Source organism: Entomobacter blattae (assembly GCF_014672835.1).
GTDB classification, from domain to species: Bacteria; Pseudomonadota; Alphaproteobacteria; order Acetobacterales; family Acetobacteraceae; genus Entomobacter; species Entomobacter blattae.
This window is the reverse complement of sequence record NZ_CP060244.1, coordinates 270,172-327,842: the sequence shown is the minus strand read 5'-3', so window position 1 is coordinate 327,842 and position 57,671 is coordinate 270,172. Positions and strand designations below refer to the sequence as shown.

Below are 57,671 nucleotides of genomic sequence, written 5' to 3'. Positions count from 1 at the left end.
GCCATTCTATGGCCCCTTCTCGTAAACCATGGGTAATTTCATCATTAAAGCGGCTTACGAGGAGTGCAATGCGAGGGGGCTTTGTAAAAGTGAAGACAGGTTTGGAAGATGGTCGATAAGTGCTCACGAAAAAAACCTTATTTGGAATGTATTGCCGAAAAAGAATCGGCTGTTAGAGAAAGACAATAGAAAAAGCTTTATCAGAATAAAAAAGCCTTATCAGGAAGTAAATGTTTCAACAAGATCAGCAAGCTGATGGCCCATGCGGGTGCGTTTGGTTTGCAGATATTTTTTATTGAAGGGATTAGGGGGAATTTCAAGAGGAACCCGTTTTGCAACCTGAAAACCTTGTTGGGTTAGGGCGGTAACTTTATCGGGATTATTTGTCATCAGCTGAAGGGTATGGATGCCCAGCTTGTGGAGTATTGCTGTGGCAGCGCGCCAGTCTCTGGCATCAGTGGGGAAACCTAACATGTGGTTGGCTTCAACCGTGTCATAGCCCTGATCTTGGAGGCTATAGGCCTTTACCTTGTTGGCAAGGCCAATGCCACGGCCTTCATGGCCACGAAGGTAGACCAGCATGCCACAAGGGGCTTGGGCAATCAGGCGTAAGGCTTCTTGTAGTTGCGGTCCACAGTCGCATCGTAGAGAACCTAGGGCATCTCCTGTGACACATTCTGAGTGGAGGCGAATAAGAGGAGCCTCTGAAGCATTGCCTTCGCCAACGTTTCCTTTGACGAGGGCGACATGTTCTACACCATCCTCTGTCCGAAAGGCATGGATAGAGAGATCATGGCCACCATATTGGCTTGGGAGCTTGGCATGGGCCACTTCTTGTATAGTGTGATCAGGGGCTGCGGCAGAAAGTTGAACAGGGACTGGGGTGTGCATCCGGTAGTTGACCAGCTCTGAAATAGTGAGAAGGGGAATATTATGCGCTTGGGCAAAATCTTCTAGTTCTGCCCTGCGAGCCATATTGCCATCGGCAGAGAGAATCTCGCAAATAACAGCAGCAGGGGAGAGTCCTGCCATTTTGGCAAGTTCGATAGAGCCTTCTGTATGGCCGGGGCGTTCCAGCACTCCTCCACTGGCTGCCTTGAGCGGAAAAATATGGCCAGGAACCACGATATCCTGGGCAGTGGCTTGAGCAGAACAGGCAACCTTAATGGTTTGGGCCCTATCTGCTGCGGAGATACCTGTTGTTACGCCGTGCTTTGCTTCAATTGAGACGGTGAAGGCCGTTTTATAGGGGCTAAGGTTCTCGGTCGTCATCATAGGAAGGCCAAGACGTTCAATTTGTTGAGCCTCGAGGGGCAGACATACGAGCCCCCGACCATGGGTGACCATGAAATTGATCGCCTCAGCGGTGACATGCTCTGCAGCCATGATGAGATCACCCTCATTTTCACGGTTTTCATCATCAACCAGAATAACCATCTGGCCATTTTTAATGGCCTCTACGGCTTTATGAAGGGGGGGTGTTAAGCGGGATATTGACATAGGTTTTCCACATATTTTGCAATGATATCAACTTCCACATTCAGAATGGGACTTGGTTTTTTGGAAAGGTCGGAAAGGGTCGTATGCTGCCAAGTATGGGGGATAATCATAAGGGAAATGAGAAATTCATCCTCCTTGGCAGGGGCTTGCCCGATAGGGCCAACCTCATTAAGGGTAAGGCTTATGCCATCGAGCGTGATAGAGCCCTTTTCTACCATATACCGTTTGAAATGAGCAGGTATGGCAAGGGTTATTTTATGAGCCTCTCCTTCGTTTTGAATGGAAAGGAGACGGCCCGTTCCATCCACATGGCCTTGCACGATATGGCCAGAGAGCCGCGTGCTGGGGGTCACAGCGCGTTCCAGGTTAACAGTGCCTCCCTTTTCCAGCATGCCAAGGCTCGTGCGGGCTAAGGTTTCAGGGCTTACAAAGAACAAAGCCTGGGTGGTGTGATGTTGGGCAACGGTCAGGCAGACCCCATTCACTGCGATACTTTCACCCAATTCAAGGTCGGGAAAGCCGGTTTCAAGCAGCAATTCGATTGAGGCGTTATCCTGAGTAGGAGTAAGGGAAAGAATATGCCCTTTTTTTTCTATAATACCAGAAAACATATAAAAACCTAATTATAAGGAAAAGGAATGGCCTGTTTTAGTTTGGGCCAGAAATAACGTAAGGGGTGTAATAGGAGAGTCTAGCCAAGGTGCTGTCTGGGGATGAAGGGTGTCAGGGGCATCGGGATGGGATTGGATGGTGAGCCAATCTTGCCAGAGTTTCTGCTCATCTAGGGCTTTTAAAAGAGCAGGGCCTCCCTCCACCATGGCCCATAGAACATGATGTTTCTTTAAAAGGGCGGTCAGATTAGAAAGGTCTTGGCACTGCTCAACAATGAATCCGTTTTGTTCTGCCGTTATGATAACGGGTTGAGGGAGAGCAGGCTTGCGGCTGCAGATCACTAATAAACGGGGAGCCCGGCCTGAATGATCGGGAATATGGCGAACAGTCAGAGAAGGGGTATCGATTAGAAAGGTGTTCAAACCGGTTATAATGGCATCTGTTGCGCGGCGAAGTTGATGGGCGAGCTTTAAGGAGGCAGCAGAAGTAAAAGTTTTCTGCCCGTGCGGGGGTACCATAGAGCCTTGGGGAGTGAGAGCTTGTTTTACCGTTATCCAGGGGGTTTCCAAGGTTATCGTTCTACTAAAAGGGGCCAGCAGGCTTTGGCAAAACCTGGCCATTGCCTGTGCCTGAGGATTCTGGATTTCGGGGAGAAGGAAAGTAGAAAAGCCCGCCGCTTGTAAGCGGGCAAGCCCTCCGCTGGCTTGCGGGTTTGGGTCTGGCAAGCCGACCCAAACCGTACGGATGGGGCTCTTGATAAGGGCTTCTGTACAGGGCGGGGTACGGCCAGTATGGTTACAGGGCTCTAGGGTGACAATTGCGGTATGGGCCTGCTCAAGAAGGCCTTTTTCCCGACATTGTTTTAAAGCTAGGGCTTCTGCATGGAGGGTGCCTGCTCGATGATGGGCTGCAACGGTGAGCACTTCACCCTTTTGATTCAGGATGGCACATCCGACAGGGGGGTTGGGTGCAGTAGCTCCACAATAAGCGAATGCCTCGGCCAGGGCCTGCAAGAACCCTTGATGAATAGCTTCCGGGAAGAAAGACTGAGGGTTTTCCTCTTTGGCTAAGGGTGGGATTATAGAGTTAATAAAGGCCTGCACGAAATTCTAACCTAACGAAATAAGGAAGAAAAACGCACCTCAGACCAGCAACAGCTCTAAAGCCAAGCAACGGCAGCTTCACACTGCCTTTCTTACCACTCCCTTAAATCAAGGAGGGTATTGCAAGATCTTTTTCGTGTTCTCTTTCATCCGGACTGTAACCGTCGGCTCTGGAGTTTCACCAGATCTGCAGACCTTTTAAACTCAACCAAGTTAAACTCAACCAAGGCAAATGCCCTTAAGGAAGAACTTAAAAGCGCTCGCGGGCTTAGGTTTTATAAACCCTTACCGCCGGTAGGGATTTTCACCCTGCCCTGAGAACGTTTTTCAAGAAAAGCATAATCAGTCTATTCATATTATGCGTTTATAATGTGTAACTTTCAGAAGAAAATTGCAAGGAGAAGATTGTAACTTTTCTATGAGAGGATTTTTCTTTAAAAAATTGTCCTATCGCACGATTTCCATCTGAATTATGTAGAAAATAAAAGATGGCAAGAGCGTGAGATATTTACTCACACGCTATAGAGATTATAAAACGTGTTTTATGGATCGAGCGAAGGTATAAGAAATCCCGACAGGTCCTTCTATCTAAGTCAAATAAGTAGAAATTAAGTTAAAGAAAATATGAAATACATAACCTTTTTGGCTGGCTTATTTGGTATTAGCCTTACAGTGTTGATGGTGTGGCAGTTTGGGTTTTATGCCATTCTCTCTCTTATTTTCAGTGTAAGCTGGGGGATTATTCCTATTGTAGGGTTCCATGCTACCCAGCTGGCTTGTACCGCCTGGGCATGGAAAAAAATTGGTACGACTTTTAATCATCACCTTTCTTTTCGATATTTTTTTCTAATACGAAGTATTCGTGAAGGGATAAATGATCTCCTCCCCGTTGCCCAGATTGGGGGTGATATTATCGGCACACGAATGGTTGCCTATCGGGGTTTATCTTTTAGCCAAGCCACAGCGACTGTCATAACAGACCTGACGATGGAGTTGGCTTCTCAGGTTATTTTTATTGTTATGGGCGTATCCCTTCTTGTGCTTTCAGTAAAGGATGTCTCTCATACAGGGCAGATTATTGATGGGATAGGGCTTTTACTGGCGGGCATATGCTTTTTTGTGGGGGTTCAATATCTGGGCGGGATTTCTCTAGTAGAAAAGCTGATGATTCGCTTAGCTCATCAGCATGGATGGAGTAAGGCCGAGGAACTGCGCGGTCTTGATAAAAATATTCGTCAGATTTATCACCGCAAGAAAAACGTTTTTCTTGCTTTGATGGCCCAGTTTTTAGGGTGGGCCCTCGGCACAGGCGAAGTCTATATTATTCTGTATTATATGGGGGTGCCAAAACCTTTACTGGCATGTTTTATTATTGAAAGTGTGGGGCAGGTTGTTAAATCTGCGGGTTTTGTGGTTCCAGGGGGGTTAGGGGTTTCTGAATGGGGTCTTGTTTTTGTGGGGGGTGTTTTTGGCCTTTCTCCGCAGGAAGGAATAACTCTTTCCCTGTTAAAGCGTATAAGAGAAATAGGATGGGGTGTTCCTTCTCTCTTGTTATGGCAGTGGGTGGAAAGCAAACATAAGGCTCTAGCTCCATTGGAGCTTACCCCGTTAATGGCTACAAAAACTTATGAGGGGGTATGTAGTAAAAATGATGCAGATGATAAGGTTTGAAGCGTTTGCCTGTGAATACTGGTGTTATTTTAGTTTTCTATGAGACATAAACAGAATAAACAGACAGAAGTAGAATACGAAATTATTAAAATAATAAACAGAAGGGTGTAGGTTCTTCTGCTAAGAAGAGGTTGGGGTACAGATGCTCGCACACTGTATGGAAAAAATTGTTTTGCTATGTTCTCGCTACGCCTGGCTAGTACTGGTGTTAACACTTTTTCTTGCAGGGGGTGCTATCTGGGCTACAAAATTTTGGCTTGGGGTTACAACTGATACCAGTATAATGTTTTCTTCCTCCCTCCCCTGGAGGGAGCGCTCAAACCAACTGGCTAAAAATTTTCCTCAAAAAGAGAATCTTCTTGTTGCTATTGTGCAGGGAGATATTCCTGAAATAACGGATCTTACCGCCCAGGAGCTGGCGGAGAAACTCACCCAGGATCATCAAAATTTCAAATCTGTTCTTTTACCAGGAGATGACCCCTATCTGGAAAAGAATGGCTTGCTCTTTTTAGAGCCAAAGGCTTTGGACGCATTGATGGATACCACCATTCAGGCCCAGCCATTTTTGGGCAGTATGGCAGCTGACCCTTCAGCAAGGGGGTTATTTCAGGCGATTTCCCTCATTGCCCAAGGCGTAAAGGAAAACCAGGCCGATCTTTCCTCGTTCAAGGAGCCGTTAAAGCGTTTTGCAAAAGTGATTAACGATGATGCCGATGGGAAACATGAGTACCTCTCATGGGAGAACTTGTTGGCGGGGGAGCTTATTGAGCTGAAGGGGCGCTATCAGTTTATTGTTATCCAGCCAGTGCTGGATTTTTCTTCTCTGGTCCCGGGAGAAAAAGCCACCAGCCAGATGAAAAAGATTATTGCAGAGCTTCCCTTTGTCAAATCAGGACAGGCCAAAATCCACATAACCGGTCAAGTCCAAATTAATGATGAAGAATTTTCAACCGTAGCCCAAGGCATGGTTTCTGGTCTTTTGGTGTCTTTTGGTCTCGTTTCCCTATGGTTATTTCTTGCCGTAAAAACCTGGCGGGTTATTCTGCCCATTTTGTTCTCGCTTGTCATGGGGCTGCTCTTTACCACGGGGTTTGCTGCCATTTGGGAAGGAACACTGAACCTTATCTCTGTGGCTTTTGCGATTTTATATATTGGGATTGCCGTTGATTTTGCCATTCAGTTTTCTGTTCGTTTCCGTGCACAAAAAGTCAGCTATTCAGGCCGTCAGGGCTTGCATGTCGCCTTGGGCAAAACAGCTAAGGAAACAGGGCCTCAGATTTTTATTGCCTCTTTGGCAACATCTGCTGGCTTTATGGCATTTATCCCCACCTCTTTTGTTGGCGTAGCCCAGCTGGGGGTTATTGCTGGGGTAGGGATGTTGATTGCTTTTTTCTGCACATTAACCCTATTGCCCGCAGCATTAAGTGTATTTAAACCGCCGGTAGAAACGCCAGAAACAGGCTTTTTGTTTATGATGCCGGTTGATAAGGCCATTAGAACCCATCGAAAGTATATTTTGGCCGTCTTTGCAGGGGTAGCTTGTTTAGGCATTGTGCTGACCCCGCATATGTTGTTTGATTCAGACCCACTTCATACTAAGAACCCCAATTCAGAAGGGATGCAGGCCCTTTCCTTATTGGTTCAAGATCCTCATACCTCGCCCTATAATGCTGAAATGATGGTGAACTCTGTAGAAGAAGGGTATGCACTTCAAAAAAGCCTTTCTGCTTTACCAACCGTTGGGGATGTGATTTGGCTTTACTCTTTTGTCCCCGAAAAGCAGAATGAAAAATTGCCTATTCTGGCCTCGGCAAGAGATATCTTGTTTCCCACCTTGGTTGTTGGCACTCCAAAGCCAATATCTACGGCAGAGGACATTCGGCAGGCCGCTGCCAAAACAGCAGCTGATTTGGCCGGTATAATGGATAAGCTTAACGGTGATGACCCACTTAGGAGCATCTATAAGGCTCTTGTTAAGCTTACAAAGGAGCCAGATGAGGATGTTCTGGCTGTGAATAATGGTTTAACCCGCTTCTTGCCCCTGCAATTGGATCGTCTACGGTTGATGCTTTCAGTCAATAAGGAAGTAACCGTTAAAGATATTCCTGAAATTATTCGAAGGGATTATGTCGCTCCCGATGGGCGTCTCAGGTTTGAAATTCATCCCAAGGGCAATATGCAAGATAACAGTGAGCTTAGAAAATTTGTTAAAGAGGTCTATACTGTCACACCGCAAGTTTCTGGTTCTGCCATAGATGTCTTTGAAAGTGCTGAAACCATTATCTCCTCCTTTAAGGTGGCTGCTGCCTCTGCTCTTGTCGTTATTACCTTTATTCTGATTGTAGGGTTAAGGGATATTAAGATTATTACCTTGGTTCTGGCTCCTTTAATTCTTTCAGGATTGATGACGGTAATTATGATAGTGGTTCTTCCGGAGATTTTAAATTTTGCCAATATTATTGCCCTTCCTCTGCTATTAGGGGTTGGGGTTTCCTTTAATATTTATTTTGCCATGAACTGGGGACGAGCCATTAAGAACCCCCTTTCTTCTCCAACCGCACGGGCCGTTTTGTTTTCGGCTTTAACAACAGGGTCGGCATTTGGGTCGTTGGCAGCGTCCCATCATCCTGGCACGGCAAGTATGGGGCGTATGTTGTTATTATCCCTTGCTTGTACGTTGGTTGCCTCTTTAATATTTCTTCCTGCTTTTATGCCTAATCGCCCCAATATTGATGAATAACACCCTATCTTAAGGGAGGGGGGTATTAGGGCAGCCATAGAGCTGTATGTTTCTCTTAATAAAAGAGAGTTTTACGAGAGGGGCTAGCAGAAGGTGGCTATTCTCTCTTCTTATGAAAGGGAGGCAGCAAAATATAGCGGCTTTCTCTTAAAGAGTGCGTGTCTGTTCGTTGCCCTATCAAGTGGGAAGGTTTCTTGGAGAGAACAACCTTAAAGAACGCTCCTTAGAGGTCATTAAGGCTGAGTATTAGGCCCTTCTCGCGCGATGTTAATGCCTATTATGACAAGAGGCATGAAAGCTTGTTAGAGGAGTGGGAGACTATGTTTACGGAGTTGGGCAAAAGCAAGAAAGCGGTGGCTAAGGGCATTTTTTTCCGCTTCAGGCATTTCTGCGAATGTTTTGTCATATCCCTCTGGCTGAAAGACGGGATCGTATCCATGGCCCTTATCCCCACGGGGTGGCCACACAAAAGTGCCATTAACCTGGCCCTCAAAACTATAGGCGGGGCCTTGGGGCCAATAGAGGCATAATACGCAAGAAAACCAGGCCCGGCTCTTTTCCTTTCCTTTTAAAAGCGTGTGGATACGATGCATGGCAAAGGAAAAATCTTTGTTGGGGCCAGCCCATCGGGCTGAATAAATGCCCGGTTGTCCATCAAGTTCTGCAACACAAAAGCCAGAATCATCGGCCAAGGCCGGCAGATTTGTGGCTTGGGCTGCATGGTGGGCTTTAAGCAAAGCGTTGCCGGCAAATGTTGTTTCTGTTTCATCAGGCTCTGCTAGATTAAGGGAGCCTGCGGAAACAACGGTGATTTCATAAGGGGAGAGAAGGCTATTAAATTCTTGTAGTTTTCCCTTGTTGTGACTGGCAAGAACAAGGGTTTCTCCCCGTGTTAGGCGCTGGTACGAGCTAAGCATAGGATAAAGCCATTCTAGGAGTTAAAAAGCAGAAACGGGTACAGTGAGTGGGGTGTTAGGCTGTCTTACGGGATTTTTCTGCGTGCAAAGCTTTGTTCTGGTAGGTGAAAAGACTTTGTGTGCCTTCTTGGGCCAGTGCAAGGAGAGAGTGCATTTCTGTGCTGCTAAAGGGTTTTTCTTCGGCAGTCATCTGGATTTCGACAATTCTGTTATCCGCTGTAAGAATAAAATTGGCGTCTGTGGCAGCTGAGCTATCTTCTTGATAGTCTAAGTCGAGCAGTGGTCCGTGAGTGTCTAGCCCACAAGAAACAGCAGCAATTTGCCCTGTTATGGGATGGTGTTGTAGGGCTTTTTTCTGGAGAAGGGAATCAAAAGCCAAATGTAAAGCCACCCACGCCCCGGTGATAGAGGCGCAACGGGTACCTCCATCAGCATTAATAACATCACAATCCAGCGTTATGGTCATCTCTCCCATCAGCTTACGATTAACAACAGCCCTGAGGGAGCGGCCGATAAGGCGTTGTATTTCCTGGGTTCGGCCAGATTGCTTGCCCTTGGCCGCTTCGCGGTTGGTGCGCGTATGGGTAGATCGGGGGAGCATGCCATATTCAGCGGTAACCCACCCTAGGCCCTGATTACGCAAAAAAGGGGGCACCTTGTTTTCTACTGTAGCAGCACAAATGACTTCAGTGTTTCCCATGCGGATTAAAACAGAGCCTTCTGCATGGTGGGCAAAGCCCGGTTCAATGGAAACAGGACGGAGTGCATTGCGCGCGCGGCCAGAAAAACGCATTATAAACCCTTTATATGTTAGTGTAGAAAACCGTAATACACATAAGCCAACAAAAAAGTGAAAGCAAAGGGAAATTATAAGGGAGTGGGCCGCTTTGGCTGAAAAAAGGGTTTATTGATTGTCAATTTTATAGAGATAGGGAATATTTAAAACTGGTTGGGTAAGCTTACATTGAGTGGGATGAACTTACATTGAAGTGATATACAGAAAAAGGGTTATGCAGAGAGATTGTTATGCAAAGGGATTAAAGTAACGCCCTTTTTTATTCCGGAAAAATAACCTGTAAAGAGATGCCCATTTTATAAAGGGCAAAACACGACGTGATTGGGCAAGGTGGAGAGCATATGTCGGACAGAAAAGAGAGAGGTGGGTGGATACAAAATAAAAGCCAGTATTTATCCTCTTTGGGGCTGGATACCAGGTCTGCTGCTATTTTACGCGAAATTGTAGAAGAATATCTCGAAACGGGGGGACCGATTGGCTCTCGAACCCTTTCCGAGCGGCTTTCCGTTTCTCTTTCTCCTGCCACTATTCGTAATGTTATGGCCGAGCTGACAGAAAGTGGCTTGCTTTTTGCCCCGCATGTTTCGGCTGGGCGTTTGCCCACAGATAAAGGCCTGCGTTTGTTTGTCGATGGGTTGCTCCAATTAGGGGGGGTGAGCGAGCAAGAGCAAAAGCTGATCGCCCAGGCCCTTAACAGTAAAGGGCGTTCCTTACAAGATTTGCTTTCTGAGGCTTCAGGCATGCTTGCTGGCCTGTCTTCAGCAGCAGGGTTGGTTGTTGCTCCTAAAGGAGAGGGAACAATTAAACATATTGAGTTTATTCCCTTAAGTGCACAAAGGGCATTGGTGGTTTTGGTCAATACAGATGGGCAGGTAGAGAACCGTGTCATCGAAATTCCGGCAGGCTCTCCGCCTTCAGCCTTAGCACAGGCCAGTAACTACCTTAACTCCCGCTTTTCAGGGCTGACTTTGGCGGAGTTACGCTTGCTTGTGGGAGAAGAAATGGCAGCCAACAAGACAGAACTTGATCAATTGGCGGTGAATGTTGTGGAAAGTGGTCTGGCCACCTGGGCCGATGGGGATAAAGGGGGCACATTATTTATTAAAGGGCAAGGAAGCTTGCTGACAGATATTACCGAACTGGAAAAGCTTTCGACCATTCAGCTCTTGTTTGAGCGTTTAGAAACACAGGAAATTATGCTTCAACTTTTGGATCTGGTCGAGGAATCCGATGGGGTTAGAATATTTATCGGGGCAGAAAGTAGCTTGTTTGGGGTTTCAGGTGTGGCAACCATTGTTGCTCCTGCACGCAATAAGCAAAACCGTATCGTAGGGGCAATCGGCGTGATTGGCCCTACGCGCATCAATTATGGTCGTATTATCCCTGTTGTAGACTATACGGCCCGTCTGCTAGGGCGGTTTCTGGAATAAAGGTCGTGTTGCTTGTTGCGGTATTTCAGACAAATCCCAATATCTCTTTAATAAAGAAGAAAATATTGGGAATAAATTTTAATCACTATAAATTTTAATCAATGATTAGTGTATACCAGAATTAACGTATGACAGAATATGGATTGGAATAAGAAATTGGGTGATATCAAAAAAGAAGCTCTTCCTGATGCAACAAAAGCCGGCACTTATCGCCTACGCACCGATAGCCGTGTGAGAGAGGAGCTGGATATTGTCCGGCTAGGCTTTGGGGCTATGCGGATAACAGGCAAGGGGATATGGGGCTATCCCCCCGACATAGAGCAGGCAAAGGCAACCTTAAGGAAGACCCAAGAGCTGGGGATTAATTTTATTGATACCGCCGATAGCTATGGTCCTTTTGTGAGCGAAGAGCTCATTCGAGAAACATTATATCCCTATCCTAAAGGGCTGATTATTGCCACCAAAGGGGGGCATACCCGGCATGGCCCCAATATTTGGCGGCCTATTGGTAATACAGACTATCTTCGTCAATGCGTGCTGATGAGCCTGCGCAGGCTTAAGGTGGAGCGTATTGACTTATGGCAACTTCATCGGGTGGGAATAGATGTTCCGCCTGAGGCGCAGTTCCAGCTGATGGGGGATTTACAAGCTGAAGGGCTTATTCTTTATGGGGGGTTATCCGAAGTCTCAGTGGAGATGATCAAGCGGGCTTCCCAGTATTTTACGGTGGCGACCGTGCAAAATCGTTATAATCTCGTCAACCGTCACTCAGAAGATGTATTACAATATTGCGAGGATAACGGTATTGGTTTTATTCCCTGGGCGCCGTTGGCAGCAGGGTCTCTGGAAGGAGAGAATGGCAGGGAGTCTGTGCTGGTAGAAATGGCTAGGCGTAAAAAAGTTACACCGGGACAGTTATCTTTAGCATGGTTATTAAGGCGCTCTCCAGCCATTATTCCTATTCCTGGTACGTCTAATCCACAGCATTTAGAGAGTAATACCAGAGCTGCTGAAATAGAGTTAACAGATGAAGAATTTGTCCAGATTGATGAATATGGCAGAAATGAGTGGCACAAAACAAAAACCACAAAAATTGTTAAACCAATAAAACATTCCTATTAAATAGCGGGTTCAAGATATTTTTTATTTTTTAAAGTCTGTTTTTCTGTTAAATGGGCATAGCCAAGGAATAAATGAACAGATGCAATTTCTATATTGCTCTTAATATTAAAGCAGGTGCCCCCATATGTCTCTGCAGTTTGATAATGCAGAAAAAAAACCATTACCCGATCCTGGTCTAGAAAAAAGGCGGAGCCCGCCACTTTTAAGGCGGCCGCGTTTTCGTATGTGGCGCCGGCTGGTGGGTGGGGTACTGGGTGTTGTGCTGCTTGGCGTGATCGGCGGTGGCAGTGTTTTTATTGTGGGTTACGAAAAGCTGGTGGGAGACTTGCCAACGGTTGATGGGTTGAAGAATTATCAGCCACAGGTTATGAGCCGTATCTATGCCAGTGATGATCAGCTCATGGCCGAACTGGCCGCCGAACGGCGTATTTTTGTACCCTATTATGCTATACCCGATCGGGTAAAGCAGGCTTTTATTTCTGCTGAAGATCAGAAATTCTATAGCCATAATGGTGTAGACCCCTTAGCCATTATTCGTGCTGGCCTAACCGATTTAACCATGAGCCATGGCAAAAGGCCTATCGGAGCCTCTACCATTACCCAGCAGGTTTCGCGTATCATGTTATTGGGTTCAGTGCAGACCCTTTCCGTTACTCGTAAAATCAGGGAAGCATTGCTGGCTATGCGGGTTGAGCAATCTTTACCTAAAGAGCGTATCCTGGAAATTTATCTGAATGAAATTTATCTTGGGAATGGGGCTTACGGTATTGCAGCGGCCTCAGAAGCTTATTTTAACAAACCCCTGAACCAATTGGATAATGCCGAGGTGGCATTTTTAGCCGCTTTGCCTAAATCTCCTGCTAATTATAACCCTTATCGCTATCCCGATGTTGCAAGGGGACGAAGGAACTGGGTGCTTGAGAGAATGGTTGAAACGGGGGCTCTTTCGCGCAAGGAAGCTGACGAGGCTAAGGCAGAGCCGCTCGTGCCAAAAGTTTTTATACGCCCTGGTCCCGTTGGGGGTTCTGAGTGGTTCGCCGAAGCCGTTCGACGGGAGTTAATAGAGCGGTTTGGGAAAGACAAGGCCATGGAAGGGGGCTTGATTGCTCATACCAGCATGGATCCCAAATTACAGGCCAGTGCAACAGCATTACTGCATGAGGGCTTAATAAATTATGACCGTCGTCATAATCGTTGGCATGGGCCGGTGGGTCATATTCAGGATGTAGAAGAAGGCAGCTGGCAAAAGGAGTTACGTCTTGCCAAAGCGCCTTCTGGTTTATTGTACCAATGGCGGTTGGGGGTAATATTAACGAATAAGGGTAAGGTTGGTTGGTTGGATGGTCGTACCAACCGCCGTATGGAGCCTATTTCCCATACCGGGATGTTAACGGCTAAAGACTTAGGCTGGATGAGGAATGGCCATGCCTTTCATGTGGGGGATCTGGTTATGGTGGAGCCCCAGTCTTCTGATGGGCGTCAGTCTGATGAGCGTGTTACTATCCAGCAAATCCCAACAGTTGAGGGGGCTCTCGTTTCGGTGGATGTCCATACCGGGCGTGTTTTGGCTCTTGTAGGGGGTTGGTCGTTTGATGCCTCGCAGTTTAACCGTGCTACCCAGGCCCTACGTCAGCCTGGATCCTCGTTTAAACCTATTGTTTATCTTACGGCCATGGAACAAAATATTTCTCCTTCGCAAAAATTCGAGGATGCTCCTTTTTCCTCTGGGGATTGGCACCCCAGCAATTATGAAAAGGATTTTTGGGGCTCAACAACCCTGCATGACGCATTACGAGGCTCCCGTAACCTTGTAACCATTCGTCTGGCGGCTCATGTGGGGATGAGCAATGTCGCCAAAATGGCGATTGCCCTGCACGAGGTTGATTCTATGCCCAAAGTGTTACCCGCTGCTTTGGGGGCTGTAGAAACGACTGTATTGCGTGAAGCAGGGGCCTATGCTTCTATTGCTGCCCAAGGAAAGGTTGTGGTCCCCAGCTTGGTGGATTACGTTCAAGACAGGGACGGGCAGGTCATCTGGCATTCTTCCTTCTTTGAAGGGAAAGATCTGGATAATCCAAGCATTTACCCACAGCGAGTGGATAAGCGTGAAGAGGCTGCTACGCCTCAGAGTGCCTTCCAGATTATTACCATGATGGAAGATGTGATTAAGCGTGGAACGGGCCGCCGAGCAGGAGAGGGTATTACCCAACCTATAGCGGGGAAAACGGGAACCAGCCAGAATTTTAACGATGCCTGGTTTGCTGGTTTTTCGCCAGATGTGGTGACTATTGTCTGGATGGGATTTGACAAGCCCCAAAGCCTTGGAAAGAACGAAACAGGGGGAGTCGTTGCGGGACCGATTTGGAACAAGTTTATGAAAGAAGTCTTTCAGACCTTGCCGGCCACGCGTTTTGTTATCCCTTCTGGTATAACATTAGCTCAGTATAATACTGGTCGTGGAATAGCAACAGATGCCTTTAAGCCAGGGCAAAAGCCAGGGGCCAGTGCTAATTTATGGGGAAAAGGGTCAGACTCTCAGAAGTTAAGTGCTTCCGATACGGGTGCCGAGAACCTTCCCCTCTCCGAAAGCGATATGGAATCGGGTGGGGGGGCTGTAAGCAGTGGAGGAGCATCTTCTTATGAAACTGGCAGGAAGAAGACTGTTGATGCCCCATCTGCTGGGGGAGATATTGGCATGGGTGGTCTTTACTAGCGGCATGATTGCAAGGAGAAGGCTATTGGGTTTTGTTGAGAGATTCTCTAAAGTATTTTTATAGTGCCCAAGGTCATGGATTATTCATTATACTCTATCGCACTCTTTAAGCGTGTTTGGTAAATTGTAAAGTAAGAGACTAATAGCGAGGAAGAATATGTCGGCTGAAAGTGAAGCCTTATATGACCAGATCAAGCAGTCCATTGCACTGCTGAGGAGGCATCTTTGACTGGGATATAGCCCAGGATCGCCTTGCGGAGTTAAACAATAAGGTGGAAGATCCAACCTTGTGGGATAACCCTGAACAGGCGCAGAAAATTATGCGTGAACGTAATTTTCTCGTCTCCCAGGTTGAGGGGGTTAAAACTATGGAGGGTGAGGCAAAAGCTAATCTTGAATTATTGGCGTTGGCTGAAGAAGAGGGTGACAATGCCATTATTGCAGAAGTGATGACAAGCTTAACTCACCTGGCAGAAGAGGCCAAGAGACGGGAGATAGAAAGCTTACTCTCTGGTGAGGCTGATCAGAATAACTGTTATTTGGAGGTTAATTCTGGTGCTGGAGGTACAGAATCCCAGGATTGGACAGAAATGCTTTTGCGGATGTATACCCGCTGGGCAGAAAAACATGGCTATAAAATTACCTTTATGGAAAGCACAGATGGTGAGCAAGCGGGTTTGAAATCTGCCACCATTCAGGTTTCTGGGCCCAATGCGTACGGCTGGTTAAAAACAGAGGCTGGGGTTCATCGTTTGGTGCGGATATCGCCGTTTGATTCAGCGGCACGCAGGCATACTTCTTTCGCTTCCGTCTGGGTTTATCCCGAAGTCGATGACTCTATTGAGATTGAAATTTCAGACGCTGACCTTAAAGTCGATACTTTTCGTGCTTCTGGGGCAGGGGGGCAGCATATCAATAAAACGGAATCAGCCATCCGCATTACACATATCCCCTCAGGAATTGTGGTGGCCTGCCAAACTGATCGTTCGCAACATCGTAACCGTGCTACAGCGATGGGGATGTTAAAGGCCCGACTTTACGAAGCAGAATTACAAAAACGAGAAGCCGCCGCCGCCCAAACCGAAGCCTCTAAAACAGATATTGGGTGGGGGCACCAGATTCGCTCGTACGTTCTTGCCCCTTATCAGCTGGTAAAAGACTTGCGGACAAATCTTGAAAAAACCAATCCTGAGGCCGTTCTGGATGGTGACCTGGATGACTTTATGGCAGCTGCTCTTTCCCAGCGTGTTGGCACCACCCGTTCTGAGGCGAGCGCTCAGGCGATTTAGGGCTATAAGGGGTGTGGTTCCCCTTCCAGAAAGGGCTTTTGGGGATAATGGGGGCTTACTTTTGTAGGATGGCATTGATCAAATGGATAGTATGACAATCGTGTGGGAAGAGGGGGAAGATCAGATTAGGGCTGTGACAGCTGAAACGTGCCTGCCTCTGCGGCATAAAGTGTTATGGCCTCATAAGCCAATGGATTTTTCTCGGGTTGAAGGGGATGAAAAAGCCGATCATTATGGGTATTACCATAAAGGCATTTTGGTGGGGTGTTTAGGTTTGTTCCCTCAGGATCCTAGCACAGAGCGTTTAAGAAAATTTTGTGTTGATACAACCTTTCAAGGCCAGGGTTATGGCTCACATCTTTTGGCTGTGGCATTAAAGCGTGCTTTTGATAAACCGATTTATAAGGTGATGGCTTATGCGAGAATGGATGCCTTGCCTTTTTACAAAAATCGGGGCTTTCAAGTTGTGGGGCAGCCTTTTAAAAAGGAAGAGATGTTGTATAGTGCTATTGAAATTTTAAAGGCGTAAGGGGCGGCGTAGAGACCACTAACCAGCTTAATAAAAAGGCTTTGATAGAGTGGGGCAAAACTGCATGGCCAGTATTGGCATGATATGATGGGAAGATACTAGGGAATTTGTAGGGAACTTGAGAGTCATTAATTAACAGCTGGAGAATGATAAATGGTTGTACGGTTATCTCGTATCGGATGCCTGGCGCTTTCAGTTATGATGTTTGAGTCCACCATGGTGGCTTATCATCAGCCAGCAATAGCAGAAGTGTTGACAGACTCAGTCGGCAAAAAACTCCAGCAGGCCCAACAAGCCCTTAATGCCCATCAGTACGAGCGGGCACAGATGCTGGTCAGATCTGCCATGGCCACAAGTGGGAGGACAGATTACGATATCTACACCATATTACAAATGCAGTCTGCAGTGGCAACGGCCTCTGGTAATTTGCGTGATACTCTTGTCGCCAATAATCAGCTATTAAATTTCAAGCTTACTTCCCCCCAAAAGAAAATTGATATTTTACTTGCTGAATCCACGATGGCTTATCGGGCTAAAGATTATGCTCAGGCCGTTCAAAGTATAAAAAAATATTTTGCAGCGGGTGGTCATCACCCTTATATGCAGACCCTTTTAGTACAATCTTATCTTTTGCAGAAAGATTATAGAAATACGTTGCGCGAACAGCAGCTTCAGATTGACCAGGAAAAAAAGGCTGGCCAGATTCCGGCTGAATCTCAGTTTCAGGTGTTGGCAACCTGTTTTCAAGCTCTTAAAAATAGAAATGGTCTGATAGGAGCCTACACTCAGCTTGTGACTTATTATCCTAAGGCAGAATATTGGCAGCAGCTCATTTACTTGCAGCTTGATAGGAATAAAATTCCTGCAGGGTTAGAGTTTGATAAATATTTTCTGCTTTATCAGACAGGGTTATTAAAAACAGCTGCTGATTATATGGAGGCTGCTGAAGTTGCCGTTCAGACGGATCTTCCGAGCTTTGCCGAAACCCTTATAGCTAACGGCTATCAGAAGGGGATATTGGGGCAAGGTCCAGAGTCTACACGACAAAAGCGTTTGTCCACATTTGTTACGCAAAAAGCCCAGAAAATGAAAGATCAATGGAGGAACGTAGACCTCTCCAATACAGAAAAATATAATGGAGATGTCCTTGTACAAGCAGGCCTTAATCTTGTTTTTGCAGGCCAGTCAGACAAGGGGTTAGCCTTGATGGGGCAGGGGCAAAAGCAAGGGGTAAAGGACCCTAATCTGGCCTTGTTACGTTTAGGGTTGGCCTATTTTATTGCGGGGAAGAGAGATCAGGCTGCGAGAGAATTACAGAAAATTTCCGGCAATACGGTGCTTGCCCAAATGGCTAGGCTATGGCGGTTGGTGATTATCCAAAAAAAATAGAGGCAGGCCATGGCAAGAAACATCTTGCGATGGGTTTTTAATAAAATATGGGTTTTTAATAAAACTCCATCAATATTAGTGGTGGGAAAATTAGCGGTGGGAAACGCTTGTTGGTTTAATGCATCTTGAGTGAAAAGCTCCCTATGGCGGTTTTGAATAGCTTGGGCAATGTCCATATCGATAAATCATAAGGTGGAGGTCTTACGTTTTTTTAAAGAGATGGGGACAAGGAGGATAGAGAAAAAGGTTGGGTATTTCCGGGGTTGAAAATGCAGAATTTCTGCCAGCACGTATTTTGGTTGTTGAAGATGATCCTGGAATGCGTACGCTCCTTTTGCGTGTTTTGCAAGCCAATGGGTTTAGGGTTAGGGGCGTAGAAGATGGAAAAGAGATGTGGCAAGCTCTGGAGGCAAGTCCCTACGACCTGGTTATTCTTGACATTATGCTGCCTGTTGTGAATGGGTTGGACTTGTGTCGTGCCATACGCCAGGGCGGCCCCTTAGGCCCTACACAGGTTATCCATCATGAAAATGAACTGCCCTTAAGTCAACTTTCTATTATTATGGTTTCAGCCCGTGGGGAGGAGTTTGATCGGGTGTTGGGCCTGGAACTCGGCGCAGATGATTATGTGGCTAAGCCCTTTAGCCAGAAGGAACTTCTGGCAAGAGTTAGGGCTGTATTAAGGCGTGGAGGAAATGCGGCTGGTCAGGTTTCTTCTCTTCAACATAAACGTCGTGAGCGACTCTCTTTTGCGCAAGGTTGGGTTTTGGATTTGCGTAGCCGGGTATTAACAGCCCCCAATGGGGGAGAGGTGGAAATTTCTGGTGCAGAATATGACCTTTTGGTTAGTTTTCTTGAAAATCCGCAAAGGGTGATTGGCCGAGACCGTTTGCTGGAACTTTCGCGAAGCCGTCTCGGAGATGCATCAGACAGGAGTATTGATGTATTGGTCAGCCGTTTACGCCGTAAATTAGGAGAAGACGCTGAGACGATGATACGCACTGTGCGTGGTGTCGGTTATATTTTTACCTACCCGGTTGATCGTTTGTAAGGTTTTTTACGGGCCATATTTTGGGCTATGTTACGGGGTTGTTTTTTGGGGTAATCACAGATGTTTTGGCCAACTGGGCTTTCAGGCCGTGTGAGTATTGTGGTTTTGGTTGCTATTGGCTGTGTTTTTGCCATGAGTGCCGTATTTTATGTTGAAGCAGAAAACTATACCCGTGATAAGGAACAATTTGCCCGGATTGGCGAGCGGCTTGCCGTGAATGCACGGGTTCTCTCTTTTGTTGCGATAGAAAAACGTGCTGAAATGGCCCGTACCCTCTCAGCAGGGGATATAACTATTAGCTGGTTACCAGCGGATACCCATATACAGCCCCAGGCTGAAGATTTGCTAGATATTCGTGATAGAATTATTCAAACGCAGGGGTTTCCTCTAGATACCCATTTTACCTTGGTAACCCGTGCTGAGTCGGTGTCCGATGTCGTGGGTGCCATGCAGCTGGCCGACCGAAGCGTTATGGCCTTTATTATTAGTGGTCTGAAAGACCGGCCTTATATAACGCGTGGGTTATTTTCTGCTTTAATGGTTAGTGGAATTGTGCTCTTGGTGGCAGTTGCTCTTATTCGCGTTGTCAGTTTACCTTTACGAAGCCTAGCCCATGTTGCAGATACAATTGGAAGAGGGCCAGAGATACAGGTTTCAGAAGATGGTCCCAGAGAGGTTCGATATCTTGCCCGGGCGATCAATAGCATGCAGGAGCGGATCAACCAATTAATTTCCGATCGGACCTTGGCCCTTGCTGCTGTTTCTCATGATTTGCGTACTCCTCTTTCTAGGTTACGTTTACGGGCAGGTTTTATTGAAGATATGGAGTTACAGAAAGAAATTGAGGCAGATGCCATAGAAATGGAGGCCATGCTCAATGAGGTATTGTCTTTTCTGGCCGATAAAAACAGCCGTGAGGCCAAGAGTAAAATCGATTTGGCCGACTTATTGAAAGCCATTATTGCGGAAGTTTCAGCTGGTAGAGACCATATTCTCTACAGTGGACCAGAGCATTATCATTTCACCGTAAGGCCACTGGCTTTAAAGCGTGTTATTTTAAATCTGATTGACAATGCCTTAAAATATGCCACACAACCCGAAATTGTTCTTATTCCTGGGCATCGTGCAGCCATCATTGTGGTAAAAGATAAGGGCCCTGGCATTAGCCATCAAGAGGTCAAGCGGGTGATGACCCCTTTTTACCGTATTGAAGGGTCACGTTCACGGGCAACGGGGGGCGTTGGTTTGGGGTTGGCCATTGTTGCGCGCGAAGTAGAGAGGGACGGTGGCACAGTAGCTCTTTCCAACAGGGAAGGGGGTGGCCTTAAGGTAAAAATTACTCTTCCGTTAGAAGAACTCAGCTAGTGGCTTGCAGGTTTCCCACAGTTAAAGCATGGTAATGAAAAGTTTAAGAGTTAAGCGCATATAAAGCTTCCGAAAATAGTGTTAATATTGTAGTTAAGGTAATCGGATTATTTTCTTGAGTATCAATACAGTATTGATGATGGTTAGGAATTTAGTATTTTGGGAAACTGTTTCCTAGATGGGCACAATTAAGGGAGACGGGGAGGGGATATGGTATCGTCCTATGTAAAGGTTCTGGGGGCTGCTTGTTTTTTTCTCTGGGGTGGTTCGTGCACACCGGGCTGGGCTCAGGAGACGAGTAGCGTCGTGGTGAGTAAGTCTTCATCACAAGGCTCTTTTTCAACCTATAAAGGGGTAAAGAGTGGGGTATCTGAACTAGAGGGGGATAATGCCATTGAAGCCCAGGATTATTGGGCCTCAGGTTGGGGGCAGGATGCCTTTAACAATTGGTTTGAGCAGAAAAAAATGCTGGGAGACTGGGGTGGTCTTCGTTCGGAACTAGAAAATGAAGGCTGGACCTTTCAGGGGCGTTATCTTTCTGAATTTGCTGGCAACCCAGTTGGGGGGCGTTCTAAAGGTTTACGTTACGCTCACGAATTTGCCTTGGGCATGGATGTCGATTTGGTTAAAGTGCTGGGTGAGCAATATGGCGGTATCTTCCATTATTTGATGACAGAACGTGCAGGCCTAAGCTTGACCCAACAGAGTTTAGGGGCTTTGGAGTCTGTTCAGGAAATTTATGGTGCCGGGCAAACCGTAAGGCTTGTACGGCTTTCATGGGAAAACCACTGGGATGACCATTTTGCAACAGAAATGGGGTGGATCAATACCGAAAATGATTTTGCAAACTCCACGAGCTATTGGGGTCTTTCGCTCTATTGTCAGTTTCAGAATAATGCCATTTGCGGTATGCCTCAGTCTCTGGCGGCAAATTCGGGTTATAGCTGGTATCCGAGTGTACACCCTGGAATGTGGATGAAGTTTTACCCTGGTTCTGATCATAGCTATGAATTTGCAACAGGGGTTTATAGTGTGGATCCTAGCATTGGAAATGCCCATAAAGGGTTTAAACTGGGTTTACAGGATACAACTGGGGCCATTATTCCCTTTCAGCTTGCATGGCACCGCGGAGATGCTGATGACCTTGGAGAATATACAGGGAATTACCGCGTAGGATTTTATTGGGAAACTTCAGAGGTAAAGACGGTTACAAACCAAGCTGGGCGTTTTCAGCCGGGCTCTATCAGGTTGGTGGATTTGCCGCAAGATATGGTTAGAGGCCGTTATGGTGGCTGGCTGCTTGCGGATCAGATGATCCAGCGTGATGAAGAAAAAAGCTCTCGTGGCACGGTGGTGTTTGGCAATTTGGTGTGGGGAGATCATCGCACAGCTATTTTCCCCTTTTTTGCAACTTTTGGTGTTGTAAGGAAAGGGACATTTGATAGCAGGCCGAATGATACGGTTAACTTAGGCGGCTATATTGCCACGATTAATAATAAAATTGGGAGATATGTTGCATTTCTTCGGTCTGTCGGGCAGGCAGGTGCTAGAGACGCTTCTGGAGAATATGCTGTAGAGTTTAACTATGGTTATCAGGCCTCCCCTTGGATGACATTACGCCCAGGCATGCAGTATGTATGGCACCCAGGTGGCACAAGCTATACGAAAAACGCTCTGGTATTTACCTTTCAAACCGGTATGGTGTTTTAAACCCATCGTTTTGTTGCTCTTTCTAAGGGCTATAAATAAAAAGCACCTGAACAGTTTGGGCAGGTGCTTTTTTGGTATGTTCTCCAAGCCCCTGTGTCATGAAGGTGTGTCATGAAGGGCCACATTGTATGGAAATATTTGAGCTATAGAGCGATTGAAGAAAAATTAAAGGATGTAAGGAATGAAATATGTATAAACCCAAATTGAAAGAAGACCGTAAATTTTTACCGGTTCATATTGCCGTCCTGACGGTTTCTGACACCCGCGATGAAGAAACAGATACAGCAGGCCAAAAATTGGTAGATCGTATTAAGGCTGCAGGCCACCTTCTTAAGGGGCGAGAGATTGTTAAAGATGATGTTGGCCAGATTGTATCAGTTCTCGAAAAATGGATCGCAGATCCAGAGATTGATGTCATTATTTCGACAGGAGGTACAGGGGTTACTGGTAGGGATGTGACACCGGAAGCCTTTGAAAAGATTCTGGAAAAGAAGATTGAAGGTTTTGGCGAGCTTTTCCGTATGCTATCTTATCAAAAAATTGGCACATCCACCATTCAATCCAGGGCCGTAGCAGGGGTTAGTAACGGTACTTATCTTTTCGCCTTGCCAGGCTCACCTGGTGCTGTACAAGATGGTTGGGATGATATTTTGGTCTGGCAGTTAGATAGTCGTCATGTGCCATGTAATTTTGTTGAATTATTACCCCGCTTAAAAGAGCATCTTCCGTAAACCCTTTTTTATAGTCGATTAGGAGAAAAGCAATGAATGCGCGCTTGGCTTTGGCAGAAAAAATTATTTCTATTAAATTGGAAAAAAAACTACGGTGGGAAGATCTTGCTGTTGTTTGTAAAGGAAGCTCGAAAGAATTTGTGACGGCAGCCCTTTTAGGGCAGCACCCCCTCTCGGAGGAAGCTGCAAAGGCGGTGGGGAAAAAGCTAGGCCTGATGGATTTTGAAATACAGCTGTTACAGACATGCCCTTACCGGGGCGAGTATGATGGCGTTACCCCAACTGATCCCACTATTTATCGTTTATATGAGGCTCTTTCCCTTTATGGGTCAACCATTAAGGAATTGATTCATGAGGAGTTTGGCGATGGAATTATGTCTGCCGTAGATTTTTATTTTTCAGTCAATCGAGAGAACGACTCCAAGGGCGATAGGGTTAGCATTCAATTCAGTGGAAAATTTCTTCCCTATAGAAAGTTTTAATGAGAAGCAGAAGGGATTATCTTCTTTTAAGCCTGTAAGCCTGTAAGCCTGTAAGCCTGTAAGCCTGTAAGCCTGTAAGCTTGTAAATTATTCTGGGCTTACCTGTTTTGAATAGGCTGGGGTTTGGCTTTTGTTGCTGATGCAACAACCCGATAAGCCAAAAGCACAAGCAGGATAAAATTATAAACCAGCATATTGGTTGGCCATGATTTAACAGCCAACATAAAATGTATTCCCACACCAATGGTTGCTGGGTAGACAAGGGTGTGAAGACGTCTCCAGTTTTTCCCCAGCTTTTTCATGGATCGGTTGTTAGAGGTTACTGCCAGTGCCAGCAAAAGCAAAGCTGCGATTGCCCCAATAATCAGGTAGGGTTTGGTAGAAATTTCATGAAGAATTAAAGACCAGTCCAGCCTTTTATCTAAGGTTAGATAGACGGTAAAATGCAGCAAAACATAATAAAACGCTAACAAACCAATAATACGCCGGTAGCGGAGTAAATTGATATGAACAAGCTTGCGTAATGGTGTTATACAAAGCGAGGCAATAAGAAAGCGTAAAGCCCATATTCCCAGCTTGTCCTCAAAGGTTCGGATGGGGTCAGTCCCTAGCCCTCCCACCATGCCCAGATAAAAATACCATAGAGCAGGTATAAAACCGAGAATGTAGAGAGCAAGCTTTATCCATGGGGTGTTAGGAATTCTCGAGAGCCAGGCCATGCTGTAAAAAACCCTTTTTGACTGATGATGGTATGTTTTACGGCTGGTGTTACCAAGCCTGAAAATCTATGGGGTTTAAAAAGATTTTGTAAGATCCATGTTTTTGTATAGTGAAGCCACTTCTTCACCATAGCCATTAAAGGGCTGGGTTTTCTTGGTAGGGGTACTAAAAAAACCTCCTTTAGCACCGATCACCCGTTCGGAGGCTTGGCTCCAACGGGGATGGTCAACATTAGGGTTGACATTAGCATAAAAACCATACTCATTGGGCGCTAACAAATTCCACGAGGTTTCAGGCTTTTTTTCGGTAAGAGAAATTTTTACGATAGATTTTATGCCTTTAAACCCGTATTTCCAAGGAACAACCAAACGTATCGGTGCGCCATTTTGGTTGGGAAGAACCTTACCGTACATTCCCACTGCTAAAAGGGTTAACGGGTGCATGGCTTCATCAAGGCGTAACCCCTCGCGATAGGGCCAGCTGATAACCGGAAATACTGAGCTTTGGCCTGGCATTTCTGCCGGTCTGACCACAGTTTCAAAGGAGACATATTGAGCACTTCCCATAATGTCCATTTGGGAGAGCAAGTATTTTAGGGGAAACCCAACCCAAGGGATAACCATCGACCATGCTTCTACACAGCGCATCCGGTAAATACGTTCCTCAAGGGGAAAGGTAGAGAGAATCTTATCAAGATCAAAGGTTTTCGGGGTATGGACCAGTCCATCTATCTGGAGGGTCCATGGCATGGGCTTGAATTTCCCTGAGTATTTGGCAGGGTCTGTCTTATCGGTGCCAAATTCATAAAAATTGTTGTAATGGGTTGCATCGTCAAAACTGGTGGGGGATTCTGAAGTAGAGTAAGTAGAGGATTTGTTAAGAGATCCAAAAGGGGACTGGGTCACAGCCTTAGCAAATTGGGGAATTCCAGCGCCTGCAAGCCCGAGTAATGTAGTACTACTTCCTTGTAGGAAGGTTCTGCGCTGAAGATAAACCTTTTCAGGGAGAATTTCTGAGGGGGTAAAAGGTTTAGGGTATTTGTAAACCACTGTTTTAAGAGCCCTGTGAAGAATGGGGAAGAGGAGTCAAGAGTGTTTATTTTAAAAAGCCAAGTTTTAGGGATAGCTTAATTTTTCTATGGCTTTTCTATCCGAATATTTAAAAAATTTGTCACAGAGTTAAATTGGGGTTATTCCCTTTCAAAACAAGGAATAAGAGGCTTTTTTAAGGAAATTTATCCGCATAACGTCTCTAAAACAGAGATAATATTTGTCAATTCTAAAGTAAATAAATGTTTATAAGGTTGTATGGCTTTAAAAATAGAAAAATTAGAAAACGCCCATGTTGGCCCTTGTACCTTTGTCATTGAGCGCAAGGAATGCCTTGCCATTAGTGGAGCCTCAGGCAGTGGGAAAAGCCAACTTCTTCGTATGATAGCCGACCTTGAACCCCATAGCGGAGAGGTCTGGTACGATGGAACCCCCCAATCTGGGATGGATGCTGCCTTATGGCGCCAGAATGTCTTGTATGTTTCTGCAGAGTCTGGCTGGTGGCGGCAGAATGTGCAAGAGCATTTTTCTTTCCGTCATTATTCCGAGGCCTCTCTTTTGCTGACTGAGCTCGGTTTGGATGCAGCCACTCTTATGGCAAAACCGGTTCACCATTTATCAACGGGAGAGCGCCAAAGGGCCGCTTTGGTTAGGGCATTAGTGCACAAGCCTGCTTTTTTGCTGTTAGATGAGCCCACTTCCGCTCTGGATGAACAGACAAGTGCTTTGCTCGAACAGCTTTTATTAAAGGTTATGCAACAAGATACAGGGCTTATTCTGGTTTCTCATAACGTGGAGCAAGCCAACCGTCTTGCTCATCGGCGTTTTCTTCTTAAGAACAAACAATTGGTGCGATTTGAGGATGGAATGGAAAAATTATAAAAATGCTTTCAGTCACAGATATGTTTTTGGTAAGCGGCATTGTACTGCTTTGCTCACTCTGCTCTCTATGGCTTAGCCTTAATATCCATAAACCGCTGATTGTGGCAGCCTTGCGGATGGTGTTACAACTTATGCTGGTAGGGTATGTTCTGAAAATTATTTTCAAAGTGGCTTCTCCCTGGTTTGTCGTTGGGTTTTTAACGATCATGGTAGGTGCGGCCACTTATGAAATTGCCAGCAGGCAGGAAAAGGGAATTAATCATTTTTGGCTTTATGGTATTGGGGGGTCATCCATAATATTTTCTGCAGGCGTCATTGCTGTGTTAGGGGTAGGGGTAACATTGCGGCCCAGCCCTTGGTATGCCCCAGAGCAGGTTATTCCCTTTTGTGCTATCATCCTGGGAAATGCCATGAACGGAGCCAGTATTTCCCTTAAAGCCATGATCCAAACTGTGCAGCGGGAGCGTGCGGCTATAGAGGCCCAGCTCTGCTTGGGTTATCCGTATTTTTACGTTATGCGCCAATATATGCGTGCAGCCCAGCAGTTGGCCCTTATTCCAACCATTAATACCATGGCAGCTGCCGGTATTGTCACCATGCCAGGCATTATGACAGGCCAACTTCTTGCTGGGGCAGATCCATTGGTTGCTGCCCATTATCAGATTGTTTTGATGAGCCTGGTCTTTGGGGGTGTATTTTTATGCTCACTGATGTGCGTATGGGGCGTTTCTTACAGGATAACAGATTCTCGCCAACGATTAAGGATTGACCATATTTTAAAAAAAACCTAAAAATTGATATGAGACTGAAATAGTCTCCCAAAGAAATGGTGTATTATATAACACTTGGTCTGAGCTGACTTCTGATTATTTCCGGCTCCCATGAAATTTTTAGGCTTAAATTTTTTAGCCTTAGGAGAGAGATGGTGTCATGAAGGTGCATAAAATCCAGATCAAACGGGCCTATGAAGAACCTGCTGAACAAGATGGCCAGCGTATTTTAGTGGATCGTCTTTGGCCAAGAGGAATCAGTAAGGAAAAAATGCAATTAACAGAATGGCTAAAAGAGGTTGCCCCAAGTAACGATTTGCGCCATTGGTTTAATCATGATCCAGCAAAGTGGACGGAGTTCAGAGAAAAATACAGTGAAGAACTGGCTTCTCCCCCTGCTTGTGAGGCTGTAGAGCACTTGCTTCGTATTTTAGCGCAAGGAACCGTTACCTTAGTCTATGGGGCAAAGGATACAGAACATAACCAAGCCATTGTTTTACAGCACTATTTAGAGAACTTAACACATTCCACTTCCTAGTTCCTAGCGTCCTTTTTGCCCAATCATTTTAATCATTTGCTTTGTTTTTGTTTAATCAGCTTTTGTGTGTTTGGTTTTTGGATCATACAGTGCTGTTTGGGAGGTCTTCCTAAACCTAGCTTTTGGGGGCTAGGTTAGACTTAGGAGCTAGGTTAGACCTAGGGGGAAAGGAATCTTTCCTTAATTATCGGCTTGGTGGGGCCATAAATTCTGGCCCAATGGGCTCAGGAATATTTTTGGTCAGGATGGTGTCAATATCTTTGAGATCCTGTGGAGAAAGGGTCCATCCATAGGCGTCATCAATTCCCAAAATCTGTTCTGGTTTTCGGGCTCCCCAGAGGGCAATCGTTGGCCCTTGATCTAAAATCCACCTAATAGCCAATGCCAGAACGGACTTGTTATGCCGCTCCTTGGCGAGTTGGCTTAAATCTTCAACAGCTTTCAGGTAACGAGCGAAATGGGGAGGTTGGAATTTCGGGTCCTTCTTTCTTAGGTCATCCCCATCAAAGTGGCGGTCAACTGTCATTCGCCCTGAGAGTAATCCGCGGCATATGGCTCCATAACATAACGCCACCAACTGGTTCTGTTTGGCGTAGGGAAGAATGTCCTTTTCAATCTCACGTTCAAAAAGGTTATAGGGGGGTTGAAGCGTGCTTAACTGGGCAGCCTGACGAAAGGTATCCATTTGGTGAGTATTAAAATTACTTACCCCTATCGTCCTAATTTTCCCTTCCTTACGGAGTTTTTCCATCTCGGCTGCAGTTTCTTCAATGGGGGTTTTTTCATCCGGCCAGTGGATCTGGTAAAGATCAATGTAATCTGTCTTGAGCCTTTTAAGGGAATCCTCAATTTCCTTACGGATTCGGGCTGCGGAAGAATCACGATAGGGTTTGTGGTCTTCTGTCCAGTTTAGGGCCACCTTTGTAGCGATAACAACTTTTTCGCGTCGACCTTCTAGGGCTTTTCCCACCACTTCTTCAGAATGGCCAAAACCATAAACAGGGGCGGTATCAATCAGGTTGATACCATGCTCCAAAGCAGCATGAATGGTTTTAATGGCGTTTTGGTCATCGGCCCCTCCCCACATCCATCCTCCTATGGCCCAGGTTCCCAAAGCAATACGGGATACGGGCTTTTCAATGCCTTTTATGGTAATGGTGTTGGTTTGGTCAATCATAGGATCTTCCTTTTAATTTTTGAAAAATAAAACAATTACGAGTAAAAGTGTTTGTTATTCTTGCTGGGTTGTCATGACGTGTGAAGGGCCTTCTTATTTATGGGTGTGCTATTATAGAAGGATTAGAGGAATACCAACCTTTAGGGAGGTAATTTTAATAAGCGAGATCAACCATTTCAAGCCAGTGCTCTTTACGGTTTTAGGCAGGATTTTCCCTTAGAAGAGGTGGATATTTTAAAAATCGAAACAGTTTGGAGTGTTGGTTTAAACTGTTGATTGGTAGCATGACCTATAAAATATAGGTTGCAAGAAAGAAATAAAAAGGGGAGTTATTATGCGGGTGGTTGTTTTAACGGGGGCTGGAATAAGCAAGGAATCCGGTCTTGAGACCTTTCGGGATACGGGGGGAATATGGACACGCTATAATGTCGATGATGTCTGCACGCCAGAAGGTTTTGCTCGGAATCCTGCCCTTGTTCACCAATTTTATAACGAATATCGTGATCGGTTAAAAGAGGTTTCCCCCAATGCTGCTCATAAAGCGTTGGCAGAGTGGGAAAAAGCCAGCCAGGATGGGCGTTGGCAGGGAGAATTGTTGGTGGTAACCCAAAATATTGATGATTTGCATGAGCGCGCTGGCAGTAAAAACCTGCTGCATATGCATGGCGAGTTGTTAAAGCTGCGATGTGTCTCGTGTGGGACTATAGAGGCTATTGTTGGTCATTCTTCTCAAGAAACGAAATGTCCAAAATGTGAAAAAAAAGCCATGCGTCCTCATATTGTTTGGTTTGGGGAAATGCCTCTTTTTATGGAAGATATACAGACAGCCCTTATCTCTTGTGATCTGTTTGTTTCCATTGGTACGTCAGGCACAGTTTATCCCGCTGCGGGGTTTGTCCAACTGGCGCGCACAGCCAGGAAGGTGGAGATTAACAAGGATCCTTCTTCTGGGAGTTCCTATTTTGATACGGTTCTGACCGGTGTCGCCACTCAACGAGTGCCTGAGTTTGTAGAAAGTTTTATTGGGCATTATCGTTAGGAGTCCCTTTGGCCGTAAATCTAGCTGGTTTTAAGTCTAGCATGGCTTAAAGGAATTTTCTGATCACCAAAATCTAGATGTGATAAAGCTTCTGATAGGAGATAAATGCTTTCTCTCATTTACAGTTCTCTCATTTAAAGAAAGTGAGTAGGGCATGGGGAGCGTTCTGAAAGTCATAATGTGATGGTTGTTGAACAAAACGTTGCTGAACAAAAGAAGGATAGCCTGGCCTCGTTGTTAGCAGAAATAAGGGCCTGCCATTTTTGCCAGGACTTGCCTTTAGGAGCACGCCCTGTTTTACATGTATCGCGTACAGCCCGGTTGCTTATCTCCAGTCAGGCACCCGGAACCAAAGTGCATGAAACGGGAATTTCCTTTAATGATGCCTCAGGGGATAGGTTGCGAGAGTGGCTTGGTCTCTCCCGGGATGTTTTTTATGATTCCACCCGTATTGCCATCGTACCCATGGGGCTATGCTATCCGGGGAAATATGTTCGCGGTGGCGATAAACCTCCCCGTAAGGAATGCGCTCCCTTATGGAGGGCGCGTATTATGGAAAACCTGCCAGATATTCGTTTAACCCTTTTGGTAGGGGGATATGCTCAGGCTTATGCCCTTGGGCCTGGCAGTGTTACCGAACGGGTTAGGGAGTACAAAAAATACCTGCCGCGTTTTTTTCCCTTGCCTCATCCTTCTTGGCGTACCAAGGCATGGGAGAAGAAAAATCCCTGGTTTGAAAAGGTTCTTTTGCCAGATTTAAAACAACAGGTTCAAACCCTGTTAGAATATGTTCCTGCAGGGCAATAAAGGGGTTAATGTGCTTGCTTAAGCATGGGTTCAATAAAGCCTTGTACTCCCGCTGCAAGGATTTGTACACCAATACAGAGCAAGATAAGAGCGGTGGTACGACTAATAATGCGGGCTCCTGTAACGCCTAACGAACTTACAATTCTATCGGCATAGGAGTAGAAGGCCCATATAAAGATACTAACGCATAACGAGGCTAAAACTAAAGTGCCGTAAAATCCTAACCCACTGGTGTGGGCAGGGCGGACAGTGCTCAGGGTGATGGCTACAGAAATACTGCCTGGGCCAACAGTAAAGGGCATGGTTAAAGGGAAAAAGACAATTTCTTTCCAAGAAGGAAGGGTATCTTGGTCGAGATGGCCTGTCTGGTTTGCTTGTTTTTGCTTGCGTGCTTCATTGCTCTCAGGGGCATGGAGCAGGCCCCAGGCCCGAATGGCAATGACCAGGCCGCCCGCAATACGCAAAGCGTTTAATGTTATGCCAAAAAAACTTAAGATACTCTGGCCCAACAAAATAGAAATAACAAGAAGGATAAGGGAATAGAGAGCAATGTTACGAGCGAGGGCTAGGCGCTCTTTGCGATCTCGATCAGAGGTCACCTGGGAGAAGATGAGCGATGCTCCAACAGGGTTAACAATGGTAAAAAGTGCAGAAAATGCCAAAAGGAAGGTATCGAAATAAATCATAAGATATGAACTGCTGGCTGGGAAAGGGAATGGCATAGTCGCTCTAATGTAAAAAGAAAGTTTCGCCGAAGAGATATCTAATTTTTTTAAATTAGAGAAGCTCTAGGGAAAATGCTATAGTAATAATCGGGAAATATCCTTTAAATTCTTATAAAGAGTAAGAATAATTCTTATGATAATTGCTGATGGGAGAAATGACCATAACGTTGGATTGTGATGTTATTAATGCTGATGGAGGAACCCGTTGCGCCTCTATTACCGGGGCGTGGGTGGCTTTATACTTGGCTTTTGATTTTCTTCTTCAGAAAAAACCCCTACAGTACCACCCCATAACGGGGCAGATTTCTGCTGTTTCTTGTGGGTTAGACACTCACGGACCGCTTGCTTGGCTCAGTCATAAAGTAAAGGCAGGTTATAAAAACAAGCTGTGTGGAGGCTTATGCTCTGTGTTTGTGAAAAATTGATTTGTGAGAAATTGGAGGGAGTTTTTACAAATGCGTCAAAGATTTGCCCAAAAGCTTTGTCCAGTGGTTGATGCAGTGGCTTATTCAGAAGATGTTGAGAGATTTTTCTTGCTAAAACGAGATTGATGGCCACATTAAGCAGAGGTGAAGATGTCTAAAGAAGAGGGTTCATGCTGTTTTTGAGGTAAGAAGTTTGAGGTAAGAAGCTTGTGCTTGCAAAAGTGTGAGAGTTGGTGTGGGGAACCCCCTCTGGGGAAAACCCAAAGAATAAGTTTGCAAAAGATAATGAAAGAAATAAAAAGATGTTTATTGAAACTGAGTCAACGCCTAATCCCAATACGCTGAAGTTTCTCCCTGGCTTGGAGGTCATGGGTCCCACGGGGGAGACGGCTGATTTTGTGAATGCAGAAGAAGCTACCTCTTCTGCCCTTGCAACCGCGTTTTTTTCTGTTAATGGGGTTAAGAGCGTTTTTTTTGGGCGTGACTTTGTCTCCATTACCAAAGACGATGAGGTCGATTGGGCAGATTTAAAGCCTGTAGTTTTATCTGTTCTGGTAGATCATTTCGTGTCTGGTCAGCCGATTATGAATCAACAAGCTGCCAATGTCCAAGAAGAGGGCATTGCTCCTGAAGATGAGGCTATTGTTGAGCAAATCAAGGAGCTGTTGGATACGCGTGTTCGCCCTGCCGTAGCTGCTGATGGGGGAGATATAGTGTTTCGGGGCTATAGCCAGGGCGTGGTTAAATTAATGATGCAAGGTGCTTGCTCAGGTTGTCCTTCTTCTCGGGCGACCTTGAAACATGGTGTTGAGAACATGTTAAAGCATTATGTGCCAGAGATTGTAGCTGTAGAGCAGGTGGATTTATAAGCTTGTCGGGTGGGTTGTGATTGCCTATACAGGCCATGATAAGCCTGAAGGGAGCAGGGAAGTGGGTTTGCACTTAGACCATGAATAATTTGGATAATCTTGTAGAAATCCTCTTTGAGAATGCCCACACAGCGGTAGCGTGGCAAGATCGGGCTGTGCCTGCTACGCTGCCTGAACAGCTTTACAACCACGTGAAATGGGGGCCTACCTCTGCCAATTCATCGCCGGCACGGTTTGTTTTTCTGGCTTCCAAAGAGGTCCGCCAGCGTCTTCGCCCTGCAATAGTGGCCGGGAATGTTGAGAAAATTATAGAGGCCCCTCTGGTTGTCCTTGTGGCATATGATTTACAATTTTATGATCAGTTCCCCAAATTATGGCCTCATGAAGATTTGCGTTCATGGTATGCTGCAGATCATGTTTTGGCAGAGGAAACCGCTCAACGAAATAGTACTCTACAGGGGGGGTATATGATTTTGGCTGCCCGGGCACTGGGTTTTGATGTTGCTCCGATTTCAGGTTTTGATGCAGCCTTAGTCGAAGAGATATTTTTACAAGGAAAAAACTGGCGGCTTAATTTTATTATGGGAATAGGCTATGCGGATTCCACCAGGCAGCAACCTCGCAAGCCCCGTTTGGATTTTGAGGAGGCTTGTCTGCTTTATCCTCCTCCCATGGATAATTGAGTTTATAGGTTATTGATTATAAGACTGAACCCACCTTTAATAAGGACTTTCAGATAGGTTATATGGCCAAACCCCATAATAATATTTTCAAAATCCTCGTTATGAATGCGGCATCGGTTGTTGAGAATGCAGAAGCGATGATTGCTCTTGCTCAATATGAAGGAGAGACAGTTTCCTTGACTGCTGTTCGCCATTTTCCAGTAAAAGGGGTGGCAGAAAATCTAGCGGTTGAAGTGCGAACCCTAATTGAGAAAGCGCATTGGTCCATCCATCAGTTGGATATGGTTATTGTGGTAACGGGGCCCGGCTCCTTTACAGGGGTACGGGCGACGATGGCCCTTGCGGCAGGGCTGGGCCTTGGTTCCTCTGTTGCTCTTGTGGGGTTGGGGTTGGGAGAAGTTATGATCCCACTTCTAATGGAGGATCAATCGGGGCGCTTTCCTGTATGTGTTATTCAGGCCAGACGTAATCGTTTGTTTGTTCTTACGCCGTCGGAAGATTATGCTTGTCCTCTCGAGACATTGTACCTTCCCCAAGAGGAATGCGTACTAGCCGGTGATGGCATGACCCTATTGCGGGCGTTTTTACACCAAGAGTCTGCTCTTCCAAACTCTTTGAGAGGAGAGTGGGATGAAAAAGAGGAAGTTTTCATAGCCGGGGCTGCTTCTTACAGGTTTACACCTTACGTGACCCCAACTATTGAGCAGCTCGTTATAGCAGGTTTGCGAAAATATCAAGAGGCGTTAGCTGTTTCATTTTTTAATCAAAATAAAAAATGGCTGGATTTTCACCCCCATTATATCGACCCTCCTGAAGCTAAGCGTCCCCAAAGCGGGTTGCGCCCTGCCCCAGAACCGTAGAAAATGCTGAAAAATGGTGCGGGTTGTTGAAGAGGTTTCCTCTTTTTTAGGTGAGATAGCAGCTCTTCATGCCCGTGCTTTTCCCAAAGGCCAGGAATGGAGTTTAAAAGAATTCGAAAATGTGTTTTCCCTTCCTGGAGTGTTTTGCCTTATCGAGGAACCCCCACACGGTTTTTCTTCTGACTCTGCCTCCTTGATGGGTTTTTTAATAGGGAGGACTGTTTTGGATGAGGCCGAAATTTTAACTTTCGCTGTTGGTCCCTTGTGGCAGAGGCAGAAGATAGGCCAACAAATTTTACAAGAAACTGTCCATCGCCTTCAACAAAAAGGAATTCAAAAATTCTTTCTGGAAGTTTCAGTTTTGAATAGCCATGCCATAGCTCTTTACAAAAAAGCGGGGTTTGAGAGAACCGGTATCCGGAAATGTTATTATCCTGATGGAAGCGATGCTTATATAATGGTGAAGTTACTATAACGTTATTTTATTGGCTTTTATAAATAACTACAATGGTTTCATTATTCTCCAGAGAGATCTCATTTGTAATTTTATACCCCAATTCCTGGACATTTCTACGGATATTAACAAGGGGCTCTTTTCCTTTGAGGTGTACTTCAAGTGTAGCTCCGGCAGGTAATTGGTCAAGGGCTATTCTTGTTTTTACAAAGGTCATGGGGCATATATAGGATGTAATATTTAGTTTATTCTTAGAAGTCATAATATTTTTTAATTTTCTATAATTGATCTTGCTTTTTTATTATGATTTTATCATAACTAAAAAATTGTTTTTGTTAAGGTATACTATCATGGTGGAGCGAATTGATAATACTGATATGCTTGAGTTAACAGCGCGGATTGTATCGGCGCATGTGTCAAATAACAGTATCGAACCGGAAGCACTTCCTTCCTTTATACAAGAGATTTATACAACTTTGGCCAGTTTAGGTCAGGAAGTTGTGCAGCCTGAACGGCCAGAACCAGCAGTTTCGGTAAAGAAGTCTATTTTTCCAGACTATATTATCTGCCTTGAAGATGGCAAGAAGTTAAAAATGCTCAAGCGCCATTTAAAGGCCACTTATGATATGACACCTGAGCAATACCGTGAACGGTGGGGTTTGCCGGCTGATTACCCCATGGTGGCTCCCAATTATGCAAGCCATCGTTCCTCGTTAGCCAAAAAGATTGGTCTTGGAACCAAGCGTGAAGACTAGTGTGCCTGTTTTGGGGCTGTGGTAAAATTTTATTATAGGGAACAACAAAAAGAATTTTGTTAATTTCAAGAGTTGAAGTTGAACAATTTCTTTTTTGTCGTTATTCTTCAAGTTATGGTAGATGATTCAAAAGAGACAGCTTCTGCAATTGAGCGGCTATGTATTGAACATGGCCTGAAGATGACTGGCCAGCGCCGGGTCATCGCACGGGTTCTTTCAGAAGCTGAAGATCATCCCGATGTAGAAGAGCTTTACCAGCGTGCGGCTGAGATCGATTCACGAATTTCTGTGGCGACTGTCTATCGTACCGTACGGCTTTTGGAAGAAAAAGGCATTTTGGAGCGGAGGGATTTTGGTGGCGGCCGTGCTCGTTACGAATCCCGCGATAATGGACAGCACTACCACCTTATTGATGTGGATACGGGGAAGGTGATAGAGTTTGAGGATGAGCAGCATGTGGCTCTTATCACCGCAATTGCTGAGAAATTGGGCTTTAATTTGGTTTCCCACCGGTTGGAGTTGTTTGGAAAAAAACGCGAAAAGATTGCCGATGGTGGAGCCAAAAAGGGCCAGTCAGATAAAAATGCTGTTTTAGCTAAAAAGGCGTCTGTCAGGAAAAGGGGATGATCTATGAATGAAGGGATCTCAGGGCGTTCTCTTTCAACCCTTGAGTTGGAACGAAATGGGTTTGTTGAGCTCCGTGGGGGTAACCTGGAAGTTCGTATAGCCCAGACAGAAGAAGAAATCGATGCTGCCCAAGCCCTTCGCTATAAGGTTTTCTATGAAGAATTAGGGGCTATTCCTGATGAAAAGGCGTTGAGAACCAAACGGGATAGTGATGAGTTTGATGAATATGCAGACCATCTCTTGGTCATCGATCATGCCCGCTCTGCTGGTCCAGCAGGCATAGTGGGGACTTACCGATTATTAAAACATGAAGATGCCACAAGAATAGGGCGTTACTATTCTGCTGGAGAATACGACCTCTCATTACTGATGCAGTTTCCGGGTCGATTGCTTGAAGTGGGGCGCTCATGTGTGGATCCTGCCTATCGTAGCCGCACAGCCATGCAACTATTATGGCGGGGAATAGCCTCTTATATTTTTTATCATCGGATAGATGTTTTGTTCGGATGTGCAAGCCTTCCTACAGTAGCGCCTGAGCAATGGGAAAATGAGCTAACTTATCTTTACCATAACCATCTTGCCCCACCGGCCCTAAGGATACGGGCCTTACCAGAACGTTATATTGAAATGAACAGAGTGGATCCAGAAGGGTTGGATTATCGCCGCTGCCTTGCACGTTTGCCTCCTTTGATTAAAGGGTATCTCCGGCTAGGGGGGTATGTGGGAGATGGTGCTGTTATTGATCGGTATTTTAATACAACAGATATTGCCATATTGGTAAAAAGCGAGCTTCTGGCTGATAAATATTATAGGCATTATGAGCGGCGATTACGGGATGCGCTTGATGAATCCTAAAAGGGTATGACCCATAAAATACGTTCTGGTTAGAGTGTATTTTAGGTGTTTTCATTACTGAATAATGTTAGAGCCGACTTTCTCTTTAAAGGTTGTTTGTATCAGTGCTGCCTTTGCGTTCGTTTTGTCAGAAATTCTGGCAGTCTGGTTTCTCTGTAATTTTGGCGGGCGTACTGGCTGCATTATCTCTTCCGCCTGTTTATCTGGTTATAATTTTGGGGGGGTGTTTTCCTTTTTTAGTGAAAAGGGTTGAGCAATCCAATTCATATAAGCAGGCTTTTGGTCTGGGGTATTTGTTTGGGCTTGGTTTTTATGCTGCTGGTCTTTATTGGTTAACCAATGCCATTTTATTGCGAGTAGAAACATTTTGGTGGCTGGTTCCCATCGTTGCTCCCCTTTGCGCTGTGCCATTGGCATTAGGGCCTGCAGTTAGTTGCCTGCTTTATAAATGTTTCTTAAAAGCGGGCACGTCAGCGCTTCAGAGAATGTTTTTGTTTGCAGGCTTATGGACCCTAGCGGATATGTCTCGCTCCATTTTACTTCCTCATGCATGGTGGAACCCTATTTTAACGGGTTTTCCGTGGAATCCCTTGGCAAGTATATGGGCAATTCCTGGAAGTTTAGGTACGGTGTTGTTGCAACCCTTAGCCTGGATCGGGGGCGATGGCCTAACGTTTCTTACCATTTTTCTGGCCTTGAGTCCCTTGTTGAAAGTCAAGAGGGCTGTGGTTTTATGCGCAGTCAGCTTTTTGATTTGGTTTGCTGTCGGGAGTTTCCGTTTGTATGGCGTAAAGCTTAAGGAGAGCCGTAATCCTATTGTGGTGCTGGTTCAGGGGAACGTTTCAGAAGAGACAAAAATCCACCATACAACAGAAGATGCCAATGCTATTTTGCGCAATTATATTCGGCTTACACAAGAAGGCTTGCGAGAAGCAGAAAAATTGCAAAAGCAGGAGCAGGAAGGTCAAGCTCCTAGTCAAATCCAAAGCCAAAATCAGCCAAGGCCCATAGTTTTTGCATGGCCAGAAACAGCTTTTCCCGGTTATTTACAGTTTTACCCGGATTTATCCCGAGAGATGATGCGTCATTTCCCTCAGGCTGATATGGGCCTGATAGGAAGTATCAGGGTGGGGGAGAAGGATCATCGCCTTCGGAATAGTCTTTTTGTTTTGGGGCGTGAAGGGCAAATTGGAGAGATATATGATAAAGTTCATCTTGTTCCGTTTGGGGAATACCAACCCGCTATTCTGCCATTTCATGTCGTTCCAGGCCAGGGGCTTGCGGCAGGAAACGCTATTCGTACCTTGCATCTTCCTGTGCAAGAGCCCTTCGGAGCTTTGATTTGTTATGAAGTGGTTTTTTCCCATAAGGTTGTTGATGAAAGAGACCGTCCCTCGTGGATTATTAATATTACAAATGATGGATGGTATGGTAATTCTGCAGGACCACGCCAGCATTTGGCTGCTGTAAGGATGCGTGCGGTGGAGGAGGGGTTACCGATTGCCAGGGCTGCCAATACGGGAATTACCGCAGCCTATGATGCTTTGGGTCGGCAGTTGGCCTGGCTGGGCTGGGGTCAAAAAGGTTTTGTGGTTGTTGCCTTGCCTGGTGGTGTGGGGATAACCTTTTTTGCCCGGTTTGGATTGTTTATTCCGTTTGCCTTATCTATTGTCAGTGTCGGTGTGGGATTATGGAGAAGAAAACCTGTTATACTTCCCTGAAGGTCTATGGGGCGGGCTTGCGGCGGTTGATAAGGGCGTTTCCTAGGGTTGATAGGGCCTCCTTAAGGGGGCCTTCTTCCATCGCCTCAATTTGAGAGAGGGGAATGGTTTTTTTTTCTGAAGGAGGAGAGGGTTCCACTATAGGAGAGAGGGAAGGATCCATAGAATAATTCTGGACAAATCGTAAAGATTTCACCCTATTATTGCCGTAAAATGTATTAATGCGCTCAATAATGGTTTGGGAGATATGGCTTAGCTCCATTGCGGTAGTACCAGAGCAGCTTAAGGTCAGGGCACTCCCAGTCAGCCTGTAGGGTATACATCGAAATCCGTAATTGTGGCCAATAATTTCGGGCCACTCGGCCAATAAAATAGCCAGTGAAGAAGAATGTTTTTTAAACCCTGGCTTAACCAAAGGCGGGATAAGGGTAGAGAGGGGAGATAAGACGTAATGTCTTTTCCATTGAGGGAGAGGGGATGGACGTTTTTTACTCTTGTCTGGTGAGAGGTTTTCTTCCATATTTGAAATCGTGATTTCCCTAGCCGATAATTTATTGAATTGGTATGCGAGCCATTACCGTACCCTTCCCTGGAGAGCACCCTTGCACGCTTTGGGGGAGCCGTACCCCGTTTGGCTGAGCGAGGTCATGTTACAGCAAACCACAGTAACAGCCGTTATTCCCTATTATAAACGTTTTCTGGCCCGTTTTCCTAGTGTTAATCATATTGCCGCTGCCAGTTTGGATGATGTAATGGTGATGTGGTCCGGTTTGGGATATTACTCAAGAGCCCGTAATCTTCATACTTGTGCTCAGCAAGTTTGTGCTTTGGGAGGTTTTCCTCAAACCGTAGAAGAGCTTAAGAAACTCCCAGGAATTGGTGCTTATACGGCATCAGCTATTGCTTCTATGGCGTTTGGGGTTAGTGTGGTGCCCGTTGATGGGAATGTTGAGCGTATTGCTTCTCGAGTATTTGCTATTGCAACGCCCTTACCCCAGGGCCGTAATGAAATAGCCAAAAAGGCAGCCTCTCTTAACCATACAGCTGCTGCCAAGCAGTATCCAGGAGATTTTGCCCAAGCTTTGTTTGATTTGGGCTCTGGAATTTGTACAGCTCGTTCACCTTCATGTCTTATTTGCCCGATAAAGGACGAGTGTCAGGCTTACAGTTTGGGAAGGGTGGCGGATTTTCCTCAGAAAATAAAAAAACCTAAAAAACCGAAACGTTATGGAAGTGTTTATTGCCTTTACGATCAGGAAAAAATCGTAGTTTGCAAAAGGCCTCCCCATGGCTTGTTAGGAGGAACCCTATTTTTCCCCTCTTCCGAGTGGGGGAGTGAGCTTTCATTGATGGAAAAGGCGCATAGTCCTTTTTTACAGCCAGTCAACTGGAAGGATATCGGTAAGGTTGAACATGTTTTTACCCATTTCCATCTCCAGTTGCAGCTATGGGCGCATCAATGTGTGGATGTAAGCCTTGCTGCTGGCCCAGATCAAAAAGAAGTGCTCAGTAAAAAAACACTTTTTAATTTTCCACTTTCCTCTGTTATGAAAGAATGTATAAGGAGGGTAGGCATAACAGAAAATGATTAAGGGTTTTTGAGGGGGCTCTTCTTTATTTTAAAAGGCCATTTAATAAAAATAATTTATCTTTATGCAAATAAATATAGATTTTTCTTTATTTAAGATTTTTTCTATCTTGTAAAAAATAGTTTTAGTCAATCTGAAAATAAAATTATCGTTAAACGATTTAAAAATTGGAGTAGTATTGTATGGCTGATAATGTAAATTCTCAAGGAAAAAAGCCTATGCTGACAACATCTGCAGGCTCTCCATGGCCTGATAACCAGAATAGTCGTAGTGCGGGCCCACGTGGGCCCTTGCTTTTGGAAGATTACAGGCTTTTGGAAAAACTGGCCCATCAAAATCGTGAACGTATTCCTGAAAGAACAGTTCATGCAAAAGGGTCTGCGGCCTATGGAACATTTACTGTTACACAAGATATTACAAACTATACACGTGCTAATCTTTTTAACAAAATTGGTAAAGAAACAGAGGTCTTGCTTCGTTTTTCAACAGTAGCAGGAGAGCGTGGTGCAGCCGATGCCGAGCGTGACGTGCGTGGGTTTGCCTTGAAGTTTTATACCGAGGAAGGAAACTGGGACCTTGTTGGGAACAACACGCCTGTCTTTTTTGTGAAAGACCCCATTAAATTTCCTGACTTTATTCATACCCAAAAACGTCATCCGCGAACAAATTTACGTAACCCAACCGCAATGTGGGATTTTTGGTCTCTTTCTCCAGAGAGCCTCCACCAGGTTACGATATTGATGTCAGACAGGGGGCTACCAAATGGGTACCGGTTTATGGACGGATTTGGAAGCCACACCTATTCTTTCTGGAATGAAGCTGGTGAGCGCTACTGGGTTAAGTTTCATTTCAAAACCATGCAAGGCCATAAGTTCTTTACTAATAAAGAAGCTGCTGCGGTTATTGCCAATGATCGTGAGAGCGCACAGCGTGACCTTTATGAAGCTATTGAGCGGGGTGAATATCCAAAATGGCGGGTCTGTGTTCAGATCATGCCAGAGGTTGAAGCTGAAAAAACACCTTATAACCCTTTTGATCTGACCAAGGTCTGGCCGCATAAGGATTACCCTTTGCATGAAGTGGGTATATTAGAGCTTAACCGTAATCCTGACCACTATTTTGCTGAGGTTGAGCAGGCGACTTTTGCTCCATCCAATATTGTTCCGGGGATTGGTTTTTCTCCAGATAGAATGCTTCAGGGCCGTATTTTCTCTTATGCCGATGCTCATCGTTACCGTGTTGGAACGCACCATGCGGACTTGCCGGTTAACAGGCCTAAGAATCAGGTCAATAACTATCATGCCGATGGGTCTATGCGCTTTGATGCCCCAAAGGGAACCGATCATTACTACGAACCTAACTCCTTTAATGGCCCAGTAGAGCAACCATGGGCTAAGGAGCCACCTTTAAGAATCAATGGTAATGCAGATTGGTATGACCATAGGGTGGGTGATGATTATTACTCCCAGCCAGCAGCGCTCTATCGTTTGTTTGATGATGATCAAAAACAGCGGTTTTTCAATAATATTGCTGATGCTATGCAAGGCGTTCCTCAGCATATTATTGATCGTCAGATTGAGCATTTCCGTAAGGCAGATCCCACCTGGGCGGAGGGTGTTATAAAGGCGCTTAAAGAGCGGATGTAAAATAAATTAAGCCCCTTTCCCAAACGCGAAAGGGGCTTAATCGTTCAGAGTATAAGTGGGTTTACGATTATTAAGTAAAGATCGTTCCATGAACGCTTTCTAGAGAGGAGCTTTTTCGTGGTAAAGTTTATTGGCGTTGCCCAATCTCAGGAAAAGCAGAGTGTGAGGCAAAGTAAAATTGGCGTTTTGCTTATTAATCTGGGTACGCCAGAGGCGCCTACCTATTGGTCTGTAAGGCAGTATTTGTCAGAGTTTTTGTCAGACCCGCGGGTTATAGAGAGTAGCCCCTTGATTTGGCAGCCTTTATTGCAGGGCGTTATATTAAGTTTACGCTCACAAAAAACGGCCAAAGCCTATAAGCGGATCTGGAATACCCCAACGAATGAAAGCCCTTTGCGGTTATATAGCCGGTTACAAGCCGAATCTTTATCTGAGCTTTTCGAACAAGATGATATAGAAATAGAGTGGGCTATGCGTTATGGCATGCCGACGGTAAAGAACGCCATTCAGGCTTTACTTGAAAAACGGGTAGAGCGCCTTTTATTATTTCCACTTTACCCACAATATAGTGCCACAACAACAGCTACTGCATTAGACCAATGCTTTCGCGCCTTAATGCAGTTTCGTAGACAGCCTGCAATAAGATCTGTACCTTCCTTTTCGAAGGAAGAACTCTACATTCAGGCCTTAGCAGCCCTTATAAGGCGCCATTACGAAAATTTACCGCATCGTCCCGAAAAGCTCATTATTTCTTTTCATGGTTTGCCCAAAAGCTACATAGATGCTGGGGATTATTATGATGCTGAGTGTCAGGCGACAGGAGAAGCTTTACGATCTGAGTTAGGGATGGATGACACTGAGGCCCCTTTAACATATCAATCCCGTTTTGGTCCGGCGCAATGGCTGGAACCTTCCACCCAAGCCGTTGTTAAGGAGTTTGCTCAACAAGGCGTCAAAAGGATCGCCATTATGGCCCCCGGGTTTGTAGCTGACTGTATAGAAACACTGGATGAATTAGGCACAGAACTTCGTGAATCTTTTTACGCCCATGGTGGAGAGCAATTCTCACTTATTCCATGTCTTAATGATAGCTATGAAGGAATAGAGCTTTTTGCCTCTTTAATCAGAAAAGAGTTAAAGGGATGGTTAAACTCTTAATTCTTAAGAATTAGTTTTTAAGAATACTACGAGGAGGGAGAATCCTCTCAGAAAGGACGAGACCCGTTATAAACTCACCTTTCTTTTTAAGGATGAGAAACTTTCTTGGTTTTGTAACTGTCCCCATAACTGCTTTTTCCGTTTTTCATATTTTCTCTATGAGCGCAGTAAATTTGGTAAATAATGCTGTTTGGATTGCTGTAAAGCTTTGATCTTAGAGAAGATGGAAGGAAACGTTCTAGATTCGGTCCAGGTGAAGAAGTGTTATAAGAAATTTTACCAATATTGGACATCATAGCCTCCTCAAAATTAACTCTAGAAAATCAAACAACTTGAGACAAGACTAGAGATTTGAATGTTATGACTGTTTAAACGTGCCATTTACTCTTTGGTTACCATTCACAGTGTAAATATTTTTTGATAACTCAACCTCCTTACGAGGAGTGTAAAGTAATACTCTCTTTTATCTCCTTTGATTATAGAAGTAATTTATATTGTTTCAACAATAAAATTATGAGATAACTTCGGATTCTGTAAACATTGAGTGATCAAAACTATTTTGAATGTAAAATTTTATTATGAATATTTTGTGGTTATTTAAAGACTATTGATAACATATTTATTGATAATATGTTTTGTGGGTTCTTTCGTTGAAAGATCCTTCGTTAAACACATAGGTCTCTCTAGAGGGGCTTTGTTTCATCAAGCCGGTCCAGCTCAAAAAGCTCAGGAAAAGCCCTTGCCCATAGAAACGCAATTAGAAGAGTTCCCATGCCCCCGATAACTACGGAATAAACTGGGCCCGTAAAACTGGCGAGCATGCCGCTTTCAAATTCTCCGAGTTGGTTGGATGAACCAATAAAAACCATATTAATGGCAGAAACCCTTCCGCGCATTTCGTCTGGTGTTCCAAGTTGTACAAGGGAGCTGCGAATCACGACGCTGAAGACATCGGCTCCACCCAGTATGGTGAGAGCTGCGATAGAAAGAGGGGCAGAGGATGAGAAGCCAAATAAGATTGTTGCGAGGCCAAACACAGCAACGCTACCAAACATCCATCTGCCTGCATGAGAGGTAAGGGGCCAGCGTGAAAGAATAAGGGCAACCGTAAGGGCACCAATGGCTGGCGCTGAGCGTAATATTCCCAGAGTAATAGGTCCTGAGTGTAAAATATCGTTGGCATAAACGGGCAACATAGCGGTTGCCCCTCCTAGTAATACGGCAAATAGATCGAGTGAGATGGCTCCAAGCATAATACGCCGAGAACGAATAAATGAAATCCCACCAAAAATAGAGGCTAGCGTTAGGGGGGTACGTTTGGCAGGTGCGTAGTTAAGCTTCATACTGAAGGTTGCCAGTGCCGAACACAAGAAACCTGTGCACGCAATAGAATAGGCAAAACTGGCTCCCAACCCGTAAAGCAGCCCTCCCAGGGAAGGGCCAATAAGGGAAGCTGTCTGGAAAAGCGAGCTTGAAAGGGCCGTAGCCTTGGGGAAGAGGGTGGGCGGGACCAGGCTAACAAGAAAAGTTTGCTGGCTTGGCATTTCGAAAGCCCGCGCAGCCCCAAAAATAATCACCATAATATATATTTCATGGACACTAAGCCAATGAAAATAAGAGCCAAGAGCCATATAGAACGCTGCCACTCCTTCCACTATCTGGCAGCTGGTTGTAATATAACGGCGGTTGAATTGATCAGCTGCGTGCCCGGCCAGAAGGACTAGGGTGATCATGGGTAAAAACTGCATAAGCCCAATAAGGCCCAGGCTACGGACATCATGGGTTAAAGCGTAAACTTGCCAACCAACAGCTACTGCTTGGATTTGTGAGGATAGGGCAGAGAGACACCGACTGGTTAAAAAGGCCGAAGCTCCGGCCTGTTGAAGGACATCGGAGTAGGAAAAGAGTTTTTTTAACGAGAGGGACATTAAATTTTAAAATTTCAAAGGAATGAGCACAAGAGACGGTGGGTACAAAAAGAAAGGCTTACTTATAAGGTCACTATGTAGGCGATGAGAAAAGGAGTATGGAAAAATAAAGAGAACCTCCGTGGTATATAAGAGGAGTGCGTTACAAAATCAAATTTCAGAAAATATTGTTAGTGATTTTATGAAGGAGGTGGGGTTGGCAGGTGCGTAGTTAAGCTTCATATCGAAGGTTACTCGTGCCGAACATAATAAACCTGTGCACACAACAGAATAGGAAAACTGGCTTCCAATCCGTAAAGCAACCCTCCCAGGGAAGGGCCAATAAGGGCAACTGTTTGGAAAAGCGAGCTCGAAAGGGCTGTAGCCTTTTATGCCGCTGTGACCAAATCCTTTTACACTCAAATTCTTACATCCAAATCTTTACACCCAAATCCTTACGCATCGTGTTACAGGTTATGAATCCTGGTAGGATATAGTGCCATTCAGTATGAATAGGGCAGATATTAGCCCCCAAGGGGAAAGCGTGAAAATGGAAAAGGCGTAAATATTTTTAATCCGATCAACGATGGGTTGGGTCTGTATACGGACTTGGGAAAGGAAAAATGACTGAAGAGGATAAGTGGACTTTAAGAGCACCTTTTGAGTATGAGCTTGTCGTTAAAAAAAGCGTTTTCTTAGCTCGTGCTCATCCAGTGTATACTGAAGAAGAGCTCCCAAAAATTATTCAATCGCTTTCTTCCGCTACAGCAACGCATAATTGCTGGGCTTGCCGTTTTGGGGATTTTTTTCGATGCGATGATGCCGGTGAGCCTTCCGGAACAGCTGGACGACCAATTTTGCAGGTGATGGACAGGCAGAAAATGGATCAACTGGTTATTGTTGTCAGCCGCTGGTTTGGGGGGATTAAACTCGGAGCGGGGGGATTGGTCAGGGCTTATTCTGGGGTCGCTGCCCAATGCTTAACTTTGGCAGAAAAGCAGCGCTCTATATCTATGGTCAATGTGGGGTTTATTGGTAATTTTTCGGCTTATGGTCGGCTCCAGGCCTTATTGTCCCGTTATCGGGCCGAAATAGTTTCTGAAGAGTTTTTGTCGGATTTTGTAAGGTTTTATGTAAAAATTCCTACCTCATCTTTGGAGATATTCAAGCAAGAGGTTCAGAATATTACCCGTGGAAAAAGTGAATTTAGGGTTGAAGAAGACAGAACCTCATGTTTTCGTCGGGTTGAATAGGCACCTCCAAGCTAAGGCAGGCTTTCAGTCTTGGTCTTCTCTTTAGAGGAAAGTTGGCATAATGAGCCTACTATATGGGTATATGTATGGGTGATATCCTCTATGTTTTTCCATAGTGTGAGGAAATTTTGCGGGGAGGACCATGGCGAGGGGACCATGAAGAAAAAATTTGTGGAAGAAAGAATGGCCCTTCTCTCTTTAAAGCACTAAATGGGGAATAAATTTTTTTAAGATTTTAGTCGTAATTGCCATGGCGCATCACCCGTTGGCGCCATAAGTTGCATAAGCTCATTGCCACAATACCAATCATAATGACACTCACCGTAGGAAAAATGCTATTTTCAGGTAAAATACCAATGAGAATCCCACTAACGGCCCCAATAGAAAATTGCAGAGTTCCCAGCAAGGCAGAGGCACTTCCTGCGTGTCGGGCGTGGTTGCTAAAAGCCATGACCATGGTGTTGGGTGAAATAAACCCCAGTGAGCCCAGCAATGCCATGAGAGGGAGTGTAAAAGCATAAGGGTGGGCTTCTCCCCCCCAGGAGGTAAGGGGCAGAAAAAGCAAGAAAAAGCCAGCCATAAAGGCTGCCTGCATGCCATAATTGGTAAGGGTACCCAAAGAGAAAAACTTAACCAATTGCCCGTTAATTTGCGTGCCTAAAATAAAGCAGCTGGCGTTAGCTCCAAAGAGCAGACCAAATTGTAGAACAGAAAAATGCAAGATATGCTCATAAACAGCAGGCGTGCCCCCAAGGTAAGCAAAAACAACAAAGGAGGAAAAGCTGGCAATAAGGGTGTTGGAAAGAAATACAGGCTCCTGGATAATATCGGTATAGCGCCAGAAAGTTTCTTTAAAGCCAAGCTGAAGCCTTTTATTTGCAGGCAGGGTGTCTTGAAGGTTCAGAACGATAAAAGTTATTCCTATAAGACCATAGAGCACAGAGAACCAGAATATGCCACGCCAATGGGCAAAGAGCAGGATAAAACTGCCCAATGTTGGGGCGACAATAGGGATGATTCCTGAAACAAGGGCGAGTTGGGCCATAATATACGCCCCTTTGCGCCCGGTTGCGATATCTCGCACCATGGCACGGGGAATCACCATTCCCGCTGAACCACCAATGGCGGCAAAAAAACGAAATAGACAGAATACCCAAAAGTTGGAAACGAGAGCACAGCCAACCGAAGCCACGATATAAAGACTAATCCCCCCAATAAGAGGAAGTTTTCTTCCCCAGCGGTCAGAAACCGGGCCCTGGCTGATTTGCCCAACGGCAAGGCCTAAAAACCAAGCGGCCAGTGTTAGCTCAGCTTGGCCATGTAGGTCTTGCGTAACCTGGGGGAACGCGGGAAGGTACGTGTCGGTAGAAAGGGGGCCAATAGCGGAAATAAGGCCAAGGAGCACGATAGTCCATCGAGGAAGGGAGTGCTCGGAAGCAGGAGAGGAACCAGACATTTAAAAATACAATAAAATAAGAGAATAAAAAAATAAGAGAACGAAAAGAAGAATGAAAAAGGGTCTCGCTAAACCATCAAAATAGCTGAAACTCTCTTTTAGCCCAGGGTATGACCCCTGATTTTGGTAAACTGGGTCATTGGTTAAAACGCTGGGCGGTTAAAACGTTGGGCAAAAGTTTAAATAGAAAATTTTTTTATGCATAGCCTATGAGACGATAATCTTTCCTTTTTTAAAAGGGCTTTTAGCTTTGGCTTGTGCCGCCCACTGTAATTCCCGTAATTTTAAGGGTGGGCTGGCCAACCCCAACCGGCACTCCTTGGCCTGCCTTTCCACAGGTGCCAATCCCAGGGTCAAGGGCCATATTATTCCCAATCATACTGACCTTGGTTAATACGCTGGGGCCATCCCCTATCAGGGTTGCTCCTTTGACGGGTCTGGTAATTTTACCGTTTTCGATCATATAGGCTTCAGAGGCTGCAAAGACAAATTTCCCCGAGGTGATATCGACTTGGCCACCCCCAAAATTAACGGCATAAAGGCCCTTCTTGGTTGAGCTGATCATCTCTTCCGTGGTGGCGTTTCCTGCAAGCATAATGGTATTGGTCATCCGCGGCATAGGTGGGTAAGCATAGGATTGACGCCGACCATTGCCTGTGGAATGGGTGTTCATAAGCCGAGCATTCAGTCGATCCTGAATAAATCCGGTGAGAATGCCATCTTCGATCATCACAGTGCGGTTTGTAGGGGTGCCTTCATCGTCAATATTCAAACTGCCGCGGCAGTCAGGTAATGTGCCATCATCCACAATAGTGACCCCTGGAGCAGCCACTCTTTTGCCTACCATCTCTGCAAAGGCTGAGGTTTTTTTGCGATTAAAATCCCCCTCCAGGCCATGCCCTACAGCTTCATGAAGTAAAATACCAGGCCAGCCCGCGCCCAGAACAACGGCCATTTCCCCGGCTGGCGCGGCAATACTCTCCATGTTAACTTTAGCTTGTCTCAGGGCTTCATTAACGGCATGTTTCCATGTTTTTTTGTTTAAAAGGCGGCTGAGTGGGTAGCGTCCACCACAGCCAAAGGAACCATCCTCGCGTCGGCCATTTTTTTCAATAACAATGGAGACATTCAGCCTTACTAGAGGCCGTATATCGGCCGTGCGCTGGCCATCTGGACGGATAATCTGCACAGCCTGCCAATGAGAGGTCAGCGATGCGCTGACCTGCACAACATGGGGGTTTGCTGCTCGTGCATAGAGATCAATTTCAGAGAGGGTTGCAGCCCGTTCTGAAAAATCCTGCTCTTTTAATGGGTTATCGGGGCGATAAAGGGCATGGTTGGTTTTGGTAGGTGAAGCCGAAAAGGAAGAGTCCCTTTTCTGGATAGGTGTAAGGGTATTGGCAGCTCGCTCAAGGGCTGCTTTGCTAATTTCATCTGAATGGGCATAGCCACTCTCATCGCCTGTTACGGCCCGTAGCCCAAAACCTTTTGAACTGTTAAAGGAAGCCGAGCGGATAATTCCTTCGTCAAGAGCAATGACTTCGCTTTCGCTATATTCTAGAAAAAGCTCACCATCTTCCATATTGGTGAGTGCTTGTGAGACAATCTGCTCCGCCTCATTTAATGAAAGGGGTGTGTTTGCAGGGTTAAAAAAAATATGATCGGTTTCGGCCAGGGCGTTAAGATGTTTTGATGATGAAGACATTGTAGAAGATGCTCCGAGCAAGAATCAGACCAGAACTGGAAGAGTGGACGTAAGAATTTAAAAAACCCAGCAATCGAAAAATCTATAGGGTCAATATCTCGTTATATGTTATTCGCTTTTCTGTTCTGCAAGGGTTGAAATCTGCAAGGGTTTAAGGTGGAGTTGATAAATAACAAACAAGAGAAGCCCTAAAACAATCGCTGCCCATGTTTGGTGCAAGGTTCCTGCCCATACGGGGACTACGAGTAACAAGGTTGTTATGCCTAGGCTATACTGCAGGATAATCGCCCAGCCAAGAAGAATAAAAGAGATTTGGGTGTGTCTTTCCAGCCTTTTTTTAAGGCCACAGAAAATGAGGGTAAGAATAGCCAAACTGCAAAATGTGGCAAGGAGGCGGTGGTTGAATTGCACAGCAGCCGTATTTTCCAGTCCATTTCTCCAAAAAGGATGGAGATGAGCATAGTCCGCTGGGATTAGGGAGCCGCCCATAAGGGGAAATTCGTTAAAAATAAAACCTGCATGGGTGCCAGCTGTTAGCCCCCCGGCAATGATGGTAAGTGTGAGGAGCAGCAGGCAAAACCAGGCACCGGCCAAAAGAAGGGAGGAACGGGTTTTATAGCTCTGTTGAAGGGGCTGTTTTGGCCAATAGGTGCTAAAAGCTGTCCATAATAGGGCTGCATAAAGGAGAAGGGCAAAAAGCAGGTGTAATACCAGGCGTACGGGCGCTACTGCGGTACTGTTTGGGTTAAAGCCAGAGGCCACCATAAACCAGCCGATCAGCCCTTGAAGCCCCCCGAGAACAAAGAGTCCACCAAGAATTAAAGCAAGTCGGACGGTAACCATTTTCTTGTAAATGAAATAAATGAGGGGAAGAACCAGGGCAAACCCCATCAGTCGTCCCCAGAACCGGTGAATCCACTCCAGCCAGAAGATGGTCTGAAAATCATGAAGACTAAATCCATTATGAAGAATTTTATACTGGGGGATGGTTTTATAAAGGGCAAATAGCCTTTCCCATTCCGCATGCGAAAGTGGTGGGATAATGCCTTGGATAGGGTTCCATTCCATAATGGAAAGGCCCGATCCTGTTAATCGTGTCGCTCCGCCAAGGGAGATCATGCCCAGTAACATCCCCGCAAGAGTAAGCAGCCATATAAAAATAGGCTTTCTGGCCCTTAAAGAAACAAGAGGTTTGCATGCTGCGACAGGGCTATAATCTTCAATAGGCTGTTTCATAAGAGGATATCTGCTGTTTGTTAAAAAGTGCCGATGAGAACCGATGAGAAGGAGAAAGACGTAAGAAATAGAAATTTATGACCTTATAAGGGCTGTGGCTTTAAAAAGGATTATAGTGTATTTGCAGAAATATACCTAACAGGTTTCATGATAGAAATAGGCTTTTTGTTCTTAAAGAAACAAGAGGTTTGCGGGTTGCGATAGCGGTATAGCCTTCAATTGAAGGTTTGGCTTTATGGAATGATTATGTGAAAAAAACAGGTTTTAGTTCCCTTACACAATGCCTCAAAGAAAGGTTTCCAGCTTTTTCCTTTATTGTGCAAACGGTTGTTTTGGTTGGAACGCTGTTAGGAATTGGCTTGATAGTTCAACAGAGCCATTTTTTAATGGATATCCTTCAGCATAAAGCCATTTTTCAGGGTGTGTGGGGCAAGGGGTTATTTTTGGGGATTGGGATTTTAATCTGTTCTGTCGGGCTGCCACGACAGGCTGTATGTTTTGTAGCTGGCTTTTTATATGGGGTAGTTTTTGGAATAGCCTTTGCAACCTTGATTACCTTAGTGGGTTCTGTGTTGGCCTTTATGTGGGCACGCTGGATTGGCCGTGAAAAAATTCAAAAACTGCTCCGCCGGAAGGGTCCATTTGCGGCCAGGATTCGTAAAGTGCATGAGTATTTTACCTCTTCTCCCTTTTTTTCCGTTTTAGGTTTAAGGCTTATGCCCGTAGGTTCTGCTCTGGCTGTTAATGTGGCCTCTGGCCTTAGTCATGTGCCTATGGCTTCCTTCATTTGGGCAACCCTGATAGGAAGCCTCCCTCAAACGGTTATTTTTGTGCTTTTGGGGAGTGGCATACAGGTTGGGAATAATGTTCGCCTTATCATCAGTGCTATTTTGCTCGTTTTATCCATCATTGCCGGCGTTTTCGTCTTACAGGCTAATCGGGCTAAATCTAAGCCCAACAAAATAAAGAATAATCCCTTTCCCTTTCAATAAAAACCACGATACGACCTTGTTTTTGACAGATTTGTAGGCATATGTGGAACAAATGCTTTTAAGAGCAGCACGGATAAGAGCAGCGCCGAGGGTTTTACTGCTTTTTTAAGGGATCGTTGGGGAGATGATTTCGTTTACAGTGTAGAATTTCAATGACAGGCTTTATGGTTCCCCCTGGAATGGGTAAGGCATTGGGTCTGTAAGGTCAGTTTTGGAAGCATGAATATAAATTCAACAACCAAGGCCATTTATAGCCCATCCTTACCCTCTCGATGGATGCCTGTTATCCTAGGGATTTTAACGGCGGTTGGTCCTGTTTCTACAGATATTTACCTTCCTGCTTTCCCTCAGCTGGAAAAAGGCCTTCATGGTTTGCCTGGTTCAGCCCAATTTACACTTTCTGTGTGGTTTGTAGGGTTGGCCATTGGGCAGATTACCCTTGGGCCTCTTTCAGACCGTTTTGGTAGGCGTGGGCCCATGCTGATTGGCACAGTGATTTATACCCTTTCTTCTATTGGGTGTGCTATGGCCCCTAATATTGTGGTATTTTCTGTGTTTAGGTTTTTTGCCTCGTTAGGGGCATCGGCTAGTTTGGTAGTGCCAAGCGCAGCCGTAAGAGATATTGTTCGGGGTAATATGGCCTCTAAAATGATGTCCCAATTGGTTCTTATTATGGGGATTGTTCCCATTCTTGCTCCCACACTTGGCGGTTTGGTTTTACATGTGACGACATGGCGTGCCATTTTTTGGGCATCGGCTGTGTATGGAATGGTCTGTATTTTCATGATTTGGCGGGTGCTTCCTGAAACGCTCATAGTAGAGAAAAGGGTATTTTTACCTATTTCAGCATTTTTGGGGCGGTATATAACCTTGTGCAAGGATAGGGGTTTTATTTCCCATTCTGTCATTAGTGGTTTTAGTGCCTTTGTCTCCTTTACCTATCTTTCAGCAGCACCCGCCGTATTTATGCACCTGTTTGGATTAACGCCTGCCCAATTCGGTATGATGTTTGGGCTGTTTGCTGTGGGCATGATTGGGGCCTCTCAATTAAATGGTATGTTGGTGAGCCGCGTGGGATCCCGAAAACTGTTAAGCCTATCAACTTTTTTAGCCATGGTCGGCACACTGATCTTAACTATTCTTGCAATCATTGTTGAGTTAGAACAGATCCCCCTCCATGGAGGCGTTATGATTGCCTTTGTCGTCTTTCTTTTGTTAACCTTGGCGACTACGGGAATGATTGGCCCCAACGCCATGGTTGGCGCTTTGGCTAATCACCCACGTTTTGCTGGGAGTGCAGCGGCCTTTATTGGAACCCTACAATATGTTCTTGGGGCGGTAGCAGGGTTTATTATTGGCAAACTGCCTGTTCATTCGGTTATTCCTATGGCTGTGACCATGCTGTTAGGAAGTATTGCTATGGTGATTGCTGCGCGGTTAAGGCCTTTAAATATGGATATTGATAATGATGAGGAGCCCGAATTAGGGGTTATCTCCCATTAGCGCAGGCGCTCCCTACTACTCGATAAAGGAAAAACTGGCGGATTCATGTCTTGATCCTTCTTTTGAGGAAGCTGGGGAATGTATGAGTATGACGCAAAACAGCCAGTAGTAATTCTCTTGGGTTTGATATAGATCATATATCTGTTTAGGATGTTGCTCTATTTTTTGAAAAACAGGGCGCATGAGCGCATTTCTACAATTCCACGCGTTAAAAATTATAGTTTTGTAAAACAAATTTAATCTTAATCATGCAGAAAAACTTTTAGAATTTAAGTGTAACGTAAAAATTTAAGTATAACGTATCTAAATTAACTATAACGTCTCTCATCAACAGAGAAATCAAAAACCTAAGCTCAGAATGGGTTGTTATATGCCTTTCTGGGTTCATAAGAATTTTTTAATAATCAATAGAAGCGCCAAGAGGTCTATAAAATATGAGTCAAACATCCAGTTCAGGCCCGAGCCAGAAATCTTCTGGGTCAATAAAAGTATGGAACCCGGAAGATCCTGTATTTTGGGAAACACAGGGCCATAAGGTGGCTAGCCGTAATTTATGGATTTCTGTTTTCTGCCTATTTTTGGCCTTTTGTGTATGGATGTTGTTTAGCGCGGTAACCGTAAGGTTAAATGCTGTTGGTTTTAATTTTACCAATCAGCAGTTGTTTTTGCTTACCGCTTTGCCTTCTATTACAGGGGCGGTACTGCGGGTTCCTTATTCTTTTGCGATCCCTATCTTTGGGGGCCGACGTTGGACAGCCTATAGCACGGCTTTTCTGATAATCCCGTGTCTGTGGCTAGGGTTTGCTGTGCAGAATAAGGAGACATCTCTTTATTCTTTTGCAGCCATTGCCTTGCTATGTGGGTTGGGGGGAGCGAATTTTGCTTCCAGTATGTCCAACATCAGTTTTTTCTTTCCAAAGGCCAAACAGGGGAGTGCTCTAGGTATTAATGGGGGCTTGGGCAATCTGGGGGTAAGTGTAATGCAATTTGTGGTTCCACTTGCGATCAGTTATGGCTTGTTTTCCTTTTTGGGGGGAGAAGGTGTGCCGCAGTCCAATGGGTCGGTCTTGTGGATGGAAAATGCAGCCTGGATTTGGATCCCCTTTCTCGTTGTGGCTTCTTTGGCTGCCTGGTTCGGCATGAATGACCTTGCCACTAGCAAGGCCTCCTTTTCTGAGATGATCCCCATTTTATGGCAAAAGCATATGTGGATACTCAGCATTCTCTACCTTTCAACCTTTGGCTCTTTTATTGGGTTTTCTGCAGGCTTTGCCATGCTCACCAAAACCCAGTTTCCCGAAGTTTCGGTTCTTCAGTATGTTTTTATTGGCCCTTTATTGGGAGCTTTGGCTCGCTCAGTAGGGGGGGTGATGGCTGATCGATTTGGGGGTGTAAGGGTTACAGGGACTAATTTTATTATCATGGTCTTTCTGACCATTGCGGTTTTCTTTACATTGCCTAGCGGTGGAGAAGGGGGCTCTTTTGCGGCGTTCTTTACTATTTTCATGCTGCTATTTTTAACAGCAGGCTTGGGAAGTGGTTCTGCTTTCCAAATGATTGCAGTTGTTTTTCGTAGATTTACGTTCTACCGTATTAAAAATAAAGGGGGTAGTGATAACGAGGCCAACCGGGTTGCTATAACCGATACCGCTTCGGCTCTTGGGTTTATTTCCGCCATTGGCGCCATAGGGGGCTTTTTTATTCCCAAAGCCTTTAGCTATTCTTTAAGTTTAACAGGTTCTCCAGCAGGAGCTTTAAAGATCTTCCTGGTATTTTATGTAGCTTGCATCGTTATTACTTGGTTCATTTATGGAAAAGACCAGTTTATGACCAAATCTCAAAAATAAATATTGGCTTATTCTATTGTTTTGTAAGGCCCATTAGCTCTTTGATGGGCCTTACTGGTAAGGAGGGTATTTCTTGAGACGATGATAGTTTTAGGGTTATGGAACGTTCAGAAGAACTCGTCCTGGCAAAGAGAGGGTAGAAGGCTGAAAACTAGTATTGCTCTGTCTTGCAGTATGGAAAACATGGACGATGTCTCTAGCAATGGGAACACGGTAGTGAATGGGATCCCAAAAGCTTTTTCGGGTTTGGGTCCACGGGTTTGGGTAGGCAAAGTCAACCACAAGGGTATGAGGGCGTTTGAGAAGTTCTGAGACAGCTTTATTTTTGCAAGATTGCCATTTTTCGTTGACCCAGCTTCCCTTTCTCCCCATGAACTCTGCCGAGAATGGAGGAAACCAGACGATCACCAACGTTGTTGGGGGAAGGGTTGCCAAAATTTTTGGAAAATAATAATTTACACTGGGTGTATCTATCTTTTCACCGGAGGTTAGTCTGTTATCCACAGGAGCCCATTCAGCAAAAAGTTGATCAACACGCTTGGGATTATAGTGGGATTCAGGTGGTACAAAACGGGTATAGCCATCAAGGCCATATTCCTGCTTTTTCGCTCCAATCAGCCATAAAAACTGGTTAAAAGCCTCTTGCAAGCTATACATGTTGGCCATGGAGAAATAGCCTTTCCATCGTTGGGAAGAATACATCCAGGCAGGAAATGGGCGGGAGATTTTCCCCTCACCAGGTTTCGTGGCCATGCACCATGAGGCATCCAGCCCAATGACAATAGCCTTTGGTTGAGGATGATGATAGAGGAACAGGTTGAACATCTTGTAGGTTTCCCAAGGTGTTGCACTATTCATGGATAAATTAACGGCATGCGTGGAGAATAGGCTATTGAATTGCAAAGGTTCCAAAAGCCTACTGGTCGAGGTTCCAAAAAAGGCGGTATCGAATGCTGGAGTGGTAGCCAGCATGGGAAGGCTGTATCTGGCGTTTGAGCTTATAGGAATGCGCTGAAAATTGGGGGCATAAGGTAACATTCCCCACGGGTCAATAAGAATGATAAAACCGTAAAGCAAAGCCAATAAACTTGCTGCCCAGAGTAGAAAAATCCTGACAAAAGATTTCCATGGGTTGGTTTTATTCCTGATAAATCGTTCTTCGGGAGGAGGGCCCACGTTAAAGGCAGCGGGGAGAGCGGTGGGGGAATCAGAATTGGAAGTAGATGAAGGCATCTTGGATGCGCCCTCCAACCATAAATATAAAGAGAATAAAAATAATGGCAGTGACGCAGGCCATCCACGGAGAAGGTGCAGAAAGCCCATTGACAAAATTCTGGCTTGAAGGGCCGATAAGGGCTATGGCACATGCGAGGGTTAAAAGCCCCGTGTGATGAAATTTAAATCCTGCTGAAGAGGTATAATAAACCATGTTGTGAAGGATTTGCCATGCGGAAGATACATCAGTCGCTCTAAAGAAAACCCAGGTGATGAGAAGAAATATCGTGGTTAGCCCCCAACCTAAAAACGAGGGAACGGGCAGCTTAAGCGTTTTTGAGAAGTGGTTGATACAAAGGCCAAACCCATGCAGAAACCCCCATAGGATAAAGGTCCAGCCAGCGCCATGCCATAATCCTCCTAATGCCATGGTAATAAGCAGATTAAGGCATTGGCAAGTAAGCCCCTTACGGTTTCCTCCCAAGGGGATGTAGATATAATCCCTTAGAAAACGAGAGAGTGTCATATGCCATCTTTGCCAAAAATCCCTTAGGGATGTGGCCCGGTAGGGTGCGTTGAAATTATATGGCAGTTTTAGGCCAAAGAGCAGGGCAAGGCCGATAGCCATGTCAGAATAGCCCGAAAAATCGAAATAGATTTGTAAGCTGTAACTTATGGCGGCATACCAGGCGGCGGATGTTCCCAAAGCATGGCCCTGTGTGGCAAGGTTAAATAAAGGGTTGCTGATCTTTCCCAGCTCGTCTGCAAGTCCTGCTTTTTTTACAAGGCCTATGGTCAATAATAAAATCCCCTGGGCGGTATTTTTCCATAGAGTGGCATAGCGTTGGGGGTTTGAAAATTGGGGGATAAGCTCGTTATGGCGAACCAGTGGGCCAGCGACGAGTTGGGGGAAGAAGGAGATGAACTCCATAAAATCAAGGAGTGAATAGGAATGGCGGTCCCCATGGTGCAGGTCAGCAAGGTAAGAGATTTTTTGGAAAATAAAAAAAGAAATTCCCAACGGGAGAATAATTGGCCAAGGCCCAAGGGATGAGTGAGTTATGGTGTTTAAAATACTGGCCAGAAAATTTGTGTATTTAAAATAACACAACACCAACAGGTTAAAGGCAATTCCAAGCATAAGCCATTTTTTGTAGCCAGATCGTAGAACATAACGCGCAAGAACCCAGTTCATCACTCCCAAACCTGCCAGTAAAGGAACATATGCCCAATTCCATAAACCATAGAAAAAAAAGGAAACGGCGATAATGACGATCTGGTTTGTTCTTCTCCAGCGAAAGCTGAGATAGTGGCAGAGAAGAGCAAAAGGGAGAAACCCGAGTAAAAAGGCCTGAGAAGTAAAAAGCATAGTGGGGGAACCCAAGGTGCTGGTTATGGGGCGTTGGTTTCGGGTGTAGGGGGGACAGGATAGGGGTTATTGATGGCGGAAGGTTAAGACCAGAACATCGCGGTAGGCTGGGTGGTTTTGATCTTGCGGCTTGATGGGGGTTACACCATGGAAAACCCTGTTATCATTGACAATGACGGTATCCAGTGGGTTAAGCAAGGTAAAAGAGCCTAAGGGTTGCCTTTGGATATCCAGAATAATGGTGGTGCCTTCCTCTATGTTTTTTCTGTTAATCATCACCACAAATACCCAGTCTACGCCATCCCTGTGCATGCCCTCTGGAGTAGGTTTACCCTGAAATTGCTGGTTGGCTTCGATACGGAACTGATGGATCTCAGCATGCCATGTTTGTGGTATGAAATCCTTGGGGGTTAGATGGGTAATGGTTGCGCGTGCCCATTGCATCAGGACTATAAAAACTGGGTTGGCAAGAGTGCTTTCATCCATAGGGGCAAACCAGCGTTCTATATCCCCATTAAGCGGGTTATAGTCTCGGCTTTGGTAATGGGGTTGGTGGGGTTTGCGGGTGATGGTATTTGCATCAACGGCAAATACAGCGTATTTCCGCCGACGGTAACGCCCCGCATCAGCCATGTAACGATCATCGCCTAGATTGTCCCAGCTCTCAGCAAAGATACCCCAATGCTTTA

The 57,671-nt window shown here is 45.3% G+C and carries 53 protein-coding genes and 1 riboswitch (2 of these 54 only partly in view); of the genes, 34 read left to right on the top strand and 19 right to left on the bottom strand.

Annotated elements, in window-relative coordinates:
* The 4 genes from ribH to ribD all read right to left on the bottom strand — a co-directional run.
* Positions 1–127, bottom strand: the beginning of a protein-coding gene (gene ribH, locus JGUZn3_RS01425; protein WP_203414011.1) for a 6,7-dimethyl-8-ribityllumazine synthase. The gene continues 356 nt to the left of window position 1, outside the view; 127 of the gene's 483 nt are visible here — the first part of the coding sequence; the start codon lies at positions 125–127; its stop codon lies off the left edge, out of view.
* Between the two features lie 92 nt (positions 128–219).
* On the bottom strand, positions 220–1,500 hold the full coding sequence (gene ribB / locus JGUZn3_RS01420) for a 3,4-dihydroxy-2-butanone-4-phosphate synthase (RefSeq protein ID WP_203414010.1): 1,281 nt from the start codon (positions 1,498–1,500) through the stop codon (positions 220–222).
* A complete protein-coding gene (locus JGUZn3_RS01415; protein ID WP_203414009.1) occupies positions 1,482–2,111 on the bottom strand; it encodes a riboflavin synthase in 630 nt (209 codons plus the stop codon). The genes ribB and JGUZn3_RS01415 overlap by 19 nt, the downstream gene beginning before the upstream one ends.
* A 12-nt stretch (positions 2,112–2,123) precedes the next feature.
* Positions 2,124–3,215, bottom strand: a complete 1,092-nt coding sequence (ribD, locus tag JGUZn3_RS01410) for a bifunctional diaminohydroxyphosphoribosylaminopyrimidine deaminase/5-amino-6-(5-phosphoribosylamino)uracil reductase RibD (protein WP_203414008.1) — start codon at positions 3,213–3,215, stop codon at positions 2,124–2,126.
* A gap of 134 nt (positions 3,216–3,349) precedes the next feature.
* Positions 3,350–3,541: riboswitch (FMN riboswitch) on the bottom strand.
* A gap of 298 nt (positions 3,542–3,839) precedes the next feature.
* Between ribD and JGUZn3_RS01405 the strand changes: the two genes are divergently transcribed.
* Positions 3,840–4,886, top strand: a complete 1,047-nt coding sequence (locus tag JGUZn3_RS01405; RefSeq protein ID WP_203414007.1) for a flippase-like domain-containing protein — start codon at positions 3,840–3,842, stop codon at positions 4,884–4,886.
* Positions 4,887–5,028: 142 nt separating this feature from the next.
* Positions 5,029–7,626: an MMPL family transporter gene (locus tag JGUZn3_RS01400; RefSeq protein WP_203414006.1), complete on the top strand. Its 2,598-nt coding sequence runs from the start codon at positions 5,029–5,031 to the stop codon at positions 7,624–7,626.
* 302 nt (positions 7,627–7,928) lie between these two features.
* Here the strand turns inward: JGUZn3_RS01400 and rdgB are convergent, their stop codons facing one another.
* Both rdgB and rph read right to left on the bottom strand, forming a co-directional pair.
* Positions 7,929–8,543, bottom strand: coding sequence for an RdgB/HAM1 family non-canonical purine NTP pyrophosphatase (rdgB, locus tag JGUZn3_RS01395; RefSeq protein ID WP_203414005.1), 615 nt, complete (start codon positions 8,541–8,543; stop codon positions 7,929–7,931).
* A gap of 55 nt (positions 8,544–8,598) precedes the next feature.
* On the bottom strand, positions 8,599–9,336 hold the full coding sequence (gene rph / locus JGUZn3_RS01390) for a ribonuclease PH (RefSeq protein ID WP_203414004.1): 738 nt from the start codon (positions 9,334–9,336) through the stop codon (positions 8,599–8,601).
* Positions 9,337–9,680: 344 nt separating this feature from the next.
* Here rph and hrcA point away from each other — a divergent pair, with 344 nt between their 5' ends.
* From hrcA to cynS, 11 genes are all read left to right on the top strand, one after another.
* Positions 9,681–10,769: a heat-inducible transcriptional repressor HrcA gene (hrcA, locus tag JGUZn3_RS01385; protein WP_203414003.1), complete on the top strand. Its 1,089-nt coding sequence runs from the start codon at positions 9,681–9,683 to the stop codon at positions 10,767–10,769.
* Between the two features lie 156 nt (positions 10,770–10,925).
* Positions 10,926–11,891: an aldo/keto reductase gene (locus tag JGUZn3_RS01380; RefSeq protein WP_238996854.1), complete on the top strand. Its 966-nt coding sequence runs from the start codon at positions 10,926–10,928 to the stop codon at positions 11,889–11,891.
* 124 nt (positions 11,892–12,015) lie between these two features.
* A complete protein-coding gene (locus tag JGUZn3_RS01375) occupies positions 12,016–14,604 on the top strand; it encodes a penicillin-binding protein 1A (RefSeq protein ID WP_203414001.1) in 2,589 nt (862 codons plus the stop codon).
* Positions 14,605–14,761: 157 nt separating this feature from the next.
* A protein-coding gene (gene prfB, locus JGUZn3_RS01370) for a peptide chain release factor 2 (RefSeq protein WP_203414000.1) occupies positions 14,762–15,893 on the top strand; the annotation gives its coding sequence in 2 pieces (ribosomal slippage) (positions 14,762–14,830 and positions 14,832–15,893; 1,131 coding nt in all).
* Between the two features lie 82 nt (positions 15,894–15,975).
* The gene (locus JGUZn3_RS01365) at positions 15,976–16,422 is read left to right on the top strand and encodes a GNAT family N-acetyltransferase (protein ID WP_203413999.1); all 447 of its coding nucleotides are present in this window, start codon (positions 15,976–15,978) and stop codon (positions 16,420–16,422) included.
* Positions 16,423–16,575: 153 nt separating this feature from the next.
* A complete protein-coding gene (locus tag JGUZn3_RS01360; protein WP_203413998.1) occupies positions 16,576–17,811 on the top strand; it encodes a tetratricopeptide repeat protein in 1,236 nt (411 codons plus the stop codon).
* 253 nt (positions 17,812–18,064) lie between these two features.
* Positions 18,065–18,862 carry a response regulator transcription factor gene (locus JGUZn3_RS01355; RefSeq protein ID WP_275402861.1) on the top strand — a complete coding sequence of 266 codons (798 nt, stop codon included), beginning with the start codon at positions 18,065–18,067 and terminating at the stop codon, positions 18,860–18,862.
* A gap of 60 nt (positions 18,863–18,922) precedes the next feature.
* Positions 18,923–20,227, top strand: a complete 1,305-nt coding sequence (locus JGUZn3_RS01350; RefSeq protein WP_203413997.1) for an ATP-binding protein — start codon at positions 18,923–18,925, stop codon at positions 20,225–20,227.
* A gap of 210 nt (positions 20,228–20,437) precedes the next feature.
* Positions 20,438–21,937 (top strand): carbohydrate porin, encoded by a 1,500-nt coding sequence (locus tag JGUZn3_RS01345; protein WP_238996853.1) that lies wholly within the window; start codon positions 20,438–20,440, stop codon positions 21,935–21,937.
* Positions 21,938–22,125: 188 nt separating this feature from the next.
* The gene (moaB, locus tag JGUZn3_RS01340; protein ID WP_203413996.1) at positions 22,126–22,668 is read left to right on the top strand and encodes a molybdenum cofactor biosynthesis protein B; all 543 of its coding nucleotides are present in this window, start codon (positions 22,126–22,128) and stop codon (positions 22,666–22,668) included.
* Between the two features lie 32 nt (positions 22,669–22,700).
* Positions 22,701–23,150: a cyanase gene (gene cynS / locus JGUZn3_RS01335; protein WP_203413995.1), complete on the top strand. Its 450-nt coding sequence runs from the start codon at positions 22,701–22,703 to the stop codon at positions 23,148–23,150.
* 98 nt (positions 23,151–23,248) lie between these two features.
* Here the strand turns inward: cynS and msrQ are convergent, their stop codons facing one another.
* Complete coding sequence (msrQ, locus tag JGUZn3_RS01330; protein WP_203413994.1) at positions 23,249–23,869, bottom strand: protein-methionine-sulfoxide reductase heme-binding subunit MsrQ; 621 nt, start codon at positions 23,867–23,869, stop codon at positions 23,249–23,251.
* 75 nt (positions 23,870–23,944) lie between these two features.
* Complete coding sequence (gene msrP, locus JGUZn3_RS01325; protein ID WP_203413993.1) at positions 23,945–24,919, bottom strand: protein-methionine-sulfoxide reductase catalytic subunit MsrP; 975 nt, start codon at positions 24,917–24,919, stop codon at positions 23,945–23,947.
* 258 nt (positions 24,920–25,177) lie between these two features.
* On the opposite strand from msrP, the gene JGUZn3_RS01320 reads away from it, so the two are divergent.
* The 3 genes from JGUZn3_RS01320 to JGUZn3_RS01310 all read left to right on the top strand — a co-directional run bounded on the left by JGUZn3_RS01320 (position 25,178) and on the right by JGUZn3_RS01310 (position 27,109).
* Entirely contained in the window at positions 25,178–25,801 is a 624-nt protein-coding gene (locus tag JGUZn3_RS01320) for an ABC transporter ATP-binding protein (protein WP_203413992.1), read from the top strand.
* Positions 25,802–25,803: 2 nt separating this feature from the next.
* The gene (locus tag JGUZn3_RS01315; RefSeq protein WP_203413991.1) at positions 25,804–26,592 is read left to right on the top strand and encodes an ABC transporter permease; all 789 of its coding nucleotides are present in this window, start codon (positions 25,804–25,806) and stop codon (positions 26,590–26,592) included.
* A gap of 139 nt (positions 26,593–26,731) precedes the next feature.
* Entirely contained in the window at positions 26,732–27,109 is a 378-nt protein-coding gene (locus JGUZn3_RS01310; protein WP_203413990.1) for a DUF488 domain-containing protein, read from the top strand.
* Positions 27,110–27,293: 184 nt separating this feature from the next.
* On the opposite strand, the gene JGUZn3_RS01305 is transcribed toward JGUZn3_RS01310, so the two are convergent.
* Complete coding sequence (locus tag JGUZn3_RS01305; RefSeq protein WP_203413989.1) at positions 27,294–28,286, bottom strand: aldo/keto reductase; 993 nt, start codon at positions 28,284–28,286, stop codon at positions 27,294–27,296.
* 334 nt (positions 28,287–28,620) lie between these two features.
* On the opposite strand from JGUZn3_RS01305, the gene JGUZn3_RS01300 reads away from it, so the two are divergent.
* Positions 28,621–29,325, top strand: a complete 705-nt coding sequence (locus JGUZn3_RS01300; RefSeq protein WP_338030774.1) for an NAD-dependent deacylase — start codon at positions 28,621–28,623, stop codon at positions 29,323–29,325.
* 183 nt (positions 29,326–29,508) lie between these two features.
* Entirely contained in the window at positions 29,509–30,132 is a 624-nt protein-coding gene (locus JGUZn3_RS01295; protein ID WP_203413988.1) for a uracil-DNA glycosylase family protein, read from the top strand.
* 5 nt (positions 30,133–30,137) lie between these two features.
* Here JGUZn3_RS01295 and JGUZn3_RS01290 read toward each other — a convergent pair whose 3' ends face one another.
* A complete protein-coding gene (locus tag JGUZn3_RS01290; protein WP_238996852.1) occupies positions 30,138–30,818 on the bottom strand; it encodes a MarC family protein in 681 nt (226 codons plus the stop codon).
* Positions 30,819–31,012: 194 nt separating this feature from the next.
* Here JGUZn3_RS01290 and JGUZn3_RS01285 point away from each other — a divergent pair, with 194 nt between their 5' ends.
* The 5 genes from JGUZn3_RS01285 (at position 31,013) to rimI (ending at position 34,169) form a co-directional block, all read left to right on the top strand.
* Positions 31,013–31,282: a hypothetical protein gene (locus JGUZn3_RS01285; protein WP_203413986.1), complete on the top strand. Its 270-nt coding sequence runs from the start codon at positions 31,013–31,015 to the stop codon at positions 31,280–31,282.
* Positions 31,283–31,584: 302 nt separating this feature from the next.
* Entirely contained in the window at positions 31,585–32,151 is a 567-nt protein-coding gene (locus JGUZn3_RS01280) for a NifU family protein (protein ID WP_203413985.1), read from the top strand.
* An 80-nt stretch (positions 32,152–32,231) separates the two neighbouring features.
* Positions 32,232–32,834, top strand: a complete 603-nt coding sequence (locus JGUZn3_RS01275; protein WP_203413984.1) for a malonic semialdehyde reductase — start codon at positions 32,232–32,234, stop codon at positions 32,832–32,834.
* Positions 32,835–32,896: 62 nt separating this feature from the next.
* Positions 32,897–33,694, top strand: a complete 798-nt coding sequence (locus JGUZn3_RS01270; protein WP_203413983.1) for a tRNA threonylcarbamoyladenosine biosynthesis protein TsaB — start codon at positions 32,897–32,899, stop codon at positions 33,692–33,694.
* Positions 33,695–33,707: 13 nt separating this feature from the next.
* Positions 33,708–34,169 (top strand): ribosomal protein S18-alanine N-acetyltransferase, encoded by a 462-nt coding sequence (rimI, locus tag JGUZn3_RS01265; RefSeq protein WP_203413982.1) that lies wholly within the window; start codon positions 33,708–33,710, stop codon positions 34,167–34,169.
* A gap of 7 nt (positions 34,170–34,176) precedes the next feature.
* On the opposite strand, the gene JGUZn3_RS01260 is transcribed toward rimI, so the two are convergent.
* Positions 34,177–34,410 carry a sulfurtransferase TusA family protein gene (locus tag JGUZn3_RS01260; RefSeq protein WP_203413981.1) on the bottom strand — a complete coding sequence of 78 codons (234 nt, stop codon included), beginning with the start codon at positions 34,408–34,410 and terminating at the stop codon, positions 34,177–34,179.
* 88 nt (positions 34,411–34,498) lie between these two features.
* On the opposite strand from JGUZn3_RS01260, the gene JGUZn3_RS01255 reads away from it, so the two are divergent.
* The 4 genes from JGUZn3_RS01255 (at position 34,499) to lnt (ending at position 38,106) form a co-directional block, all read left to right on the top strand.
* On the top strand, positions 34,499–34,903 hold the full coding sequence (locus JGUZn3_RS01255; RefSeq protein ID WP_203413980.1) for a MucR family transcriptional regulator: 405 nt from the start codon (positions 34,499–34,501) through the stop codon (positions 34,901–34,903).
* A 114-nt stretch (positions 34,904–35,017) separates the two neighbouring features.
* The gene (locus tag JGUZn3_RS01250) at positions 35,018–35,530 is read left to right on the top strand and encodes a Fur family transcriptional regulator (RefSeq protein ID WP_203414735.1); all 513 of its coding nucleotides are present in this window, start codon (positions 35,018–35,020) and stop codon (positions 35,528–35,530) included.
* 3 nt (positions 35,531–35,533) lie between these two features.
* Positions 35,534–36,385 carry a GNAT family N-acetyltransferase gene (locus tag JGUZn3_RS01245; RefSeq protein ID WP_203413979.1) on the top strand — a complete coding sequence of 284 codons (852 nt, stop codon included), beginning with the start codon at positions 35,534–35,536 and terminating at the stop codon, positions 36,383–36,385.
* Between the two features lie 104 nt (positions 36,386–36,489).
* Positions 36,490–38,106: an apolipoprotein N-acyltransferase gene (gene lnt / locus JGUZn3_RS01240; protein ID WP_238996851.1), complete on the top strand. Its 1,617-nt coding sequence runs from the start codon at positions 36,490–36,492 to the stop codon at positions 38,104–38,106.
* Positions 38,107–38,110: 4 nt separating this feature from the next.
* Here lnt and JGUZn3_RS01235 read toward each other — a convergent pair whose 3' ends face one another.
* The gene (locus JGUZn3_RS01235) at positions 38,111–38,626 is read right to left on the bottom strand and encodes a DUF721 domain-containing protein (protein ID WP_203413977.1); all 516 of its coding nucleotides are present in this window, start codon (positions 38,624–38,626) and stop codon (positions 38,111–38,113) included.
* Between the two features lie 127 nt (positions 38,627–38,753).
* On the opposite strand from JGUZn3_RS01235, the gene JGUZn3_RS01230 reads away from it, so the two are divergent.
* The 3 genes from JGUZn3_RS01230 (at position 38,754) to hemH (ending at position 42,499) form a co-directional block, all read left to right on the top strand.
* A complete protein-coding gene (locus JGUZn3_RS01230) occupies positions 38,754–39,698 on the top strand; it encodes an A/G-specific adenine glycosylase (RefSeq protein ID WP_203413976.1) in 945 nt (314 codons plus the stop codon).
* A 215-nt stretch (positions 39,699–39,913) separates the two neighbouring features.
* A complete protein-coding gene (locus tag JGUZn3_RS01225; protein WP_275402846.1) occupies positions 39,914–41,341 on the top strand; it encodes a catalase in 1,428 nt (475 codons plus the stop codon).
* Between the two features lie 117 nt (positions 41,342–41,458).
* A complete protein-coding gene (hemH, locus tag JGUZn3_RS01220; protein WP_238996850.1) occupies positions 41,459–42,499 on the top strand; it encodes a ferrochelatase in 1,041 nt (346 codons plus the stop codon).
* A 683-nt stretch (positions 42,500–43,182) separates the two neighbouring features.
* Here hemH and JGUZn3_RS01215 read toward each other — a convergent pair.
* A complete protein-coding gene (locus JGUZn3_RS01215; protein ID WP_203413974.1) occupies positions 43,183–44,427 on the bottom strand; it encodes an MFS transporter in 1,245 nt (414 codons plus the stop codon).
* 602 nt (positions 44,428–45,029) lie between these two features.
* On the opposite strand from JGUZn3_RS01215, the gene JGUZn3_RS01210 reads away from it, so the two are divergent.
* Positions 45,030–45,659, top strand: coding sequence for an IMPACT family protein (locus JGUZn3_RS01210; protein WP_203413973.1), 630 nt, complete (start codon positions 45,030–45,032; stop codon positions 45,657–45,659).
* Between the two features lie 235 nt (positions 45,660–45,894).
* Here the strand turns inward: JGUZn3_RS01210 and JGUZn3_RS01205 are convergent, their stop codons facing one another.
* The 3 genes from JGUZn3_RS01205 to JGUZn3_RS01195 all read right to left on the bottom strand — a co-directional run bounded on the left by JGUZn3_RS01205 (position 45,895) and on the right by JGUZn3_RS01195 (position 49,951).
* A complete protein-coding gene (locus tag JGUZn3_RS01205) occupies positions 45,895–47,115 on the bottom strand; it encodes a multidrug effflux MFS transporter (RefSeq protein ID WP_203413972.1) in 1,221 nt (406 codons plus the stop codon).
* A gap of 244 nt (positions 47,116–47,359) precedes the next feature.
* Positions 47,360–48,820 (bottom strand): metalloprotease TldD, encoded by a 1,461-nt coding sequence (gene tldD / locus JGUZn3_RS01200; protein WP_203413971.1) that lies wholly within the window; start codon positions 48,818–48,820, stop codon positions 47,360–47,362.
* A gap of 108 nt (positions 48,821–48,928) precedes the next feature.
* Entirely contained in the window at positions 48,929–49,951 is a 1,023-nt protein-coding gene (locus tag JGUZn3_RS01195; RefSeq protein ID WP_238996920.1) for a COX15/CtaA family protein, read from the bottom strand.
* Between the two features lie 353 nt (positions 49,952–50,304).
* On the opposite strand from JGUZn3_RS01195, the gene JGUZn3_RS01190 reads away from it, so the two are divergent.
* The 3 genes from JGUZn3_RS01190 (at position 50,305) to JGUZn3_RS01180 (ending at position 54,398) form a co-directional block, all read left to right on the top strand.
* Positions 50,305–51,048: a TVP38/TMEM64 family protein gene (locus JGUZn3_RS01190; RefSeq protein WP_203413969.1), complete on the top strand. Its 744-nt coding sequence runs from the start codon at positions 50,305–50,307 to the stop codon at positions 51,046–51,048.
* A gap of 219 nt (positions 51,049–51,267) precedes the next feature.
* Complete coding sequence (locus JGUZn3_RS01185; protein ID WP_203413968.1) at positions 51,268–52,551, top strand: multidrug effflux MFS transporter; 1,284 nt, start codon at positions 51,268–51,270, stop codon at positions 52,549–52,551.
* 434 nt (positions 52,552–52,985) lie between these two features.
* Entirely contained in the window at positions 52,986–54,398 is a 1,413-nt protein-coding gene (locus JGUZn3_RS01180) for a NarK family nitrate/nitrite MFS transporter (protein ID WP_203413967.1), read from the top strand.
* Between the two features lie 96 nt (positions 54,399–54,494).
* Here the strand turns inward: JGUZn3_RS01180 and JGUZn3_RS01175 are convergent, their stop codons facing one another.
* The 3 genes from JGUZn3_RS01175 to JGUZn3_RS01165 form a co-directional block, all read right to left on the bottom strand.
* Entirely contained in the window at positions 54,495–55,631 is a 1,137-nt protein-coding gene (locus JGUZn3_RS01175) for a hypothetical protein (RefSeq protein ID WP_203413966.1), read from the bottom strand.
* On the bottom strand, positions 55,606–56,982 hold the full coding sequence (locus JGUZn3_RS01170) for an MBOAT family O-acyltransferase (RefSeq protein WP_203413965.1): 1,377 nt from the start codon (positions 56,980–56,982) through the stop codon (positions 55,606–55,608). Before JGUZn3_RS01170 ends, JGUZn3_RS01175 begins: the two co-directional genes overlap by 26 nt.
* Positions 56,983–57,048: 66 nt before the next feature.
* Positions 57,049–57,671, bottom strand: the 3' portion of a protein-coding gene (locus tag JGUZn3_RS01165; protein WP_203413964.1) for a 2OG-Fe dioxygenase family protein. It continues 121 nt past the right edge of the window; the window shows 623 of its 744 coding nt (coding positions 122–744); its start codon lies beyond the right edge, outside the window — the gene reads right to left on this strand; its stop codon occupies positions 57,049–57,051.

Coding starts and splice junctions, on each gene's coding strand:
- JGUZn3_RS01250 (WP_203414735.1), top strand. CDS start 35,018: ATGGTAGATGATTCAAAAGAGACAGCTTCTGCAATTGAGCGGCTATGT.
- JGUZn3_RS01310 (WP_203413990.1), top strand. CDS start 26,732: ATGAAGGTGCATAAAATCCAGATCAAACGGGCCTATGAAGAACCTGCT.
- JGUZn3_RS01360 (WP_203413998.1), top strand. CDS start 16,576: ATGGTTGTACGGTTATCTCGTATCGGATGCCTGGCGCTTTCAGTTATG.
- JGUZn3_RS01205 (WP_203413972.1), bottom strand. CDS start 47,115: ATGTCTGGTTCCTCTCCTGCTTCCGAGCACTCCCTTCCTCGATGGACT.
- JGUZn3_RS01295 (WP_203413988.1), top strand. CDS start 29,509: ATGGTTGTTGAACAAAACGTTGCTGAACAAAAGAAGGATAGCCTGGCC.
- cynS (WP_203413995.1), top strand. CDS start 22,701: ATGAATGCGCGCTTGGCTTTGGCAGAAAAAATTATTTCTATTAAATTG.
- ribB (WP_203414010.1), bottom strand. CDS start 1,500: ATGTCAATATCCCGCTTAACACCCCCCCTTCATAAAGCCGTAGAGGCC.
- JGUZn3_RS01270 (WP_203413983.1), top strand. CDS start 32,897: ATGGCCAAACCCCATAATAATATTTTCAAAATCCTCGTTATGAATGCG.
- JGUZn3_RS01300 (WP_338030774.1), top strand. CDS start 28,621: ATGCGGGTGGTTGTTTTAACGGGGGCTGGAATAAGCAAGGAATCCGGT.
- JGUZn3_RS01405 (WP_203414007.1), top strand. CDS start 3,840: ATGAAATACATAACCTTTTTGGCTGGCTTATTTGGTATTAGCCTTACA.
- JGUZn3_RS01345 (WP_238996853.1), top strand. CDS start 20,438: ATGGTATCGTCCTATGTAAAGGTTCTGGGGGCTGCTTGTTTTTTTCTC.
- JGUZn3_RS01210 (WP_203413973.1), top strand. CDS start 45,030: ATGACTGAAGAGGATAAGTGGACTTTAAGAGCACCTTTTGAGTATGAG.
- JGUZn3_RS01285 (WP_203413986.1), top strand. CDS start 31,013: ATGACCATAACGTTGGATTGTGATGTTATTAATGCTGATGGAGGAACC.
- JGUZn3_RS01195 (WP_238996920.1), bottom strand. CDS start 49,951: ATGTTACTGGGCATGATCTCCCTTGGCGGAGCGACACGATTAACAGGA.
- JGUZn3_RS01170 (WP_203413965.1), bottom strand. CDS start 56,982: ATGCTTTTTACTTCTCAGGCCTTTTTACTCGGGTTTCTCCCTTTTGCT.
- JGUZn3_RS01225 (WP_275402846.1), top strand. CDS start 39,914: ATGCTGACAACATCTGCAGGCTCTCCATGGCCTGATAACCAGAATAGT.
- hrcA (WP_203414003.1), top strand. CDS start 9,681: ATGTCGGACAGAAAAGAGAGAGGTGGGTGGATACAAAATAAAAGCCAG.
- rimI (WP_203413982.1), top strand. CDS start 33,708: ATGGTGCGGGTTGTTGAAGAGGTTTCCTCTTTTTTAGGTGAGATAGCA.
- JGUZn3_RS01175 (WP_203413966.1), bottom strand. CDS start 55,631: ATGCCTTCATCTACTTCCAATTCTGATTCCCCCACCGCTCTCCCCGCT.
- JGUZn3_RS01215 (WP_203413974.1), bottom strand. CDS start 44,427: ATGTCCCTCTCGTTAAAAAAACTCTTTTCCTACTCCGATGTCCTTCAA.
- JGUZn3_RS01350 (WP_203413997.1), top strand. CDS start 18,923: ATGTTTTGGCCAACTGGGCTTTCAGGCCGTGTGAGTATTGTGGTTTTG.
- JGUZn3_RS01415 (WP_203414009.1), bottom strand. CDS start 2,111: ATGTTTTCTGGTATTATAGAAAAAAAAGGGCATATTCTTTCCCTTACT.
- JGUZn3_RS01255 (WP_203413980.1), top strand. CDS start 34,499: ATGGTGGAGCGAATTGATAATACTGATATGCTTGAGTTAACAGCGCGG.
- JGUZn3_RS01245 (WP_203413979.1), top strand. CDS start 35,534: ATGAATGAAGGGATCTCAGGGCGTTCTCTTTCAACCCTTGAGTTGGAA.
- JGUZn3_RS01230 (WP_203413976.1), top strand. CDS start 38,754: ATGTTACAGCAAACCACAGTAACAGCCGTTATTCCCTATTATAAACGT.
- JGUZn3_RS01185 (WP_203413968.1), top strand. CDS start 51,268: ATGAATATAAATTCAACAACCAAGGCCATTTATAGCCCATCCTTACCC.
- JGUZn3_RS01180 (WP_203413967.1), top strand. CDS start 52,986: ATGAGTCAAACATCCAGTTCAGGCCCGAGCCAGAAATCTTCTGGGTCA.
- JGUZn3_RS01290 (WP_238996852.1), bottom strand. CDS start 30,818: ATGATTTATTTCGATACCTTCCTTTTGGCATTTTCTGCACTTTTTACC.
- JGUZn3_RS01315 (WP_203413991.1), top strand. CDS start 25,804: ATGCTTTCAGTCACAGATATGTTTTTGGTAAGCGGCATTGTACTGCTT.
- msrQ (WP_203413994.1), bottom strand. CDS start 23,869: ATGGCCTGGCTCTCGAGAATTCCTAACACCCCATGGATAAAGCTTGCT.
- JGUZn3_RS01280 (WP_203413985.1), top strand. CDS start 31,585: ATGTTTATTGAAACTGAGTCAACGCCTAATCCCAATACGCTGAAGTTT.
- moaB (WP_203413996.1), top strand. CDS start 22,126: ATGTATAAACCCAAATTGAAAGAAGACCGTAAATTTTTACCGGTTCAT.
- JGUZn3_RS01235 (WP_203413977.1), bottom strand. CDS start 38,626: ATGGAAGAAAACCTCTCACCAGACAAGAGTAAAAAACGTCCATCCCCT.
- JGUZn3_RS01320 (WP_203413992.1), top strand. CDS start 25,178: ATGGCTTTAAAAATAGAAAAATTAGAAAACGCCCATGTTGGCCCTTGT.
- JGUZn3_RS01400 (WP_203414006.1), top strand. CDS start 5,029: ATGCTCGCACACTGTATGGAAAAAATTGTTTTGCTATGTTCTCGCTAC.
- rph (WP_203414004.1), bottom strand. CDS start 9,336: ATGCGTTTTTCTGGCCGCGCGCGCAATGCACTCCGTCCTGTTTCCATT.
- tldD (WP_203413971.1), bottom strand. CDS start 48,820: ATGTCTTCATCATCAAAACATCTTAACGCCCTGGCCGAAACCGATCAT.
- JGUZn3_RS01305 (WP_203413989.1), bottom strand. CDS start 28,286: ATGATTGACCAAACCAACACCATTACCATAAAAGGCATTGAAAAGCCC.
- JGUZn3_RS01275 (WP_203413984.1), top strand. CDS start 32,232: ATGAATAATTTGGATAATCTTGTAGAAATCCTCTTTGAGAATGCCCAC.
- JGUZn3_RS01365 (WP_203413999.1), top strand. CDS start 15,976: ATGGATAGTATGACAATCGTGTGGGAAGAGGGGGAAGATCAGATTAGG.
- JGUZn3_RS01375 (WP_203414001.1), top strand. CDS start 12,016: ATGTCTCTGCAGTTTGATAATGCAGAAAAAAAACCATTACCCGATCCT.
- rdgB (WP_203414005.1), bottom strand. CDS start 8,543: ATGCTTAGCTCGTACCAGCGCCTAACACGGGGAGAAACCCTTGTTCTT.
- JGUZn3_RS01260 (WP_203413981.1), bottom strand. CDS start 34,410: ATGACTTCTAAGAATAAACTAAATATTACATCCTATATATGCCCCATG.